Raw genomic sequence first — 56,666 nt, forward strand, 5'->3', positions numbered from 1 at the left:
ACTTAAATCAACAAAGAGGGCCCATATTGTAAAAGAAATTATTACTACAATAGGTGATCTTAAGTTTGAAAAAGCTAAGAAACCTCTTCTATCAATGATTCAAAAAGAAAAATATTCTGATATTCACAGTGAAATCTCTGATACATTAGAGAAGATTACTGGTAGAAAAGCGCCAAACGGTAACTTAAAAGAGAAGAAACGTTTCTGGTCTAAAATTTCTCAAGCGGCAGTAGTTATCCGCTAGTATTCAAAATGATTAATCTGAAATGATGGGTGATGAAACTTAAAGGCATGTCCTTTAGGTTTTATCACAACGATCTCTTTCTCTTCGATATGAGTTTTCTTCTGAGCATCTAAAACACCAATGAATTGCTTTAATTCAATTTGAGAAGGTGTATTAGGAATTGAAGTGAAAATGATATTGAGTTGTTCACCATAATTCTTTGAAAAGAAGTAATGGCTTAAGCTATCTTTAATTAGATTTTTATTCTTAGACTTTAAAATTCTTTCCTCTAGTGTGCCATCAACGAGATGGTTAATGGCCTCGAGGATTTGAGCAGAACTTTCTTGTTGCTCGTCATAGAGACAGATGACTGCGCCAACTTTTTCATTTATTAATGTGAAGAGTTCGTGCTTTAGTGCCATTTTATTGTGCTTTACTTACCTTATCTAGGATTCCGTTAACAAAGCTTTTAGATTCTTCTTTCCCATAGCTCTTTACAAGGTTGATGTACTCATTGATTGCAGCATTATTTGGAGTATCTTCAAACTTAATCTCATAAGTTCCAAGGCAAATAATTGCTCTTTCAATTGCATCTACTGAATCAAAGCTTCTTTTTAGAATATAAGCTGATGCTGTTTCTTTGATTTCAGGAAAGTTCTTGATAACACCTGTAATTAGTTTATTACCAAAGCTTTGTACGCTTGGGTTGATATCATTATCATGGTGCTCTTCGTCTTCTTTCATGTATGATTCTTCAAACATTTCAATATCGGCCTTAAGCTTTCCAATATCATCTTTATATTCTTCAAGTTCTGTTTTGAAGTCTTTTAAAAATAATTTGTAGATAAATTTAAAAGCAAAACGACGTGCTGCTGACTTATTGTTGAATGCTTGGTTTTTCACTAGTTGAATCCTTATTTAATAAAAACTTTTCTTTTAAATTTCCAAATTGACCGATGCTCTTTTGTAAACTTTCGATGAAGCCATCGATGTCTTTAAAGTTCCAATAGAATGAAGCATATCTAACGTAGGCAACAGGGTCTAGCTCGTAAAGCTTTTCCATAACAACTTCACCAACAATTTTCGCAGGAACTTCGATATTGTTCATTTGCGATAGAGTCATCTCAACATCATCAATTAATCGGTTGATTTGTGCCGTAGTTAAAGGTCTTTTTTGACAGGCCTTATTGATCCCTTTCGAAATTTTTTCGCGGTTATATGGCTCTCGTCTTTTGTCATTCTTTACAAGTGCCGGAACTTGAAGCTGAAGCTTCTCATAAGTCGTATAACGAAAGTCACAATTTAGACATGCCCTGCGACGACGAACAGCAAGTCCATCTGACAGATGTCTGGAATCAATAACTTTTGTGTTAGGTGTTTGGCAACTTGGGCAATACATATCTATTTTTAGCATAATATGAATGCATTGCATATTCCCATTTTTACGGTGTGAATATTTATTGAAGAGAAGAGAGCTTTCTGAAATTATCCTCAAGGTCTTCCATTACTTCGTTTCCATCATGGTAGAGAAGAACCGTGAAAAAGTCTTGTTGTTCTCCTGTGCGCTGTGTAATTTTATATGGAGCAACAGCTTCTTGTTTGTACATGTGGGACTTATCCCACTTAATCTGAGGAAAGGATTCAAAGACTAACTGCGCAAATGAAATGCGACTTGTATCTGAAGGGTCCATCTTGTAATCATATGGCTTACCTATATTACTTAGGGCCAGAACAATTCCTTGAGTTGTTTCATGATAAGATAATTTTCTTTTTCGAATTACAGCAAGGTCGTCTTGATTATAGATCGATTCGATACTTTTTAGTTTGATGCCTTCTCTTGTTGTTGTAATAAAGTTGAGGTTCTTAGATTGAATCTCATTACGATACTTAATAATGAGAGGATGCTTAGATAATCCAAGCTTAACGATTTCATCCCAAGAACCAATCCAGATTCCAACATTATCCCAAAAGCGATCGACGACAGCGTTATTAAAGCTATTCTTATTATGAGTAAAAATAATGTCCATTGGTTTAAGTTGATAAACTAAATGGTCTTTTTCTGTTTTTCCTAAATAGGTAACTTGACCACCTGTTAAATTTTCAAATTTGATAGCTTTATTAAAGTAGCCTACATAGTAAGTCTTATCTTTAAGTGCCATCGATGAGATTGTATTTTGAAGTGAAGAAGTAATTTCATTCCATCTTTTCTTTTTATTATAGCTCTTAATCAATTCATTATAGACAAGCGTCTCTTCAATAAGTGGATTGATATAATAAGAAATTCTTGTTTTATTTTTAACTTCTTCAAATATTTTTATATCACGATAAATTGCGGCCATCTTTGCTAGTCTCCTATGAGAAGGGGACTTAACAAGCTTGTTGACAAGGTTGTTGTGATAATTTTCAAGCTCTTTTTGAAGAGTAATATCTTTTTCACTTTTTATTGCTTCACGAATTTTATTCTTTAATAGTAAGTGATTTTCATAGATTGCAATATTTGCGATAAAACCAATTTTTATGGCCTTTATAATTTCGGCACCTTTTATGTCATAAGGATTAATGATTGCGTAGTCGATATCTCTTTCTTGTCTTTTAAGCTTTCGTTTTCCCTCAAAATATATTTCTCGTCTTTGCTCAACTAGTGTCGTTTGATTAGTTCGTATTTCAAAACGTGTTGTTGGATCTGTTACCCACGAAATATTTTTTAAAAATGTATTTAGCTCAGAAGTTATTTTTTGATTCGAATCAAAATACGGTGAAATAAATTTTAGAGAACTCTGATTATTTTTCTTTTGTGCTTTTGCAAAGTCCATTCGCCACACAAGATTTTTTTCAACGGCTTCCTGAAGTTCATAGATAACTTCTTTGCTGATCTTGAACTTAGATGGATTGTAGTCTGGTGTTGTTGAAGCGATATAGCGAGATACTGCAGCAGAGTACTGATCATAGGCCATTTCTATTTGATCGACAGTAGAAGCACAAGACGATAACAAAGTTGAAACTAAAATGACTGAAATAAATTTCGAATGAAAATTCCTCACAATATCCCCACAAACTAAATCTCATTTAGTTATCGGCTAATTTAAGAAATTTTATTAATATTAGAGGATAGTAGGCTACTATCCTCTATAAAGTATTGAAATTAGTAGACAGGAAATTCTTTGCAAAGCTTTTCAACTTGCGACTTGATGTCCTTAAGAGCGGCTTCATTCTCAGCATTTTTTAGGGCCTCGACAATCCAAGTTCCTATTTGCTTCATCTGCTCTTCACCCATTCCACGAGTTGTAAGTGCAGGTGTTCCGAGACGAATCCCACTCGTTACAAATGGAGATCTTGTATCCCCTGGAATCATATTCTTATTACAAGTAATTCCTGCTTCTTCTAAAGCCTTTTCCGCAACTTTACCTGTAACGCCTGCTGGATCAGTTTTCATAAGGATTAGATGATTATCTGTACCACCTGAAACAATTTCCATTCCTAGCTCAATTAGCTGTTTAGCTAATGCTTGAGCGTTTGTAATAACTTGCTTTTGATATTCCTTATATTGTGGATCAAGAGCTTCTTTAAAAGATACCGCTTTCGCAGCAATAACGTGCTCAAGAGGTCCACCTTGAATTCCCGGGAAAACGTTGAAGTTTATCTTCTTTGCAAGTTCTTCATCGTTTGTCAGGATAATACCACCACGTGGTCCACGTAATGTTTTATGTGTAGTAGACGTTACAATATGCGCGTGAGGAAATGGTGAAGGGTGAAGGCCTGCAGCAACAAGGCCAGCGATATGGGCCATATCAACCATTAAGTAAGCACCAACTTCATCAGCTATTTCTCTGAACTTAGCGAAGTCAATTGTTCTTGGATATGCAGATGCACCAGCTACGATTACCTTTGGTTGGTGTTCTTTAGCAGCTCTTCTTACATCATCGTAATCAATCATTTCTGTTTCAGGATTTAATCCATAAAACTTTACATCAAAATATTTTCCAGAGAAGTTTACCGGTGAACCGTGAGTTAGGTGGCCACCTTCTGATAGATCCATCCCAAGAATTTTGTCTCCTGGAGCAATGATTGAAAAGTATGCGGCCATATTTGCGCTTGAACCTGAGTGAGGTTGTACGTTTGCAAATTTACATCCAAACAATTCACATAGACGATTAATTGCAAGCTGTTCAACTGAGTCAACAACTTCGCACCCACCGTAGTAGCGCTTGTTAGGTAAACCTTCGGCATACTTATTTGTAAGTACTGAACCTTGTGCTTCCATTACTGCAAGTGAAGTATAGTTTTCAGAAGCAATTAATTCTAATCCTTCTTCTTGTCTCGCTAGTTCTTTTTTTGTTAATGAGAAAATTTCCTCATCCATTTTTTCTAGGCTATTGGCGTTTTTATGAAACATTCTTTATCCTTCAATTTTCTTCAGTACTAATGAAGAGTTAGTCGACCCAAAACCAAATGAGTTATTAAGGGCGTATTTAATATCTTTCTTAACTGCCTTATTAGGAGTGTAGTTAAGATCACATTTAGGGTCTTGATTGTCGATGTTAATCGTTGGTGGAATAATCCCGTGGTGAAGAGCTAGAGCTGTAAAGACAGTCTCAACACCACCAGCAGCACCTAAAAGGTGACCAGTCATTGACTTAGTTGAAGATACATTTATTTTCTTTGCATGCTCTTCTCCTAGTACTCTTTTAATTGCACCAGTTTCTGCAACATCTCCAAGTGGAGTTGATGTTCCGTGAGCATTTACGTAATCAATATCTTCTGGAGAAATACCTGCATCTTCGATAGCTTTTTTCATACAACCGTAAGCACCATCACCTTCTGGATGTGGAGCTGTAATATGGTGAGCATCTGAAGTTGCACCGTGACCTACGATTTCTGCATAGATCTTAGCTCCTCTCTTAACTGCACTTTCATATTCTTCAAGAATTAGAACTCCAGCACCTTCACCCATTACAAAACCATCACGATCAATATCAAATGGACGAGAAGCTTTAGTAGGCTCATCAACGCGCTTTGAAAATGCTTTCATATTGATGAATCCACCCATACCTAGGTTACAGATAACAGCTTCAGCTCCACCTGTAATCATGAGGTCATGACGGCCAGAACGAATCTCTTCTACCGCATTTGAAATAGCGTGGCACGAAGATGCACATGCAGATGAAACAGTGTAGTTAACACCCATGAATCCATGTCTAATACTTAAAACACCAGTTGCCATATTTGGAATAATCGCCGGGATGAAAAAAGGTGAGATACGACGTGGCCCACGCTCGACAAATGTCCTTGCTGTTTCTTCTGTAATTGGGAAACCACCAATACCAACTCCAAGGATTGCACCAACTTTGTACTTATCGAAATCCTCTAGGTTTGCACCTGAGTCTTTTAGGGCCTCTTCAGTTGCGTGAAGTGCAAAGTGAATGAAGCGGTCATATTTTTTCGCTTCACGAGCTTCCATGATATTTTCATCTAATTCGAAGTTTTTAACTTCACCAGCAATTTTGATTGCTAGATCTGGAATAGGGAAGCTTTCAGCTTCTGAGATTCCTGATCTTCCTTCGATTAGTCCATTCCAAACATCTTGTGTGTTGTGACCTAATCCACAAATTGTTCCAAGGCCTGTGATAACAACACGTTTATTACTTCTGTTACTCATATATATTCCTTTATCTTCCTTTATTTTTTATTCAATTCTTCTAAGTTTTTTTCCTAGTATTTGATAATTTTGCAGGCATTTTGACAAGGCGTAGAGGGTCTTAATTTTTACGCTTTTCAAGGATTACTGTTTAATATTTAACGCAATTTCAATAGGTTGAACGCTATATCTATTTTTATCATTAATAACTTAATATTTTTAACGACTTATACGATAAGACTGCCATGAAAAAGATTAACCTATTAATTTTATCAATTTTATCTGTTTACACTTTTGGCGCAAAGGTTTCCGTTGAATTTGCCAATGATATGCGCTTTGACAGCTGTAATGCTCCCGCAGAAGTTCCGGTTGTCATTTGTGAAGATGGTGACTCGCAGGTCGTTCTTCAGCGAAATCAAAGTGGTCACCTATTTGGGATTTATCGCAATGGAAGCACCAAGGAAACTGAGCTTTTTCCTGTTAGGACGATTAGCGATGGAAAAGAAATTATTTTTCATAATGCCAATAGTAAGCAATTTGTTTCTCAAAGAGCAGTACAAGAATTTGATACACCGGCCGCTCGTATCCAAGCAATGGATGAGGCCCAAAAATCTATCTTCTCACTTATTAGAAATATTGATCCTTCCCAAGAAGAAATTAGGGATAGCCTACAGAATATCTTAGAAGGTGTTGAAGACGATATTGAAAATCAAAATGAAAAGGTGACTCAAGCATACACAAAGATGTGGGTCCAAGATAATAATAACAAAAATCATCAGTGTGAGATGGCCACTAAGTGTACTATTAAAAAGTGTGGCGATAATCACTACATAATCTTTGATCCAGCTCGTAATGTGTATATGCCTATCAATTACTCTCGCGATACGAGAGGTAATGCTCAGTTCACTAAGAACGATAGTTATATCAAGTATGCTCGTACTCTTGGTGGTGCTGTTATTGAGAGAAATGAAGAGTATGAGAAGTCACGTCTTACTGTTCAAAGAAAGGCACCTGAAGCGATGGGGCACAACTCCACAACTTTCTTCAGCATGCAGGATGCTGGATTTAGCGACTACCTAAAAACAGTTCTTCCTCATTGTCCAAAAGAGATTCAGGGAGATATTATCGGCCTTGGAAGGCAATCGGTGCGCGAAAGAGATAATTTAGACTTCGTTCATCTTGTTGATGTCGTAAACGGAAATATCAATAGCCAGTATATCAATCGCCAGTTCTTACCAAAGAATAGCTGTCGCGATGGTGATAGTTACTATGCTGCTGATTCATATGAAAAAGTTCAAGACTATCGTCCACGTGCTAGTGGTGTTATCTCGATTCAAAAAGCAAATGAGCTTTTTAAGAAGGCCCGTGCAATGGAAGGGATGGCCTGGCAGTACGTACAAGACGGATGCTATGCTCGTTCAGAACTTATGGTTAATATGTTTGAAGAAGAAGGTGTTATCGCAGATAAGGCCTGGGCATCAGGAAAACTTAAAATTCCTAATCAGCAATATCCTTACTGGAGTTATCATACGGCACCTGTTGTTTATGTTGATAATGGAAGAGGCGGAGTTTCAAAGATGATCATTGATCCTGCTATTGCTTCAAAACCGATTCATGTTAATGAGTGGCTAGAGACAATGGGAGCAGATGCTTCTAAGGTCGATCATGTGGGGTTTCCTCCAAGTTTAGATGCTGTGAGTGTAGGTAAGACTGCTTTTGGAATTGCTAGTAGGGAATCATATCACCCGCAAACTGCGGCCAATATGATGAGCCGTGAAGCAAGATCAAAGGCAGCTAAGGAACTACTAGCAAATTATGAGAAGAGAATTCTTTAGGAATAAGTAAAATGAAAAAAATAATTCTTTGTACATTACTAAGCTTTGTATCTACTTATGCAGCCAATCTGGCCACATCACAATACCATGTCTCAACTTTTAAGTTAGAGAAAGATGAAATTACTGTTAGCTTCGTGGAGAGTGCTCCCTTTTACCGAGCGAGTAAAAAAGATGCGAAGTGCTTTCAAAAGGCAATTAAATCAAAAGAGAAGGTTGAGATTAAGTACAATTACAAAACTTTTCAAATACAAAGCTGTAAAAATTTATAAAAAGAAAGCCTGCTATAAGCAGGCTTTTTTTATCTAAGAATTATTTTTTGATTATTGCTTAGACTCTAGGTACTTAACTACGTCTTGAACAGACTTAAGTCCTTCTGCATCTTCTTCTGGAATTTGAATATCAAATTCATCTTCCATCTTCATCATAAGTTCAACGATGTCTAGTGAGTCTAGGTTTAGATCGTCTACGAATGAAGTTGTTGCATTGATTTTTGCGATATCGATTTTTGTTTGATCCGCTACTAGTTGAATTACTTTTTGTTCCATATTTGTCTCCTAATAAATATATTAAGTTATAAACTCAATTTCTCTCTCTTATATAAAAATTTAATTTTAGTATATTAATATTTTTCTAGATATAAAGTCCACCGTCAATTTTAATAACTTCACCAGTAATATATCCTGACGCTTGGCTAAGTAGGAAGCAAACTAGGTTTGATACATCTTCCGTTGACCCAAAGCGTGAAGTTGGAATTGAAGCTATATAAGCTTCTTTCGCCTTTTCTTCAAGAGCATCAGTCATATCCGTTTCAATAAATCCTGGACAGATAGCGTTACAACGAATGTTGCGACTAGCTAATTCTTTGGCAATTGATTTTGTTGCACCAATAAGCCCTGCTTTAGAAGCTGCATAAGCTGTTTGAGAAACGTTACCCATTAAACCAACAACTGAGCTCATATTAACAATTGATACATTTTCAGCTTTTAAGAATCCACGTGAACAGATACTTGTTAGCATGATAGCACCTTTAAGGTTTGTATCGATAACTGCGTCTAGGTCAGCCTTTCTCGTTCTAAGCAGAAGAGTGTCTTTTGAAACACCCGCATTATTTACAAGACCTTCAACTGGACCAAATTCCTTAACAAAGTCATTTACTGCCGTCTTCATTTGCTCTTCATTATTTAGATCGAACATTAGGCCAGTTACATTTGAAGCACCAAGCGCTTTAAGTTGCGACTCAACTTCTTTAGCAACATCTTCTTTTCCTTCACGGTAGTTGAAGATAACGTGTGCGCCTTGAGAAGCAAGTGATTTAGCGATATCTAGTCCGATACCACGGCTTGCTCCCGTTATTAAAACTTTCTTGTTCTTTAAATCGTTATAAGTTGCAATCATATTTGCTCCTAAGAGTTTAGTGCTTCTCTTAATTCATCAAAGGCACCATCTTTGTCTAAAGAGATAACTTTGATATTACGGTTAATTTTTCTTGCTAGTCCCATTAGAACTCGTCCTGGTCCAACCTCAACACAAAGAGTGTCATCATCTAGGCTTGCAAAACTTTGAGTCCAAAGAACTGAACCATCAATTTGCTTGATCAGGTTCTCTTTTACAACTTCACCGTCTGTACCAATTTGATACTTTTTGGCGTCAATATTGGCAATATAAGGAATTGTCGTTTTATTAAAAGTTACGTCATTAAAAAATGCTGCCATATTTTCTCTAGCTGGTTTCATAAGACTAGAGTGGAATGGAGCACTTACTTTCAGCTCAACTGTTTTATGTGGTTCAGAGAAGTTTTCTGAAATCCATGCAACGGCCTTGTCACATGCGTCTGCATGTCCCGAAATAACGATTTGTCCTGGCTCATTAAAGTTTGCAGGCATTACTTCATTGCCTTCAGTTGAAACTTCTTTACATGCTTTTTCAACGATATCTGCAGGAACTCTCATTACTGCATACATTTTTCCCATTCCCGCAGGAACAGCTTCTTGCATATATTTTCCACGATTGTGAACAGCTCTTAGTGCATCTTCAAAGCTTAGAGCACCAGCTGCAACAAGTGCAGGGTATTCACCAACTGAGTGTCCAAGTACACATGAAACTTCAACACCTGCTGCATCTAAGATCTCTTTAGCTTTTTGAAATAGGCCAATTGAGTAAGTCAGAATTGCTGGTTGAGTGTTTTGTGTAAGAGTTAGCTCTTCTTCAGGGCCTTCAAGCATAATCTTTGAAAGGTTGTATCCAAGAGCTCCATTTGCTTCTTCAAGTAATTCAAATGATGGGTGTCCTTCAAGACTTTTTCCCATTCCTACGTATTGTGATCCCTGACCAGGGAAAATTAAAACAACTTTTTTCATAATATAAAACCTTAATTAATATCTTAGTAGAGTTGCTCCACTAGTTAAACCTGCACCAAACGCATCTAGTAATAGTAGCTGACCACGTTTGATTCTTCCATCAACAATTGCTTCGTGCATTGCGATTGGAACAGTTGCCGCAGATGTATTTGCGTACTTATCAATATTAACAATTACTTTCTCTGGGTTGATTCCTAGAAGTTTTCCTGTTGTTTCGATGATTCTTACGTTTGCTTGGTGAGGGATTAACCAATCAACTTCTTCTAAGTCTTTACCTGCTTTTTCTAAAACTTTTTTAGCATTTTCGGCAAGAGTTCTCGTTGCTACACGGAACATTTCTTTACCTTTCATTTGCATAAAGTGAGTTCTCTCGTTTAGGTGTTGAGATGTAATTGGATCAACTGCTCCACCAACTGGTTGGTCAAAGAATTCTTTACCTGCACCATCTGCACCTAATTCAAGTGAAAGGATATCTGAGTCATCACCATCTTCGTTTGCACCAACAATGGCAACACCACAACCATCTCCAAAAAGAATACAAGTGTTACGATCTTCCCAGTTCACTTCTCTAGATAACATTTCCGAACCAACAACAAGGGCATTCTTAATTGCACCCATGCGAATAAGTCCTGTCACCATATTTAAACCGTAAACAAATCCAGAACATGCTGCTGCAATATCAATGGCCGCACACTTATTTGTGATTCCTAGCTTTTGTTGAAGAATACAAGCTGTATTTGGAAGTTTATAATCTGGAGTAACCGATGCGAAGATAATCATATCAATATCATTTGGCTCAAGGTTTGCCGCTTTAAGTGCATCTTGAGTTGCATGGTAGGCCATATCACTTGGCCACTCGCCACCTTCTGTTGAGCAAATATGACGCTGACGGATTCCCGTTCTTTCATAAATCCATTCGTCACTTGTTTCAACCATACTTTCTAGGTCGACATTTGTTCTAACTTCTTTTGGAGCGTAGATTCCAGTTCCTTTAATCTTTACTTTAATATCCATTTAAATTCCTAATCTTGGTAATAAAAAATTGCGCCTATTTTATTGAGTATAACAATGATGGGGAAGGGCAGGGGCGTTATTATTTGACACTGTGTGTTTTTGAGTCAAATTTACAATAAAAGGCCACGTTTGTGGCCTTATGTTCATTTTAAAAGTTTTGAAGCTTCTTTAAGCCTTTGTAGACGGCGTGAAGCCAATCCTGTCTTTAAGAATTGAACAAGATCTGCTTTCTCATCCTCTGTTAATTGTAGTGGACGTCTAATATCGTCATCGCTTATTAACTGATATCGCAATTTATTGTTAACAAAATTTTCATCTTTTACGATTTTTTCTTCGTAATGACCTTGAGTTACCTCTGTGACAATATAGTTTTTAATAGCAGGACGCGTGTGATTATAGTGATCAACAACCTCTTCTAGAGTCTCATAAACACCGTTGTGCATATAGGGTGCAGATAGATGAATATTTCTTAGCGGTGGTGTTCTGAAATTATATTGGTCTGCCTTATTGCCAGTGACTTCGAAGCGACCTTTATCGTTCAAGGTAGCATCTGAACTGATTGGCCCAATTTGTGGAAGCCCAATTGATTTATAATCCCAGTCCGTTAAGTGTTGGCCACTGTGGCAGTTGATACAAGCGCCTTTATCTAAGAAAACTTTTAGACCTCTTTTTTCGGATTCATTTAGTGCTCCTTGATTTCCATTTAAGTATTCATCGTAGGGAGTATCAACAAGGTTAAAGTTTCTAGTGATAAAAGCTGCTAGTGCATTAGCAACATGTGAAATATCAATTTTATTTGCTTCAAAATCTTTTGGGTAAGCGCGTTTGAAAAGATTTTGGTACATCGCGCTTTTAGATCCATTTAGAAGGCGCTTAACTAGAGCATCCCACTTTGCTAAGTCTCCTTCTTTAGAGGCGATTTCATTATCCTTTCCTAACATCTCTTCAACAGAGAGGAGAGGGAAGATAACTTGAGCTGCTAGGGCATTGCGAATTTTCTTATTTAGTTCAGGCTTGTTATTAAGCTCCACACTTGGAGTTTTAAATTCACCCTTGTTCCAGTCAACGTGAACTCGTCCATCCCAAAACATATCTGTAATTTCGTCGTAGCCAAGATTGATTAAGGCCGGAGCATGGCGCTTAATAATATGGCCTTTGCCGTCTTGAACGCGACTTTTTCCAAGTCCGGCACCACCAGTTCCAATTGAGAATGGAATATTGTCTCCTGTACCAAGCATTGGATGATGACAGTGCATGCATGTGATGTCTTTATTTCCACTTAGGCGAACCTCTGCAAATAGGCGCGATCCTAGAATTACTTCATTCTGATTTTGTAGTTGGGATTCAGGTAGGGAAGTTAAGTTGTGTTTTTTGATGAGCTTAGAAAGTGCTTCATCTAATGGGGACAGGGCAAATGTATTAAATACGAATGCAATTGTTAAAAGTAGTCTCATGGTCTCTCTCTCAGTTTGTGTAGTTTAGTTATACTAAAAGAAAGTTTGATGGGTCAAACTGATTTTTATTAGGTTCCAGCAGACTTTGAAAACGCAAAAAGCCCACTCGTAGAGTGGGCTTTCTTATATGAGAAATAATGAATTATCTTATTCTTCTACTTCTTCTCTGTCTGCTTTTGTAGCGAATACTTTCTTACCTTTCCAGTAACCAGATGGAGAAATACATCCCTTCTTAGTTAACTCACCAGTTGTTGAATCAGCTACAACTACATTATTCGCGTAAAGCTTGTGTGTTTGACCAGCTCTTCTTAGGCCTTTTCTTGAAACACTTGTCTTCTTCTTAGGTACTGCCATTTTCTACTCCGTTATATTCAACTTCAATTTTTAAAAATCTTTACGAATGAGCTTACTTAAATACCTTACTCACTCCATTATTACAAGCCTAAAAGTTAGGCCTTATTAATTCTTATGTTCGCAACTGCCTGTATTTAGGTCGACTCCACAAGTTTGACATAGACCCTTGCAGTCTGCGTCATGAACTGGGTAGTGATTTATGGCCAAAAAGCAGTTTTCTGCTACGGCTTCTCTTAAATCTGCCTTACCTCTTTCGTGGAAAAACATATCTGCAGTTTCATCAGAGATGTAAATCTCATCAACTTCTTCATACTCAGGATCGTCTTCATATCTCTTATTAATAAAAGCACAAGTGAACTCTGTTTCAAACTCTTGAGGAGTATCAATAAGACAACGTACACAAGTTGCTGTATAGGCTCCTGAAGCTTTTCCTTTAACGATTAGGTGCTCGCCGAAAGTATAGTCGCGAGCATTTTTAAGTTGAAGTTCAACATTTAAGTGCTCGAAGCCCTCAGGCTTAACTTCAGGTTCGAAGTCCTTTGTAATACCGTCTAGGATTGATTTTACCCACGCATTATTTTTATCAGTAAGATGATAAGTTTCAAACTCGTCACCTACGCGTGAGATGAGAATCGTTGAATCTTTTAAGAATGTATTATCTTTATTTACGATTTGCATTTTTTCCTCTGTGATTTGAGTTCTCTGTTTATATTGCGAGGGGCCAAAAGGCAAGAAAATTAGGACATTATGAACTTAATCGTGTAGTTTTTTACTTATGAGAATCTTTCTAACGGGCTTTTCTGGAGCCGGCAAAACAACATTTGGTGAGAAGCTATCTAAGGATGATAAATTTCAAGTATTTGACTTAGATGAAGAAATTTTTAATCGTATGGGAACTGGCTATGACTCGCTTGCGGAGTATATTCAGGACATTGGCATTGAAGAATTTCGTAAAGACGAAATCGATATGATTAAGCTACTTCATCAAAATATGAAAGATGATTATCTTGTTTCACTTGGGGCCGGAGCATTAGATGAGCAAGTTGTGGTTGATTTCATTTCAGAAATTGGCGGAAAGCTTGTTTATATTCAAAGTACATTTGAAGAATGCTGGGAAAGGCTTAAAAAGGATAATAATCGTCCATTGGCCAAAAATGGTATCGATTTTATGAAAGATCTCTATGAAAAGCGAACTCCAAGCTATGAAAAAAGTGATCTATTTCTTACGCAGGCACAAATTCAAGAAATAAATACAGTAGAAGAGCTCTTAAAATTGCTATAACCCTTCTATTTTGATACGATTTTAGACGATGTTATGTCCTTAGAAGGAGTTTTTGCGCCATGACAATGATTAGTCCAAAAGTAGCCATTCTTTCTTCGATGATTGAAGATTGTAAGGGATTTTCTAAAATCTTTAAAAATATCAATATTCTTATTGATTCATTTGATGACGCAGATTCATTTCTAATCTCTCATATTCAAAGACAATATGACTTAGTATTAGTACGCGCTCAAGATGTGGACTATGAAGGCCAATCTCTTTTTGATCGTCCTGAGCTAAAGAAAGTTCAAAGAGCATTCATTGTTGCTTCAAACTCTGACTTGAAGTCAGTTGCTAAAATTGAAAGTCTTGGATCGATCTTCACTGAATTAGATCTTCTAGTGCAAGTGCGTGGAGTTCTTGATCAATATAATCGCAAAACATCTTTAATTAGACAGGTTAATCAGCTTGAAACTTTCCATGATAAATATCGTCACAAACAAGAAGCTTTAGTTGCAAGTCTTGAGAGTGAAAGAACGAAGACTCTTTATGGAAAAGATTTCTTTGAAGTTTGCGACATAATTAATTTCAATAAAGATGAGAGTGACTTTAAATCTCTAATTGCAAATGTATTTGAGCCACAAGAATTTGTAACAAGTGTTACAGTTTTTGATCTTAATAGTAATACGAATAAGTTATGTGCCGTTAAATATGATGGGATGAAGAATATCAATGTTCCTGATATCTGGTTAGGTCATATTAAGCTTAGAGGGGTTAATGAGAACGGAATGAATATGGTAAAGAATATAGTTTCTAGCCTTGTTCATAATCCTGTTGTAACTCTTGCAATGTCTGCAAATGGTGTGGATATTACAACTGTTGTAGCTCTTGAAGTTGATCGTGATTACTTATTTAATTTTAACTGGCAGGTTGTAGAGTCTCTACTAAGTGGAGTATATGCTCAAATAGTGAATGCAAATACTCACTCAGCTGCGGTGGCAAGTGCTCAAGGACCTTTTGAGTTACTTGGTCAAATCTCTCAAACTACTCACGGAAGAAATCTTATTGCTGTAGACACTTCTGAAATATCAGATCTACTGGAATTAAGATCGGACTTTGATTTTGATTGGGAAACTTTTTGGCGCGATATGAAGATCAATCTATCGCAGATTACTAATTTATCAAATATTTATAATATCTCTTTTGAATCAATTGTTTTAGATGTTGAAAATGATTTCTTCGAAGAAAGTTTTGCAGCGGCAAAAGATCTTTGCAAAAATATTCGCTTAGCAAAGTATTTTTCAGGGAAGGATAAGAGTTTAATTCTTTCAATGTCATTAAATGTATTTGAAGTACCATATTCTCAGTATTCAATGGTAACAACAGCAAGAAAGTTGAAAGCTAAGAGATCGTTTCAAGAAAGCACAATATGAGAATAAAAAGTTGCATGGAGATTAACGTCTCAACTCTTGCAAATAATTACCAACTACTGAAAGAAATTTGTCCAAATAATGAAGCCCTTTTTATGGTTAAGGCAAACGCCTACGGCCATGGAATGGTTCCAATTGTTAAGTTTGCGTACTTTGAACTAGGGATTAAAGAATTTGGCTGTGCCAGTATTGGTGAAGCCTTAAGACTGCGTGAAGAAATTCCTAATGGAGAGTTTGAAGTATATGTTTTCTCAGATGTGAATCTAGATCTTCAAGAAGCAGCAGATATCTATTTAAATAATCGAATCATTCCAGTTCTATCAAACGAATCAAACTTGAAGTACTTTTTAGAGCAAGAAGACTTTAGATATTTTCCTCTGTGTTTAAAATTTAATACGGGAATGAATCGACTTGGATTGAGGCTTGATCGAATTGATGAAGTCGTTAAACTAATTAAAGCTTCAGGTAGAAAGAGTATCTATCATTTGATGTCGCACTTTTCGAGCTCTAGTTTATCGATGGATAAAAATAAGAGAAATCTTGCACAAAAAGAAAATTGGCGTGAGCTAAAATCGCAATTGCTTGCATCAGGGATAGAAATTGATAAGTCATCACTTGCAAATTCTGGAGCAATTGAACAGAAAGTAGGCTTGGAGGAAACACACGTAAGGCCAGGACTTATGATGTATGGACCAACTTCACTTCTTCCTCAGTATAGTCACCTGAGCTGTTGGCAAGGAAAGTTAATTTCTAGACTTGAGACAACTTTTATCAACAGTTTTAAAGTAGATCGCGGGACTCCAATTGGTTATGGAGCAACTCCATGTCCAACAGATGGTGTTGTTGGGATATTTGCACTTGGCTATGGGGATGGCTTTTCGACTCGTTATCAAAATGTTCACTTAAGACACGGTAAAGAAATTGGCCAAATTGTCGGGCGAGTGAATATGGATATGGGACAAATTTTGTTTAATAACCAAGATCTTGAAATTAAAAATGGAGAGAGATTTGTGGTTTGGGATCAAAGTGGTGAGAACTTCTCTAACATATGCCTCGAGTCTAAGACAATTCCTTATGAAGTGTTCATTCACTTAACAGAAAGAATTCCCAAAATTTATCGACAGTAAGTAGCAGTTTCATTTTTTTTCCCGTAAAATTTCAGTAATGAATTATTTACTTAGAAGTTTTGTCATCTTTAATGAAAACTTAGGTCGCATCATTATTAAAAATGTTGCGGGCCTTGGAACGATAATGAATTTTATCGTTAACTTTTTCTATTGGGCCAGTCGAAAGCCTTATCGTTTCAAATTATTTTTTGAGCAGATGGACTTTATTGGCAATAAAAGTTTATTCATTATTTTCTTGGCCGGATCATTTACGGGAATGGTTATGGCCTACCAAACTTATTTTGGTTTCAAGTTAATTAATGTTGATTCACTAGTTGGGCCAGTTGTTGCAATTACACTAGCTAAAGAATTAGCTCCGGTATTAACTGGTTTGATTGTTGCAGGACGTGCTGGAGCAGCTATGGCAGCGCAGATTGGAACAATGAAGGTTACAGAACAAATTGATGCACTTGAAGTTATGGGTATTAGTAGTGTTCAATTTCTTGCTGTACCAAGAATTGTTGCCGGAACATTATCTCTACCATTACTTTCAATTTTCTTTCTCTTAGTAGGAAATATTGGATCTTATATTGTTGGTACTGTTGCCCTAAAAATTGATGATGCGATTTATCTCTCAAAGCTTGGACAGTTCATGTATGTCTCAGATATTTTCCAAGGAATAATCAAAGCTATCGTATTTGGATTTGTTATTTCTGTTATTGGAACATATTTTGGTTTCTCTGTTACAAAAGGTGCCCAAGGGGTAGGTAAGGGAACAAACTTAGCTGTTGTTTGGGGAATGATCTCGGTACTCGTTCTTGACTATTTCTTAACGAGCTTTTTAGTGCAGGTGATGTAGAATGTTACACTTTGAAGATTCGTCAGTAAAAATATTTAATTTAACTAAGACTTTTGGAAAACATACTGTCTTAAATGATCTTAGTTTTGATATTCAAAGAGGAAGTATTACAACAATCCTGGGGTTCTCAGGAGCGGGGAAGTCGACTCTTTTAAAACATATTCTAGGGCTTCATCATCCAACTTCTGGAAAAATTGAAGTGTTAGGCAAAGATCTTTCTCTTTTAGAAGAAGATGAACTTAGAAAGTTTCGTCAAAACTACGGAATGCTTTTTCAATATGCTGCCTTATTTGACTCTAAAACAACTTTTGAAAACGTTTCTTTTCCATTAGAAGAGTTCACTAAAATGACTCCAAAAGAAATAGAAGAGAAGGTGTTTGGTCTACTAAAGTCAGTAGGTCTCCAAGAAATTTCATTTGATAAATTACCAAGTGAACTTTCTGGGGGGATGAGAAAGAGGGTTGGTCTTGCAAGAGCGCTGGCCTTAAGTCCACAGGTTATGCTCTATGATGAGCCAACTACTGGTCTTGATCCAATTACGACTAAAATGGTCAACGACTTAATTGTCGATACGAGCCATAAACATAAAGATATAGGATTAACGTCAATTATTATTTCTCACGATGTTAAAGCGACGCTGGAAATTTCCGACTACGTTGCCTTCCTTAATCGTGGTAATATTGTTGAGTACTTACCAGCGAAAGAGTTTAGAAATTCAAAGCACCCTTTGGTGCAAGAGTTTATAAATCTGTAAGTACTAAGCCTAGGGAAGAGGGTTAAAATGAATGAATTTAAAGTTGGGCTAATGGCCCTAACTGCCATGATAGCAGTTGTTGTTATGTCACTTATTGTGACTTCAAACCAATCTGGTTTTGGAGCATATAATGAGTACTATACAACAGTAAGTGATGCGTCTGGTATTTTTCCAAAAACACCAATTAAGGTTGCAGGTATCAATGCCGGCCGAATTAAAGAAATTCGTCTAATTGGAAATAAAGCAGAAATTACTTTCGAAGTTCTAGCAAGAGTAGGAATCACAAAAGGTTCAAAACTGAAGATTCGCTCTGTTGGTTTCCTTGGCGATAAGTATCTTGAAATTTATATCGGAAACTCTGAGGTTATTCTTCCTGATGGTTCAGAAATTATTGCAGAAGAGAAAGCGGGGATAGAGACGCTTTTAAAAGATGCAACAGATGTTATGCAAGATGTAAAAACACTTGTCGGAAGTATCAAAGAATCATTTGTTCCAGAAGGTGGCGAGCCTGCAATGAAAAAGATCATTCGCGACGTTCAGCTTACTCTAGAAAATACTCGTGAAATGACTGCAAAATTGAATGATATTGTTGGTCGCAATAACGAGAAGATTCAAAATATTGTGAATAATCTTGAAGCATTTTCTGATCAAATTGCCTTTCAAACAGATGCAAATGAGCCTGAAAGTACAGTTGCTGATGTAAAAGAAATTTTAAAGAAAACAGATCGTATGATGGCCGACCTACAAGGCCTTGTAAGAGATATTAAAGATGGTAAGGGGACAGTTGGTAAGCTACTTGTAGAAGAAGAGATTGCTGATGAGGTTAAAACGACTTTAGCTAGTGTTCAAAAAGTTATTGGGCGTGTTGATAGTATTCGTACTCAATTTTCTGTTTATACAGGGGCCAATACGGGAACAGGACAAACTGATACGACAGCTGAACTTAGAATCTTTCCTTCTCCTGGACGTTTCTACTTACTTGGTGTGACAACAACTGAGTTTGGACCAGAAAGAAGAAAGATTACAGAGACGACTGTTGGTGGAACCACAACTGTTGTTGATGAGAAGAAAAGAAAATATAACGATATTCTTCTTAACCTACAGCTTGGCCGTCGCATTGATAACTGGACATTTCGTGGTGGTCTAATTGAATCATATGGTGGATTCGCTGTGGATTATAATTTTGACGATATTGGTCTGGTATCTTCATTAGAAGTTTTTGATTATAGAGAAGATGTAGGGCCAAATATTCGCGTTGGGCTAGATTTACAACTTTGGAACGTACTTTATGGTAAAATCGAAGGTGAAGATTTAATTAATGACCCACATGCAGTATATAGTCTTGGTCTAAAATTTAATGATGAAGACTTAAAAGGATTCATAGGAATTTTTCTATAGGATGTAGTAAATAGATGATGATGGACAATAGAAATTGGCTAATTCGCACAAAATCAAATAAGATTCTTGGCCCACTTTCGAAACAAAAAGTTATCGAATTTGTTCAAGATGGAACACTTACAGAGGAAGATGAAATCTGTAGTGGTAATGGATATTGGTTTTGGATTAAAGAAGACGATTTATTAAATCGTTATTTATTTGGCGAAGAAGAGCAAAGTTTCAATCCTGTATCAGAGGCAAAAACAAAGGTTGCCTCTAGCGTATCTAAGCTTGTAAAGACTACTGGTATAGTCGAAAAAATTAAAGACTCTGAAGAACTTCCTGCTACACCAAGTTCTACTGAAGCTGAAACGACGGCTTCTGGATCAATCTCAATAAATACAACAGAAGATGGTGAAGAAATCGTTTTACCAGAAGATGGTGATCTCGATTTTCCTGAACCAATTGATTATAGCAATAATACTCTTCCACAACATGATGCTCCAGTTGTTACAAACACAAGTCCGCTAAAGGATATGGATGCTGGTGTTAGTATGGCCGAAGTTGCTGAGGCCATGAATGTAGAAGAGGAAGAAATTGTATTACCAAGTGATGATGACCTAGACTTTCCAGATCTGGGAAGTACACAGTCAACGCTTTCTCTCGTCTCTGAAGAGCAAACGGACACATCAAGCAGTGAGAGCCAAATTGATCTTCTTGTTGCTGAAGCAGAAGCTGAGAAAGAGATAATTGTCGCTGAAGCAGATTCTAATTTAGACGAGATTGCTGAAGATGCGAGACTTGCTCTTGAGGAAGAAAAGCTAGCTGGGCTTCCGGCATCGGCGCCAAATTTAGATGAGGAAGAAGAAATAAAGCCTATGAAGGCCGTTGAAATGCCTCGTCCAAAAAGAAAGAAGACGAAGAAAAAATCGACGAAATCAAAAAAGAAAAAGAGAAAGAGTGACTATAGCTTTGTCTATGTGGCCATTGGAGTTCTCATAATTCTTTTATTTTTTATTTCTAAGTTTTATTCAAAGTTAGTGGGAAAGGATCTCTTTTCTGAGCTTCATTTTAAAATGCCTACTACAACAGTATTAGCGCAAGAGTTTCAAGCAGATAAAAAAAAAAGATATTTTTAAACTTTGTTAATATTTCTTATAATTTATCGTTAAGTGGAGTTGAGTACAAGCCTGAGTTTGTAAAATCAGCACCTCCAAATTGTTCAAATATTTCACAATTTGAATTTAATTTAATCTATGCATTTACAACTTCTGGCCAGTCCTCAAACCAGTGGATTGAGTTTCAGGCAAAATGTCAGGAGCTATTTTATTCAGATCTTATTGTTCAAAATAAAAAAGAGAGTCGTTCATTAAAAGCACTCGAGGAAATCGAAGAAGCTTTAAAGATGAAGTTTGATAGCAAAAATATTGGACATCAGAAGTTTTTGAAAAAGTTAGAAAGAGAAAACTTTCATCAATTGATGTTAGAAATTGTCGTCGCTTCTTCTTTAAATAAAGCAGAATGGTTAACTGGTGTAATCATTGACCTTTTAAAAAGAAATATCGAATTATATCCAGTTTGGATTAATGAAAATATTCCGCGTGAAGCAAGAGCAAGGTATGAGGGAGCACTCATACGTATTTTTGATATTATTAATAACTCAAGTATTGATGAAGTTTATAAACTAATGCTTTTAAAAAAATTCACTCATATCTCTTCTGGAGATAGTCGATTAAAACTATCACAGCTTCTAAACCAAACATTTGGCTCGACTCTTGAGTTTGATCTCTCTAGTTATAAATTTGGAATCAAGCTCGCTCCATTTTGGGTTCAGGAATTAGAAGACTTTAAGTTGAAGCAAAGACTTGTCGAGCGCTATTTTAATACTCCTGCGATTCAAGGTTTTGATGACTATGGAAATATTTTGTTTGAATATAATATTCCAAATATAGGAAAAAAGAGGGATGAGTTAATTGAGAAGGTAGCTTCATCTTATCAGTCATATAATTTTGAAAAAATGATGTCATTGATTGTTGGACTTAGAAATCCTGTCTTTAAGCGAGAATTAGTTAAGAAAGATAAGTTTTTTGAAAGACCTATTTTTAGTATTGAAAGAACTTATCTGGCAGAGAAGTTAAATGAAAAAAATAGTAGCTGGATTGCATTTCATTTACTATATCTAGGGCAAAGAGACGAAAATATTATTAAGAACATAATGGTCGACCTATGAAGAATATATTTATTTATCCAACTGATACAGTTTGGGGTATTGGTGGAAATCCATTTGAAATAGAAACATATGAACTGATCGCAAAGATTAAGGGGACTTCTGTAAACAAACCTCTGAGTATCTTAACAAATGATGTCCAACAGCTTATTTCAATCTCTAGAGGCTCGGAGAGTTTGGATGAGTTATTTGATGACCTCTTTAAGTTTCAGATAACAGTAGGGTTACCAAAAGCTAGCTTGTCACTTAATTTCCCTACAGGTCCATTTGATGAAACAAGCTTTATCTGTTTTCGCGTAATTCAAAATGAGATTATTGATGAATGTATTAGGGACTTCCCAGGTTTCATTACTTCTACAAGTCTAAACTTAACAGGTGAAGATCCTATTAGTGATACTGAAGAAGCTAACTTATTTTGGCAAAAGCATTGCCCTGAAACGAACTTTATCAGTTCCGAGTTTTTAACTCCAAGTGGGAAGTCTTCAACAATTGTCTTTATATCTGGCTTGAGTGCAAAAATAATACGAGAAGGTGAGGATATTAAAAATATTCTCGAAACATTAGATAAGCATGGAATTAATTACTGATTATTCTCAACCTGAATTTTATCGTTTTTCTCGTGATTCAATTGAGCTTGCTGACTCGGTTGTAAAATACCTTTTGGCAAAAACGATTAATCCAGAAACAATTGCTGACTTATGTTGTGGTTGTGGAGTTATATCCCTTGAAATAATTCAAAAGCTATCAAATAAAGTATCATTAAACACGACTTCTCTTGATCTCTATGAGCTTCAAGAAGAATACCTCGAACATATTGAAAATAATATTGATCAACTTCGTAAGTACTTACCAAGTATTAAATTTAAAACTCAAATTTGTAATATACTAGATGACTCGAACTTAGCTACTAATTCTTACGATCTCATTGTTATGAATCCGCCTTACTTTAATCATGCCAGCGGACGATCTGCTTTGAATGAAAGAACTAGGAAATGTCGCGAATATAAAGATGGCCAATTTGAAGCATTATTAAAAAAAGGCGCAGAGTTATTAGCGCCAAAAGGATATTTCTTCTTTGTTTGCCGTGAAGATAAAGATACAAAAAATGTCATCAGTAATATTTCAAAAAATTATTCAATTGAAAGATTAGATCAGACAAATGCCTTTTCAATATTTTTACTTTTTCGTTCTTAATTGAAAGAATAAGGACTTTAGAGATTCTTTCAAGTCATTATCACTAATATCTCTAAATTCATTTTCTGCTGCTTGCATAATTGCTTTGTATTCAGGGGACTGAGGGTGAAGTCTATTTTCAACTTCTTGTTTTACCTTCTCTTTTTGAACAACAGAAGATTTCTTTTTTGTGAAGTATTGATTATCTACTTGGAAAAAGACCTTTGAAATATGACCTTTTGTTTGTGGCAGTACATTACCAATAGACTTGATAATTTCTGTTTCCATATACTTAAGTTGTTGAGCATAAACTGGGTGAGACGTTAAAATAGTCAGTGACTTATGCTTAAGTTTCAATGGAATTGTAAATTGTGAAAGTCTTGGCCCAACAATTCTATCCCATGAATTTGAAAGATCGAGGAAGTCAAAAAGGTCGACACTTCCAAGGCCTTTTTGCTTGGGAGCATAGTTCTTATAGCGCGCCAGCTGGCCGTCAGTATCAATATCTTTAAGAATATCTTTCAGGTTTTTCACAGCATGCATCATATATTAAATAGGCTCTCACAGTCAAAGTAATAGACGATTCCATTAATCCTAGGCATATTAGTAATATGAAGTTTCTTATACTTATAAGCATCGTTTTATTAAGTTCTTGTGCAGGGTATCGTTTTAGTGATTCAAGTAATCCTTTTGAGGCCCAGGGCGTGCACAGTGTAACAGTTTTTGTTGTTAAGAATCACACAGGGATTACTGGCCTATCTCAAATTTATACAGATCAAATAGTTGAGACATTATCTTCATTTAGTAACTTAAGAGTTCGTTCTGGAAAGAATTATCGAAGTGATGCAATACTATTGGCCGAAATTACAAGTAAGAAAATTGCTGGTAAGGAAGTTAGGGAGCAAGGTGATACTCTGATGAGTGATGATCAGAAAAATCAACTTGGTGGAAATAGAAATGCATTCTATCTTTCGACTGAAGGTGCATATGATTTTGATATTGAAGTAAGTGTTTTTAAAAAACCAAACTTTGAAGAAATTAAATTCTACGAATCATTTTACAAGTTAGATCATTCTCAATTTCCTCGTAGTATTTTCTCTAAGAAATTTACGATTAATAGTTCTTTTATTATTGAAAATACTGTTGGTGGCATTGATACATCTGCACCTCTAAGAAGTGTAAAGAATAGAGGTACATTCAAGAAGTCTCTAGTAGATGATGCAAAAGAGTTCGGAGAAGACTTTAGAGAGGTACTTCTATATGCCTTCTAAAAAGCAAAGCTTCGAACTAAATGGTATTGATAAGATTGTTTCAGTTCTAGAAGCATTTGATGGTGTTTATCATCTGAGTGTTCCAGATGAGTTTACTTCAAAAATTATTTGCGATAGCTTGGCCAAGAAAGCTAAGAAGCTTTGGCCTCATGAATTTAGTCTCGACTTTATTGAACAAGAACTTCTTGCTGGTGGTGGTTTGTTTGGTCCATCAGGGCCATTCATTGTAATTGATGCTCAAGATATTAAATCAAATGCATTTGATACATTTAATAATAATCGTCATTTAATTAATGAATCAATTATCTTTATAACGAAGGGAAGGCTACCTAAGGGATTTCCTAAAGATGACTTAACGGCACTTTCTTTAAGTGCTCCTAAGCCATGGCATTTTGGCCAATACCTTGATGTTTTTGCAAAATATTTTGGTTTTCAGATCTCTGCTCAGATTAAAAACTTTATTGAAAAGTCTGTGCCTGAAAATGCTAGTGATTATTTCAACTGCTGCCATATTCTTTCTCACCATGTTGACGAGAGTGGGATGATATCTCTCGATAAGGCCAAGACTCTTATTAAGATTAAGAAATTGGATTTTTTTGATCAGGCAGATTTATTCAATCAATCAAATCTTAAAAGGTTTTATTTGAACCTTCTTCTTATTGAAGACGATTTTGGAATATATCTCGATTTTTTCCGCTCATTCCAGGGGCATGTAAATAAGGTTATTGATCCTTCATATTTGGCTGCGAAAAAAACACCTAGTAAATACGATAGGGGAATTCAGCTTGCTTCTCGTAAATGGGATTTCCAAGAATTAGTTAAATTTCAACAGAAAATGATTGATTTTGAAATCATGGCAAAGTCAAAGGACTTTTGGTTGAGAGACAGTCTACGAAGAGAATACTTAAGTCTATAGGATTAACTTCAAATAAGTACAAACACAAAAAGCGGAGAAATATCTCCGCTTCTTATATATTCAAACTTTCGAAAAAGATTAAAGTTTGTTGATTTGACCAGCAAGTCTAGATGTTTTTCTACCAGCAGCGTTACCTTTGATAACTCCGTGCTTAGAAAGACGTGAAAGAAGCTTTTGCGCTTTAACTAGTAGAGATGATGCCTCTTCTTTGTTACCTGCTTCAATAGCATTTCTTACGTTCTTTACAGCTGACTTAACAGCAGTTTTTCTTGCAGTATTTCTTTCGTTTCTAACAATTGATTGTCTAGATCTTTTCTTTGCAGATTTGTGGTTTGCCACAATCGACTCCTACGTTTAACTTGTTCAACATCTAATTAATAAGCCCCTTTTTATAATCTGCCAAGGGCCTTTTTGCAAGTGAAAAGTTAAAATTACACGATAAGTCACTATATTTTGTTGTTTTTGTTGGTTGGGCCATAGGACCAAATAAGGCCCTATTAACCAGTAATTTAATGGACGATCCCTTTTAAATTAGGTACTTTCAATGCCAATACAAAGGAGACACAATGATTAAACAAATTGCCGTTATTGGAGCAGGGCAAATGGGGCGTGGAATTGCTCAAGTTGCTGCTATGAATGACTATAAAGTTTTTATGTACGATATCAGTGCCGAGGGTCTTGAGTTCGGTCACAACTTTATCAAAAAGCAATTAGACAAAGGTGTTTCAAAGGGGAAGTGGGAGCAGTCTTACGTTGAGGCGACTCTTGCAAATCTTACGACAACTTCTGATATGGCCGACCTTAAGGATTGTGATCTATTCATTGAAGCTGCAACTGAAAACAAAGAAATCAAATTTAAAATCTTTAAACAATTAGATGAAATTGCAAAACCTGAAGCGATTCTTGCTTCGAATACTTCTTCAATTTCAATTACTGAAATTGCTGCTGCAACTTCTCGCCCAGCGAAAGTAGCAGGAATGCACTTTATGAATCCAGTTCCTGTAATGAAGCTTGTTGAAACAATCACAGGGCTTGAAACAAGTTCTGAAACAATCAACGCTGTGGAAGAAGCTGCTCAGAAAATGGGGAAGACTGTTGTACGCGCAGACGACGTAGCAGGCTTTGCTGTAAATAGAATTCTTATGCCAATGATTAACGAAGCTTTCTATACACTTTATGAAGGTGTTGCTGAAGCTAAAGGTATTGACGATGCAATGAAGCTTGGATGTAACCAGCCAATGGGTCCATTAGAACTTGCTGACTTCATCGGTCTTGATACTTGTCTTGCAATCATGGAAGTTCTTCACGATGGTCTAGGTGATACAAAGTATCGTCCATGTCCACTTCTGAAAAAATATGTAACTGCTGGGCGCTTCGGACGTAAAGTAGGTAAGGGTGTTTATGAGTACTAATTTTGAAACAATCTCATTTGAAAAAATGGGTGATATCGGAGTTTTAAAAGTAAACCGTGAGAAGAAGTACAATGCTCTTAACTCACAAGTTCTTCATGAACTAAAAGATTTCCTATCTTCACTAAGCGAAAATCATGACCTTAAAGGGATGATTTTTACAGGTGCTGGAGAGAAAGCATTTATTGCTGGTGCCGATATCGCAGAGATGAGTGATATGAGTGTTGATGAAGGACATGACTTCTCAACTCTTGGACAAGATGTAACGCTACTTTTTGAAAGTCTTAATATTCCAGTTATCGCATGTGTAAATGGTTTTGCACTTGGTGGTGGTTGCGAAATGGCAATGGCATGTGACTTTATCTATGCAACTAATACTGCAGTATTTGGTCAGCCAGAAGTTAAGCTAGGTCTAGTTCCAGGCTTTGGCGGAACACAAAGATTGTCTAAGCTTATTGGCCGCAATCGCGCCAAAGAAATCATCTATACTGGACGCAATGTAGATATTAATGAAGCAAAAGAAATTGGTCTTGTTGTTCGTTCATTTGAAACTCAACAAGAAATGCTTGATGAAGCAATGAAGACACTTGAGTCTATTGCAAAGAACTCACCAAATGCTGTAGCTATTTCAAAAATGCTTATGAATGAAGGAAACGACCTTACTGTTGAAGAAGGTCTAGATATTGAAGCTCGCCACTTTGGTGATATCTTCTCTTCTTACGATATGAAAGAAGGGACAGCTGCTTTTGTTGAAAAAAGAAAACCTGTATTTAAAGGGGAATAATAAATGATGTTAAGTGACTACCAAGAACTTAGAGACCTAGTTTCTAAATTTGCAGACAGTGAAGTTGCGCCACTTGCGGCTTCTATTGATAAGAATGAAAAAATTCCAACTGAGCTTGTTGCTAAGCTTGGTGAAAATGGATTCCTAGGTTCATATGTTCCAGAAGAGTACGGTGGAGCAGGTATGGATTACGTTTCATACTCGATTATCGTGGAAGAGATTTCACGTGCTTGTGCTTCAACAGGGGTACTAATCTCAGCTCACACATCTTTATGTGTTTATCCAATCTTAAACTTTGGTAATGAAGAACAAAAGAAAAAGTATCTTCCAAAGCTTGCTACAGGTGAGCATATTGGTTGTTTCTGTCTATCTGAACCAAATGCAGGAACTGATGCTGGTTCATTAACAACTTATGCAGAAGATAAAGGTGACTACTACGAGATTAGTGGAACTAAGAACTTCATTACAAATGGTAAAGAAGCGAATATCGCAGTTGTTTTTGCAAAAACTTCTAAGACTGATAACTATAAAGGAATCTCTGCATTCATCGTTGAATGTGACTCAGAAGGTTTCGAAGTTATGAAATGTGAAGATAAGCTTGGGATCAAAGGATCTTCAACAGCTCAAATCGCATTTGATAAAGTTAGAGTTCCAAAAGAAAATTTACTAGGCGAGTATGAAAAAGGTTTCAAAATTGCGATGAATACACTTGATGGTGGACGTATCGGTATTGCTGCTCAGGCCCTTGGGATTGGTGAAGCTGCATTCCGTTATGCTAAGCACTACTCAAATGAAAGAGTTCAGTTTGGTAAGCCACTTCACGCTCTTCAAGCGATTCAATTTAAACTTGCTGATATGAGTACAAAACTTGCTGCGTCTCGTCTTCTAATTTGGGAGGCTTCTCGTAGAAAGGATAATGGTGAAGAGTATTCACTACAATCTGCTCAGGCAAAGCTATTTGCAGCTGAATCGGCAATGTGGATTACAACTCAAGCGATTCAAGTTTGTGGTGGTAATGGTTATACAAAAGAGTATCCGGTTGAGAGATTCTTCCGTGACGCTAAAATTACAGAAATTTATGAAGGGACTTCAGAGATTCAAAGAGTGGTTATCGCTGCTAATGAGCTTAAGAGCTTAAAGTAGATAGTTGTTCAATTGAAAGAGAAGTGATACGGTTTTAACTTGTTATGTTAAAGAAAATCTTGGAGAAAGTAGGCATGGCCAAAAAAACTACTAAGAAGAAAACAGCTAAGAAAGCTGCGAAAAAAGTTGCGAAAAAAACGACTAAGAAAACAACTAAAAAAGCAGCACCTAAGACAGCTAAGAAAACAGCTAAGAAAGCTGCAAAAAAAGTTGCGAAGAAAACAACTAAAGCAGCAGCTAAGAAAGTTACAAAAAAGACGGCCAAAAAAGCTGCCAAGAAAGTAACAAAGAAAGCGGCTAAAAAAGTAACAAAAAAAGTGGCCAAAAAAGCTGAAAAGAAAGTCGCTAAAAAAGTTGCAAAGAAAACTACAAAAGTAGCAGCAAAGAAAGTTGAGAAAAAGACTACTAAAGCTGCAGCTAAAAAAGTTGCAAAGAAAACAACTAAGGTAGCAGCTAAGAAGACAACTAAGAAGGCTGCAGCTGAGAAAAAAACAACTGCAAAGAAAGCAACAACAAAGCCAACAAAAGCGAAAGCAAAGAAGGAAGAGGTTGTTGAAGAAGTTGTAGAAGTTGAAGAAGAAATCGTTGAGGTGCAACCAGAGCTTTTTGATGAAGATGAAATCGAAGAAGAAGAGCTTGAGGTTGCTGGTGAAGACGAGATTTTAGAAGAAGAGGACGAGGAAGAAGAAGTAATTAAAAAGACTCCACTTCCGGCAACTGAAGAAGAAAAAGTTGAAGAAGTATTCAGACTTGCTGAAACTTTAGACTACTTCCTAGGTGATACAGATGAGTGTTTAGCAAAAGGATGTGATAATCCTGCGACTACAGCTGGTTTCTGTCGTCTTCACTATATTGGATATTGGAAAGAAATTAAGAATAAGATCTCAATTCTTGAAGAAGGAATGCTTCAGAAGTATGTAAAAGAGATTATTGGTAAGTACCCGATAAAAGTTATTGATGAAGTTCTAAAAGATCTTAATGATGATAAGGCATTCGTAGATGTTCTTCGTGAGATGGATATTGAAGCGGATGAGAGCTTTGACGAAGTTGATGATATTGATGCAGAAGACGATCAGGATATCGCTTTTGAAACTAAGTCATCTGTTAAAGCTATTATGGATGAGGAATAGCGTCATTGTTTGCCCAAAGGCAAACTATTGGACGCTATGCCAGCTCCCCAATCTTTAGCTAGAAAACTAATTCAACAAGCCGGGTTCAAGCCCGGCTTTGTTGTCTCAGGAGCAATGGGAAAGGTGTCGCAAAATAAAAGCGACACTTTAGCGAAGCTAAAGTTAGCAAAACTCTCGCAATGAAAAGCGACACTTTCACGAAGTGAAAGTTAGCAAAAAAATTTACTTAAAAAATCAGAATTACTTAGAAACCTATTCACCCTTAAATAAACTTAAAAGATAAGTGTTAATATCACCAACATCTAGTGTGGCATCATCATTTGAAGATTCAGAATAGTCCATTCCTGTAGTTGCAAATTTTTCATTAAGATCATCTGCAGAGTAACCAATCGATCCTAGATCAACTCCCATCTCTTTGTACTTTTCACGATTCTCTTCCGAAAGGATAGAGTTTTTCATCTCCATTGCTAGAGCACGCGTGTTTCGTTGAGTATCTTCGTTTTCGTCTCCACTACGAATTTCCAGGTATGAAGAAACGATATTATTAAAGTGTACGAGCTTAGAGAAATTCTCGGCTTTTTTCTGCGTTTTTTCTGCTAGTGCCGCTATGGTTTCAAGATCTTCAATTTCGCTAAATTCATCACCCTTTGTTGTATGTTTTTTGATTTCATCACTTAGAGATTGAAGAATGGCGTCTTTCTTGGCCTCATAACGTTTTGCAATTTGATCCTTTACACCTTGAACAGTTGCAAGATTCTTAGCTTCATCCTCAGTGTAACCTTCTTCAATAAGAAGTTTTGCAACTTCCTCTGGATTATCTTCGATATCTTTTAGTCTTTGTAGTGTAACTTCTTCTTGTATCTTTAGCTCTCCAAGAAGAGAGTACTGTTCCTCTCTATTTGATGAAAGAAAGTTTTTACATGCCTCTGCATCAACGATCTTGCCATCTTTATAACATTCTTCCATTGCTGCAATCTCTTCTTTTTGTCCTTTTGCAACAGCGTCCATTGCTTCACCAGAAGAAATCGTTGTAAGAGCATCAATACTCTCGTCTGACTTTTCTCGTGAATCATACATTTTTACATTTGATAAGCTATCTGTGCCTTGAAGTTTTTCAAACTTCTTTGCGATACCATCTGTTGTTGTAATACTTTGTCTTGCTAACTCAATATACTGAATGACGTTACAGGCTCTTGGGTATGAGTAGCGAACAAGAGAATCACACTTATCAACTTTTTCGTCACTATCTTTACCTGAAACATGTTTTGCACAAGTATTTATGATATCTGCACGAACGATCTTTTTCTCGCCTTGTGTGTTATTCGGGTCGGAGTTGAAAACTTTGAATTCTCCACCGGCAGCCCCTGCGTAGCAAACAGCGTTGATATTACCAATACATGCTTCCCAGTTACTTGCAGATTTTAGAACTTGTTTTTGTTCACCGGTATTTGGATCTGTTCTTATGATAGTTTCATTTAGGCCAACGAGGTTTTCATTTTTAACTTTTTCTCTTACCGATTCATCTTCAGAAATGAGAGGGTAACCATAGTTCTTTGATTCAATACAGTAGCTCGTTGCTGCTGAGATAATATTTTTACCAAGTTGCGTTTTATATAATTCAAAGAATGTTTTTTGACTTGCGATTTTATCGTATTGGCCAGTTTTACTATCAAATTCTCCGTAAAGGGCCTTTTCAAGCTTTTCGATAAGAAATTGTTTTAAGGTTTCAAGTCCTTTTGATGTTCCTTTGGCCGTATCCATTGTTGTACGATAGCGCCCGGATCCATCTTTTCCACTCTGCTTCTCAACTAGTTTGTTGATTTGCTTAAGTGTTCCTTCATCGGCTTGAATTTTTCCCCATAGACAATTTCCAACTTCAACACCATTAAATGATGTTTTCTCTGATTCCTGTCGATAGCATTCGGAATACATATCCTTGACACCAGGAACACTCATGGCACTTTCAAACATCGGGTTCTGACTTGTTAGAACTTGAAGATAACGTGCTTCTTGATTGTCATTGCTATTTTTTGCAACGGCACTAAAGCTTAAGCTCGTTAGAATGAATAGGGTTTTTAACCTCATAACCATATTATACTACTCGGTTATTTGGGCAGATAACTTTAATTCAATTTGATTTAATTTAATGTGATTTTAGTAGTTTAGGAGATTAAAAAAGAGAGGTGAGTTGCAAAGAAATTGAGGACTTAGCCGTCCTCTCCAATAGCTTCTACTGGGCATGCCTCAAGAGCAGACATACACTCTTCAAGTTCAGCATCATTTGAAGGCTGAAGCTTAACGAAGGCATGGCCTTCGTCGTCATTCATTTCAAAGAAGCGAGGAGCCTCCATCACGCAAGCATCACAGGCGATGCATTGGTCATCAACATAGAACTTTCCATCTACATTTTGATCAAATTTTGCGCTTTTGTCGGCCATCTCACTTCTCCAAATTATTTAAAATTACTGTGGTAATTGTGCGTATTTATTTTGCTTAAAAGTATATTCTTTTCCTAACTTATCTAGCAGAGTTTTTAGAGTTTGTTGAGCACTAATATTAGTAAGTGCGTTCACATCATAACCCTTTGAATCTGTTGATTTTGCAGGAGTCGTAGCAACAATTGTTGTTTGTGTAGCGTCTTCAAAAGTAAATAGACCCGAGTCTTTTGTGAAAACTTCAGCAACTTGTTTCTCATCAAGTTCACCTGTTGGTCCAGCACCTTCAAGTTTATTGATATTGATTTCTTTAATACCAAGTCCGTACTTCTCTTCAAGTGACTTAAGTGCTTTTGAGTTTGAAGCTGCTTTTTGTACTTCTTTAATTGCTGTTGCCATTAGAGGAGCAACATCTTTTTCTTTTTGAAGAATTTCTTTTGCAATATCTCTTTGGTGATCTTCAATTTTTGCAACTACCGCTTCTTTACGATCTTGAGCGTAAATGATGTGGTAACCATATGAAGTCTTAACTGGCTGAGAGATTTCACCTTTCTTAAGAGCAAATGTTGCTTTTTCAAATTCTGGAACCATTTGTCCACGCTTAACCCAGTTAAGGTCTCCACCGTTCGTTTTACCTTGTGGCTCTTGAGTATATTTCTTAGCAAGAGTTACAAAGTTCTTAGTGTTAACTTCTTTTCTGATCTTGTTTGCTTCTTTAAGTGCTTCTGCTTCATTTCCATTTTCAGTAGAAATTAAAATATGTCTTGTTCTAACTTGCTCAGGTTGACTAAGTAGAGGCAGCTTGTCTTTAAATAAAGATTCTACTTTAGCCTTATTAGCTTCTTCTTTTAGAAAAGCTGTAATATCTGAAGATGAGATTGTTACAAGCTTTCTTACGTTTGCACTTTTGATTGTAATAATCTTTGCATTTCTCTTGTCATTGTAAAGTTCATTTAATTCTTTAGTAAGAGCTTTTGAAACAGGAACATGTTGAACAATGTTTTGTAGTTTCGTCAGTGCAATTCTTTCTTTTTGTTCTTCTTCATAATTTTCTGGAGTGAACTTGTTATATGAAAGAAGAGTTTTATATTTATTGATATCGAACTGCTTATTTGTTTGGAAGTAAGAAGTGTTTTTAATTTCATTAATTACTTCATCTTTTGAAACAAGAATCCCAAGATCTTCAGAAAGAACAACTCTTAGTTTTTGGAAAACTAAATTTCTGATCGCGTTGTCATAAACTTTATATTGGCTCATTTGTTGAGAAGTAAGAGGTTGGCCTCCACCAATAAACTTTGAGTAAAAATCAGATTGTCTTTGTACTTCCATGTTAAAGTCGCGAACCTTAATATCGTGACCAGCAACACTACCAATTGAATCAGGTGTTCCCGTATTGAAAAATGGGCCTGAAACCATGAATGAAATAACGATAATTCCGATGAAAAGAGTCAGGAATATCTGCGATGATTTTTTCTGAAAATTAGATGACATTTTACCACTCCATGTAATTTTAATTTTCGTTATTATCACTTAAATATGCTACTCCGTAAAGAATATTGGCAGTTTAAATAATCCTGTGTACTCTTTTAATATAAAAAAAAATAGCAACTTAGGATTAGAATGAAGCTAATTGCATCGGAAGGATCTCGAACCAAATTAATCATAAACCTAGTTGTTCTATCACTTGCATTTTACGGCGTGTCAAAGCGTAAGGCACCTTACAAAGAAGCCTCAATTTTTGAAAATGTTATGATGGACACGTTGGCACCTCTTCAAAGAGGCATTTCAAATGCATACAAGAATGTAGCTTCGTTCTTTGAAGACTATATGCTTAATGTTAATGCGTCGAAAGAAAATGTTACTTTGAAAGAACAAATTGGTTCGTTAAAGCAGGAAGTATTTGCGTTAAAGCAATTAGAACAAGAAAACCAACGCCTGCGTCAAATCTTAAATTTTGGTAAAAAAATTAAACATGAAATGATTTCTGCTCAAGTTGTGGCATGGGACTCTTCAAGTGACTTTAGAGTTATTCGTATTGATAAAGGTTTCAAGGATGGTATTAAGTTGCAATCTACAGTTGTAACTTCAGATGGAATCGTTGGCTACGTTTATCGTTTAACAGATCACTTTGCCGACATTCTAACAATACTTGATCCAAGTAACCGCGTTGATGTTATCGTAAATCGCACACGTTCATACGGTATTCTTGAAGGTTATTCTGGATGGCGTACTGTGATGAAGTATGTGGTACGTACAGATCCTGTTCGTTTGAATGATCTTGTTATTACTTCAGGACTTGGAAATATTTATCCTCGAGGAATCCCTGTTGGGATTATCACAAAGATTGAACGAGAGAGTTATGGGATTACTCAACACCTAGAAGTAACTCCAACTGTCGACTTTTCAAAACTTGAAGAAGTCGCTGTTCTTGTTCCTTCAGAGGACCAAGACAAGAAACGTGTGGAGTGGGAAGCTCTAGAGAATAATGCTCAACAAGGAGATGGGAGATGATTAAGTCTTCAGATATCCCAATTCGATTATTAATAACTGTATTAATCCTAATTGTACTAGAAGTTTTGGCCAGTGCTTTCTTACCACTATTTGGCCTTAACAAATACATGATTCCATTTAATGTTCTTCTTGTTCTTTATATTGGTTTTAAATTGGAAACTCCGTATCTTGCAATTATCATTTTAATTCTTCAATTAACTCATTCACTTTTTTCAATTGAAGGGTGGGAGTACGGAACAATTTCGGGAATCTTAATTTGTATTGTGATTGGATACCTAAGAGATCTTCTACACTTTACAAGTAGCTTTATCACGATGCTGACAGTTTTTCTCTTTCAGGTTCTGTGGTTTTTTATCAGTTCATCACTACTATATTTAAAGTTTGATAGCTTCGATTATATTGTGCAGAAATTTTGGCGCTTTATTCCTGAGAGTATTATTTTATCTTTATTAGCTCCTATCTTCTTTTCATTACTTGATAAAGTTTGGAGAACGAAGAGTGAAGGCCTTATGGGGAATAATGTCTAATGTTTGCTGAAGAAGAAGTAGTTCGGTCTCATAAGACTAGGGCCGACATTCTATTTACTTTAATTACGCTCGCGTTTGCGATTATTTTAATACGTTTATGGTACCTTCAGATTTACCAAGGTGATCTACTGTATCAATATTCAATTCAAAACCGCTTAAGAAAAGAAACAGTTAAGGCACCAAGAGGAATGATCTTTTCACGTAATAATCAACTCATGGTTGATAACGTACCTCGTTTTGACTTAGTTATTATTCCACAATACTTAGACAATAAGAAAGAGACGATTAAGAAGCTTGCTAAAATTCTTGAAATGACTGAGAAGGAGATCTACTCAACTCTTAAGAAATTTCGTGGGCAAGCACGCTATCGTCCTGTTCGTATCAAGAAAAATATTTCTAATAAAGAAGTGGCCATCATTGAAACAGAAAATGAGAAGCTTCCAGGTGTTCAAGTTGAAACATTTATTTCTCGCGAGTATCGAGATAAGGAAGTAGGCTCACACTTGCTTGGTTATATCGGTGAGATTTCTCAAAACCAACTACCTCGTTATCGCAAAAGAGATAATATTGATTACAAGCTTGGAGACTTTATTGGTCAAGCAGGTGTTGAAGAAAGATTTGATCAGGACCTTCGAGGAGAAGATGGTTATCAAATTATGGAAGTAGATGCTAGAGGGCGTATGCGCCGTTCTATTGGAACTAGTAATATTCTTGCGGGCATTGAAAATAAGAAAGCAACACCAGGAAACAACCTAAGATTAACAATTGATCGTGATATGCAAAAAACTGCTTATAAATCCTTAGAGGGGAAAGTTGGTGGTGTTGTTGCTGTTGACGTTAGAAATGGTGAAGTCCTAACGATGGTATCTCGTCCTTCATTTGATCCAGGGCAGTTTTCTAAGGGGCTAACTTCAGAGTATTGGAACTCTCTTATTAATAATCCTGACCGTCCACTTCGAGATCGTACAATCCAAGATCACTATGCTCCAGGTTCTACATTTAAAGTTTTTACAGCGATTGCTGCTTTAGAAGAAGGCATCATTAAAGCTAAAGATGAAGTTATGTGTGGGCCACGCTTCCGCCTAGGTCGTCGTACTTATAATGACTGGAAAAGATCAGGACACGGAATAACTGATTTATACAAATCTCTAAGAAGATCTGTTGATGTTTATTATTATAAGATCGCAGTTGAATTGGATATTGATGTACTTGCAAGATATTCGAGAATGTTTGGGCTTGGTGAGAAGACAGGTATTGCACTTCCAAGAGAAACAACAGGTCTAATTCCTACTCGTGAGTGGAAAGAGAAACGCTTTGGAGAAAAGTGGCAAGATGGTGAAACGGTAAGTTGTGTTATTGGACAGTCTTATGTTTTAACAACTCCACTTCAACTTGCTGTTTCTTATGCTGCGATTGCAAATGGTGGGAAGGTTTATAAGCCTCAAATCGTTAGAGAAGTTTTTAATAATAAAGGTGATATCATTAAAAGCTATAAAGAAGATCTAGTTCAAACAGCAAAGGTGAGTGAACAAACTCTGATTGATGTAAGACAGGGTCTTTATGAAGTGGCCAACCACCCAAGAGGTACTGGCTGGTGGGTTAGAGGTACTGGTGTAAAGATGGCCGGTAAGTCTGGTACGTCTCAGGTTATCTCGATGAGTACAACTGAGCTATTTCAAAAATGTTCTGAGAAACCATATAACCAGAGACACCACGGGTTATTTGTGGCTTTTGCTCCATATGAAAATCCTCGTGTTGCAGTTGCAGCTGTTGTTGAACACGGTTGTTCTGGATCAGGTGCTGCAGGACCTATTGTTCGAAATGTTCTAACGACATATATGAAAAAGTATATGCCAGATCTTCATAAGATTTATGCCAAGGAAGATCGCAAAATCATGTCAGACTTCTTCGCTGATAGAAGAAAAAAGCGTGAAGAAGCGGAAAGACTTAGGGCCGAAAAAGAAAAGAAGAATGAAGATTCTGATGGTGATGACGAAGGTCAAACTGAAGATTAAAAAAGTGAGAACTTAATGGATTTATCAAATATTAAAGAATTTTTTAAAAGATATGACTTCTCATTCTTTCTTTTGAGTTCAGTTATCTTTTTCTTCGGAATTCTTAATCTATATTCAGCAACACATGCGTCTGCCTCTACTGCACATGCAAATTTATTTAAAGTACAAATTGGATGGTATGCTCTTTCGATTGTCATTGCTTTCGTTATTAGTTTTATTAACCCACAAAATCTTTATCGTTTCGCATGGCCTATTTATCTATTTAATATTGTTCTACTAATATTGGTTATTGTTCTTGGTCATAAAGGAATGGGGGCAAGACGTTGGCTAATGATTGGGCCAATTAGATTCCAACCTTCAGAGTTAATGAAAATATCTGTTATTTTCGTACTCGCTAGATACTTTAGAAATTATGCTCCTGATAGTGAACTTGGACTCAAGGATTTAATTAAGCCTGCTATCTTGGCATTTATCCCGACGATCTTAATTGTAGTTCAACCGGACTTAGGAACAGGACTTCTTATTCTTCTAATTTTCTTTACGATGGTGTTCTTTAGAAAACTTAAGTGGAAGACACTTTTAATTCTCGCTCTTGTTGGTCTTGTCAGTGGTGGCGTGATGTATCAATTCGGTTTAAAAGAATATCAAAGAAATCGTATTAAAACCTTTATTAATCCAACTGCGGATGCAAAAGGGACTGGCTATAATGCTATTCAATCAAAGATTGCTATTGGGTCTGGAAAAATATTCGGGAAGGGACTTAGAAAGTCCTCTCAGGCTTCCCTGAACTACTTACCTGAAAATCATACTGACTTTGTATTTTCTATTTATAATGAAGAGCATGGCTTCTTTGGAGCAATCTTATTAATTGGGTTATATCTTTTCTTGTTTTTTAGATTTGTGTGGCTCTCTGTCAACGTCAGTAGAATCTTTGAGTCCGTCACCATTATCGGGGTCATGAGTATATTCTTCTGGCACACCTTTATTAATATGGGAATGGTCATGGGGTTATTACCTGTTGTTGGTCTGCCTCTTCCTTTAATGTCTTATGGTGGTTCTTCACTTTTGACATTTGGGGTTTGTATTGGAGTGGCGACTTCTATTTCAAATACAAGACGCTTCTTTTAGAGGAGCGGGATTTTGGCATCGATAATGCATCTATATTAGTAAAACAACTTAATATGGAGCAAATATGCTAAAAAAGATGATCAATTTTTTAACACTTGTCTTAATACTATCCGCGCCACAGGCCTTTGGTGCTGGTTTCGATAGTGAGTTCGAGTTATTTGATCGCCTTAAAGAAGATATGTGGAATCTAGGTCTAGATTTCGAATATGTGCATACAACTGATATGAAAATTCCGAATACTGATGTCATCGATGGGGGAGCTCAGGGGAGCGAAGATCAAATTATCGTGAAATCAGTACCTTATGAGTTAATTCACCGTTTTGAGAGAACATTTTAAGATTTGATTAAAATAGTACTAATATTTGACTATGTCTTTTTTATCTCGCTACAATATTCGTGTTAGTGAGGTATGCAATGAAGCACGTATCTGCAATTGGAAGTTTACTGAAGAAGATCTATCGTATCTACAGTAATCACATTCTTAGTTATCTACAAGACAAAGGCTTTACAGACTTAAGGCCAAGTTTTCTTGAAATTCTAGTTTATATTTGTGAAAACGAAGGACCAACTATCAAGGAGATTGGATCTTCTTGTGGCCTAAAAAAACAAACAATGACAAGCCATCTAAATGAGTTACAAAAGCGTGGCTATATCGTTCGTAAATCTTCAGAAGTTGATAAGCGTGAACAACGCGTTTACTTAACTGAATATGGTGAGAAGTTTAAGTTCTCTCTCTTTGATGTTCTTGAATTAATTGAAGGTAATTATTCGAGAAGAATTGGAGAGGTTGAGCTTGAAAGAATTCAGTCTACTCTTGAGAATATGCACAACAAATTAAGTAATGTTGAAAGGCAAACTCTAGAGTCGAGAATTCAACTCAACCTATCTCTCGATTTTTAAGAAGTTTAAGCTACTTTAACTACAACTGAACCTTGAGTTGCCGGCCAAAATTTATAGCCGCCGGAAACGTTATTTACGTTAAAGAAACCTTTCTTTACTAGCTTTTCGCATGCTTGTATTGATTTAAGTCCATCCTCACTAATCACTAGGATAGGTGTTGTCTTATTTGTAATCTCAACATAGCGGTGATCGAGTTCTTCATACGGAATATGAATAGCACCTTCAAGCTTTACAGGTTTTTCATAATCCTTAGGTGTGATATCTAAAATAATATAATCCATATCCTTATCTTCGTAGACATCAAAGGCTTTGCGAGGAGAAAGGTCATTATATGGAAGTCCCATTAAGATCATATTATCATCGATGAATTCACCATTTTTTACGCGAATTAAATGATTTCTTTGAAGTGAAACAGAGAAGTCGACCTTTTCGTCAATCTTAGCAAGGTTGCGTTCAATATTAGTTAGTCTAGTATTGATAAAATCTAGCATTTGAAAATATTTTAAATCCACGAAAATCCTCCTCGTTCCAATTTCTTATCGGCCAAATAAAAAGTGGAATGAAGGAATGTACCCTTATTTAGAAGAGAGGGTAAAAATTTCCGTAATAGATATTCCCAGTAATAACCGTTGTTAAGAAGCATGAAGTGAAGAGAATTGCACCTTCATAAATACCATAACCAAGTTCAACACTAAGGTTTGAATCGTCAGTATCATCCTTCTTAATCTGTAGATCATCTTGAATTGAGAAGACCCAAATAAGGCCTTTACGAATAATTGGAATGATAATAATAGAGAGTAGGATTTTTAAAATAACTTGAATCGTGTACCACTTAATATCTTGCAGAGAGTGATCAAGTGATGATGAAATAATCGTACAAAGCCCTAAAATAAATCCCATGTATGAGATGGCAACCGCCAAGCTTTTTTGCACAAGTAGTCTATTAAAAGAGAGCTTTGAAATAATCTGAAATGTCTTTGAACAGAATCCAATGAGAACCACAGCAAAGAGCCATAGAAAAAGCGTCATAATAAGAGAACTATTTGAAACCTTAATAACAGTTTTTAAAATATAGGCCAAAGAAATTGAGTGAGAAAAACATATAATAGCGTAAGCATAGTTTTTACGACGTAAAATTTCATCAGCATATTCAAAGTTATAAAGAACAATACTTTCTAAAATATACAGTGAAGCTAGGTAGAGTGCGATTACCATTATCGACTCTAAAAATAATTGTCCAAGTGCAAAATACATTCCATCTGAAACATTTATTACAATATTCGAATAAATTATTCCGATTCCAATAATTCTTCCAAATAGGTGAATTGTATCAGTAGAGTTTTTTGATGGAGAGAATTTCTTTAGAATTTGATGCTTAATTGATGGAAAGAGAATTAAATGAGCTTGCTTATAAATATAAATAATAAAGCAAATAATTAGTGCAAAAATAATTCGAATAATTAATTTATCGTATAACTCATTCATTCTTTTGTTCCCACTTAGGTAAACTTGTATATTTCTTAAGTATGTCTTTTAGTGTTGTTTTATTTTCACTTTTTTTCTTGAACGCATAGTGTGCCGTAGTCACTGTTCCGTTTGTCCCAAATTCATTATTTAGGCCATAGAAAGGAGAGCTTGCCTTTTCTAAGACAATCATTCTGCGATAAAAGTCATATGTTGGAGTAAATTCACCCCAGTGAAAGATTTGAGGAAAGTTTTTGTAGGTGCGGTGAAAGCGCCATACTTTTTGTCCTGAATCAGATGTTCTCCATGTTCCATAAGCAGGGGAGCCGATATAGATTGAACCAGGAGGCATTGGGACTGTTGAGCTTTCATCATTTTCATATCTTCTAAATAAAGACATCCCAATATTATTTTGATTCTCCAAGAAGAACTCTCGAGAAATCCTGACGTTAATTCTTTGGGGTGCTTTGAAGGCATGAATGATTTGGTATCGATGGTGATAAGTCTTAATCAGAGCACCAGTAGAAAATTCTCTTTCAAGAATAACTGAAATTGGTGAGCCCTTAAATATATTTGCATACGCATTCGCATTAGGAACAAATATTGTTCTCTTCTCAGACGGAGAAAAACTCTTCGATATACCGAGATAAAGCAAAATTAATAGCACATAAAGTGAAAACTTATTCATATCTATTTATTATAGACGGGCCCCATGAGGCTAGTCCAAAGATTCAAAGATTAATTTGAAGAAATAATTTTATTAATTTCTGCTAAATTCTCTTTGCTTAGTTTGTCCATGTCACAATGAAGTCTATTAATTGCGTGAGACTTCGAAAATTTATGGAATAGATCAGTTGCTTCGTTAATATCGAAGTATTCAGTCATTCCACCCATTTTTGAATTCCTTACAACTTTCATCGTGTATTGCCCCTTGTCCTTTGGTCTATCTGCTGCATAATACTTAGATAAACGTCCAGTTGAAGATGAGCGAATAACTTCCAGATTGATAGACTCTAGATAGGCTTGAACCTTCTCAAGAGTTGCCAATTGTGAAGAGTTGAAAGATTCAAAAATCTTTTCAGGCGTTTGATTGTTAACAATGGCCTTTGCGTAAGGATTATTTGAGTGTCTTAAAATCTTCATAAGGTGATAATCGTCGTGCTCAATATATTTTTCAATATCTGCCGGGATTAAATATTCATATGGAGAAGTTTTAAAATAGCGTTGTAAAAGTTTTTCAAGGCAAACTGCACGGTAGTGGAAGTAAACCATGATGAACATGTGGTAGCGACTTAGTAGGAAGTCATCAAAAGTAATAACTGCTCTTTCTGAAATACCAAGTGTAGCTTGGCCATCAATAATTGCAGGCTCAAGATTATCAAGAAGCCAGTCAAGATCGTAAGAACCATAACTAACTCCGCAGAAGTAACTATCTCTTAGAAGGTAGTCCATGCGGTCGCAGTCAAGTTCACTTGAAACTAATTGATGGAGAAGAGGGAAGTAGCTAATTCCATCGATTTTAAAATAATCGTGATCACTAGTTTCACCGCGAATTAAATCAGCAATATACTTTCTTTCAACTCCAAAGACTCTTTCAACTTCTTTTAGGCTATGAGCAAGGGAGCTATCTGCGATAGCTTTGATTGTATAATCTTCGTGAGTCGCTTGACGCTCACTATTTTTATCGCGATCAAGAAGATACTCTTGAGGAATTTTAAGATCAGTAAGCTTTGGCATTACGACTTCTGTCGAGTGACTTAAGGGCGCGTGGCCAATGTCATGCAGAAGGCAGGCAAGCTTGAAAGTTTCTTTAATCCTTAAGTGTTCTTTTGTGATGATTTGATTTTTGAAGAGACGGTCAAATGCCATTTCTCCAACTTTCATTACACCGATTGAGTGGATGAGGCGAGTATGAGTGGCACCTGGGAAAATATATTCAGAAAATCCAAGTTGCTTAATATTGCGAAGACGTTGGAAAAAGTCCGCGCGAATGATTGGCTCTTCTTCTTTAAGAATATGAATTGATCCGTGGACCGGGTCTCTTACTTCCATTAAAAATTCCTCAAAAATTAATTAATCTTATCTTTATTCGCAATCAGCCAATTAATGATATCTTGAGATTCGAACATCGGCTTATCATCGATATAGAGACATGGTACAGTTCTTCGTCCTGTAGTATTAATATGCCTTTCTAGGGCCGATGTGTCATTCATTATATCGCAATAAGTTAACTTAATCCCTAATTGATCAATAACATCCATAACGCGATGGCAAAATGGGCAGCCTGTATAGTAAAAAAATTCTAGTTTCATAATTTCGTTCCAAATAGAAAAAGCGGCAAAAGCCGCTTTTCTTATATTTATATTCGATATCAATAGATTTTAGTAAAAATCGTCCTCGTCTTCTTCCTCAGATGAGTCAAGGCCAAGTGCATATCTCTCATCTTCGTCAAGTTCTTCAGTAGAGATTTCTTCTTCTGGTGAGTCAAATGCATCGTTGTATCCCCAGCCAAAGCTAAGGTCATCTTTCTCATCTTGCTCATCATCAGGATTATACTCTTCTTGTAGGTTTGGTCCTGGCTCGTTGTAATCTTCCGCAGCTTCAAGTCCTACACTATCTTCAGTCTCTTCGATCGTTTCAAGCTTTGACTGTTCTGCCACTGCAAGCTTATCTTCTAATTCATATTCTTTTAGAGAGTCTGCTAATTGAGAATCAAGAGCATCTTTGTGCTTCTCTTTGTATTTTGCAATTGCTTCTTCGCGAGAAAGACCTTTGTTATCGGCAGATTTTTTTACAGTTTTCTTAGCGACTGTTTTGGCCGTTTTTGGAGCGGCTTTCTTTGTCGTTTTCTTTGCAGCTTTTTTTGCAACTTTCTTTGTTGCTTTCTTTGCAACTTTTTTTGCAACTTTCTTTGTTGCTTTCTTTGCTGTTTTTTTGGCTACTTTCTTTGCTGCTTTCTTTGTCGCTTTTTTAGCCGCTTTTTTTGCAACTTTCTTTGTTGCCTTCTTTGCAGTTTTTTTAGCTACTTTTTTTGCAACTTTCTTCGTTGCCTTCTTTGCAGTTTTTTTAGCTACTTTTTTTGCAACTTTCTTCGTTGCTTTCTTTGCAGCTTTTTTTGCAACTTTCTTTGTTGCTTTCTTTGCAGTTTTTTTGGCTACTTTTTTTGCAGCTTTCTTAGTTGTTTTTTTAGTTACTTTCTTTGCCGCTTTCTTTGTTGCTTTTTTTGCAACTTTCTTCGTTGCTTTCTTTGCAGTTTTTTTGGCTACTTTTTTAGTTGCTTTCTTTGCAGTCTTTTTGGCTACTTTCTTCTTTGCCATATATACCTCGCGAAAAAGTTATAAATCGTCCTTAGTATATAAAAGAAATTAAAAATTTCGCAAGTTCTTTTTTATTTATAATGGCCCATTTAGGGCCATTTTAAAGGGGACTTGGTTAATTTAAGTAAAGTGATTAGAAGTATAAATTCGAACCAAATTCTTGCAGTTCAGTTCTTGGCAATGGGTTAGAAATGACATCTCCCGTGGCCTTAACATCTTCAGGGCTTCTTGGAGTTTCACCTTCTGGCGAGAAGCCTGCTTGAAACTCCATGTAATTTGATTCATTCTTCGCGTAACCTGACGCAGTATCTGTAATCGATGTTAGGCTAATAAGCTTTGTTGAATAGGCGTTACGGCGATGATTCTTATTTTTACTGGTGAATGGATTTACTGAACGTCCATTATTTTCCCCGCCATAATCTTTCCCAGGAGCATATGCCGTCCTTAGGGAGTTATTATTTAGTGACGGTGAAGGAGGGTTCGCTTCATTGTTCTGGCGGTAAGTCGTAATGTAGTAGAGGTTAGACTGTGTTTGTTGAGCCTTAGTGTTAATATACGTCTTTACGGCCCCTAATAGTGGGATCGTTTCACAGTTGTCTGGCTTTGCTTCTTCATCCTTTCCTAGAATGAAGTAAGTGAAGCGTGAGGCAATACTTTGTTTTTGGCACTGCGGAATCGGGAGGGCAACAGTAGTCGTTGTTGGGTCGCCATCAACATCTGGATCAAAGATTGCCTTTGAGGCTTCAATATAGGCCGTAGGATCTTGAGCACTAGTATTTCTTACTTTCGTTGCATAGAAATCCAGGGCCTTGCGATAAACGATAACAGCATCACTTAGAGTATCAATATAATCAGTTAGAACACCAGTCAAGGCCTCCCTGTCCTTATAAAGTAAAGTAGAGTGGAAGAGTGGTGCAAAGTAACCAATAGTTTTGGCCGCTGGATCAATATAGCGCACTGATGGAAAGTGATCGGCCGTCATATCTGTTTCTAAGCTGTTAACTGTTGGAACTAAGTAATTGAGAACATCATAATTTGTCGGAGCACGAACATTTTGAAAAGCTTCGATAAGATTTTGTGCTGTCACCCCGGCCTGATTTACCGTGTAGTTCGGAATATTTGCCCTTAAATCAACAAATTGCTTTGTTGTGAAAAGCCCTGCTTTCTCGCCAGTGATATTACTTGGGTTAGGATTGTAGGCAAGGGTTGGAAGGTCTGATTCCGAAGTCGTTTGCGAATTCAAATTATAGATCATATTCGGTATCGTAAATTTCACATCAACATTTGATGGAATCCCACCAATTGCAGCAGTTGTGTCAGCAGCATCTAGAAAAAAGTCTGAGGTTGCCGGTAGTGGTAGGCCCTGAATCTTTACACCATCAGTAGGGTCATCTGTTGTTCTTGGGTCACCAGTTGTTGTAAAGCCCATAATAAAATTAGCACTTCTTGAACCAGAGGCATTTGCAATACGGGCCGAATTTGAACTCGATTCAGCATAATCTTTTCCAACTGTTGGTGAAACGAGGGCCGGCCCAATACGGCCACCAAAAGGCTTTGCTGCCGCATATGCTGCCATATCGATAAAGCCATTATTTTCTAGGAACGAAAATGGATTAAGTAAACCAAGGTACTTAGCTTTGGCCTTAACTGCATAATATGTCACAACTTTTGGATTCTTATAGAAGCCTAGAATATAGCCAGGTACAGGTAGTGAAGTCTTTGTCGATGCACATGACGCTTCTGCAGCTGTTCCGCTTGAATCAGGAACTGCAATCGTTGAAATCCCTTCAGTTGTAGGAGCAAAAGTTGTAAAGAACGTCGTGAAATTCATAATCATCGGTACAAGATCAAGATAGCGCTTTGATGAAGCAACTAGTTCACCGCCGTTATAACTGGCATCTTGTGGGATTAGGAAACTAGATAACGATTGTGGTGAAGGTGTGAACGTCTTTGGAGCTAATTCATAAAGCACTAAAGACTTTGCAAATGCACCGTCGAATGTTGTTTTAAAAATTCCACCACCAAGAGTTTTTGCCGCGGCCATATAGGCTTTCAGTGGTCGATCGTTAATTGGAATTCCTGTCGATTGGTTCTCCATAAATAGTTGCTCAGGGTTAACGCAACCAGTGGCAGAACCACCACCACAAATTCCTTGTGTAATAGGTGGGCGGTTTACGATCATCTCAAGATTTCTAATTCTAAGAGCAAGCTCCATTGATTCAATCCACGCACCCGTTCGATCTGCTGCTGCAATAGGAACATCATTTTGTGAAACACCGGCAGCAAAAGCGTAATTCTTTGCGGCCGAAAAGTTATAAGTTGAACGAACCATACAGTTCTTTGCTTTTAAATTAACAAAGGCATCCATTGTTCTTTCAAATTCTTCACTAACATCTGGAATCCCTGCGACGTGAAAGCGAGGAAGACCAGGGATTTGATAAATTGTACAAAGGTTTTCGTTATTACCAGAGCCAAAGTGAAGACAAATAGAGGGAACGTTGTAATGGTCACCCTTAACACCACTACTAAAGTCAGATCCACTTTCATCAAAGCGCTTCAAGGCAAAGTTCATTGTTGTTGTTGAGTTAGCATGAGTGTTCTCATTCGCAAGTTGACCAAGAACGTAGTACTTAAACATCCACTCTTTATAAGTATTTCTCATCTCCCAATTAAGGTGAGCAATATTTGTTAGTTGTCTAGCTTGAGAAGCGGCTCCCGACCAAGCAGCAGTATCAACTGCATTTTGCAGATTGATCTTGGCCTTTACGAAGAGTCCAACATTCACCACGAATGCGATGAATGAGAAGATTGCCACAAGTGTAACTCCAAAGAAGATACTAATTTGGCCTTTCGTGTTCTTAACTAATTTTTTCGAATGTGAATGTTGTGGTTGTGTCATAATGCCTTATTTTTCCGGTAACTTAATGCTACCGAAAGTGGCATTTATGCGTCAATTGATATGAACACTTTCTATTTCTAGTTAGTTGCACCGAGTTAAGTTGGCATTGAACTTGTAATAGAAATAGGTACCAAGGATATGGTGCCTAATCCCTGGAGTAGAACGTTTGTACAGGCAAGGCTAACCACCTTAACCATGGCCTTTCGGTCATCTTTAAGTACTTGTTTTTGTGAGTACTTATCTCTACCAGGCTTATGGTCTTGTTCGAATCACGGATGAATAAGAACAGGGCCTGGTACCTTTTTTACCTGCTTAATTCTCAGCGACTAAATTGGTAAAATTAAGGAGTCGAAGTATGTTTACTTTGTCGATGCTTAGGAGGGCGATAATTGAAGACATTGAATTCATTTAATCCATTAGAGACGCGTACTTACAAATTTAAGAAAGCGCATATTGAATTCTTCTGTCCTCTTTGTCGCACTCAAAGGGCAGTTGTCACAAACCCTCACATGAATGCAAAAAACTACCTTCAGGTATTCATGCTTACAGTTGCAACAACTGGTGTACTTTATCCATTTATTAGCTTTGCAGGAATCTTTTCTTTCTTTCTATTCTGGGCAGGCTTTGAAGCAGCGCTTAGACTAAACTTCAAAAAAGAAATTCCATGTCCTCACTGTGGCTTTGATGCTGCTTGGTACAAGAAGGATGTGCGTATCGCGAAATCAAAAGTAAAAGAGTTTTGGCAGACTAGAGGTGGCCATGCTCAAATTGCTCCAGAGAATGTTGAGCAAGCTTTTGCAGACATGTATTAAAAAAATTTAGAACCTTCAATTTTTAATGAATATCATTTCAAGCTCTTGACGCAAGTTGTCCTTTTTTTTGTATTTGCATAGCTATTTATGACTTCTCGATAGGGGAAAGTCGTATTATTGTAGTAATGTATTCAGGTAATACTCAACCTTGCGGTTATAGCTGAATTCTTAAGTATTGTTTCAGCTATACGCGAAGAAAATTGGAGGAACAAATGAGTGTAAACAAGGTTATTTTAGTAGGACGTTTAGGACAAGATCCAGAACTTAAGTACACACCATCTGGGATGGCTGTATGTAACTTCTCACTAGCAACAGGTGAGTCTTGGACAGATAAGAACGGACAAAAACAAGAAAGAACTGAATGGCACAGAGTTGTTGTTTGGGGAAAACTTGCTGAATTATGTGGTCAATACCTAGCAAAAGGTCGTCAAGCTTACTTAGAAGGTCAACTTCAAACAAGATCTTGGGAAGACAAAGACGGTAACAAGAGATACACAACAGAAATCAATGCTAGAACAATTCAATTCCTTGGTGGAGCAGCTCCATCTGCTGGTCAAGGTGCTTCAATGGGTCAGTCTAATAACAACAACTCATTTAACCAAGAAATGCCTCAGCACGATGATATGAACCAAGGTTACGATATTTCATCGAACGCTTCATTCACAGCTGATGACATCCCATTCTAGAGATTAATTTAAATTTCTATATATGACTAAGGCCTGCTTTTGCGGGCCTTATTTATTTCTAAATACCTGAATTTTAAAGTAAACATAGAACGACTAAAGAAATCTTAACTTCGTGGCGATAAGTGAGTTGATGAGTCAGTTAAGATTTTTAACATTTTTAGTTATTCTTGCTTCATGTGGTTCTTTTGAGCAGCATGGGGGCCTTCTTCCTCTAAGCAAAGTTGAAAGTAATGAGATGCTTTTAACTGAAAGTGAGGAAGCTGAGTATCGTTACCTTGCAGACCTTTATGGGATCTCTGAAGAGAAACTTGATATCAAGGGGGACACTCCTAATCGAGTAGTGCAAACAGAGAAAGACTGGCAACTTGAAGATATTAATCTTAATGAAATTGAAAATAGCTCATTTGTTATTAGCGACTACGAAGTAAGCTTTGTTGAAGATAAGTTTAAAAATGAAGCTCAACTAGTTGCAGAGGCCAAGGCCGCTGAAGCTGCTAAAAAAAGAAAGTCACGTGGAATTGCTTCTGTTCCAGAGGTAAGCTTAGTTCACAAGAAGAGAAGGCCAGCTTCACTCTTTGCTATGGCAAAGAAATCAACACCTGAATCAATTCGTTACTATATTGCTAAAAAAGGCGCTGATGTAAATGAGAAGAATAAGAGAGGTGATACTCCTCTTCACATTGCTATCAAGAATAAGCGCTTCGATAATGTCCGTGCTTTATTAGGAATGAAGGCCGATCCAAATATTCCAGATGCGAACGGGAAGACTGTTGCCCAATATGCACAAGAGTTAGGAATAGAATCAATTTTAAAATTAATGAAGAAGAAATAAAAAAAGCTCCCTTCGGGAGCTTTTTTTTATTTTGTATATTCTTAGAATTTCTTTGAATTTATTTTGCAGCAGGAGCTGTTTCTTCAGTCGCTGGAGCAGTTTGTGCTGGAGCTGTTGTATCAGAGTTAAGTGGAGCTGCGATTGGCGCTGCACTATCAAGTAGTGATTTAGACTCTTTACCAGATTGAATCTTAGCAAGAAGAATACAGTTACCTAGGAAAAGAACAGTAAGTACAACTGTAATTTTACTTAGGATATTTCCTTGTTGGCTACCTGTGAATACGGCTTCTGAAGCACCACCTAGAAGACCTGCTTCCGCACCCTTACCAAATTGTAGAAGAACTACGATGATTAGAAGTACTGAAACAACACCGTGAAAAATCATTAAACCAGTAACCATAATTTATTTCCTTTCAATATAAATAGATAAATTAACAACAATTTATATCAACACATCGAGGCCATGACAAGTACTGTCTATGACCTGATGAGTTAAAAAATTATGATTTGATAATTATTTAGTTTGGACAACCAGTGAAAATTTGCTTTTCTAGATTGAAAAGATAGCAGTCACGTTTCTTGTAAGCGTTTTTAAAGAATAGTGGTGCTGCATTTGAAACGGCCTTTCTTACTTTATAGATTTCAGGCCAAGTAAGGGAAACAGGCATCTTTGTGTGAAGATAAATATTTCCGTTGTATGGTTTAGCGACGCGATCCCAAGCTTCTTGAGAAGGCTTATCATTGTCATCTCTATTTAAGAACCAAAGATTATCGAATTCACCTTTAAAGTCCTTAAAAAGCTGTGCAAATACTTCACCTTTATACGTGAACATATTGTCGAATTGAGTAAGCTCCGCTGTTTCTGAAATATTATATGAACCACTCATAAGTTTTGTCTTAGAGAAATCACTCTCATCATAATCAAAGATCATGTACTTGTGGTGATTAAGGGCCCAGTGACGAGGAGATGGTGCATGAGAGTAGTACTTAATTCTTACTGGTGCGACCTTATTCTTATTACCTGGAAGCTTCTTCCAATTGTAAACAAAGTAAGGAGTCATCTCTTTTGATTTTGTGCTTGTTTTATATTCTTGATTGTCGGCAACGATCTTAACATCAACACCTCTTTTAACAGCATCTAAAAGTGCATCTGCTACGTCTTTAATTACAAGGTGATTAACATTAACCAGAATATTCTTTTGAGATTTATTGATTAGCTTAATCATAGCATCGCGAACTAACCAAGTTTTCTGACCAGCTACTTTCCTAGGAGACATTCCCAAGTAGCGTCCTGTCTTATAGCTTTTTGAGCTCGGTGCGTACTCTTTGTATGTGAAGTTCATTGAACTTGAAACGAATGAAGGATTCTCTTCTTCATTTGGAATATTCTTTAGATCTAAAAGATCAAGTGAAGCTAGGTTTTCTTCACTAACTTGTGAAGTGTAGATATCTTTTCCTGAATTCCAAAGAAACTTAAATTCTCGATTTAAAGTTTTAATTGTAGTACGACCTTCTTCAGAAGAGTCATTGTTGAAAATAAAGTTTTCAGAGTAACGAGATTTTGCACCACCTGAAAGGTTCGCACTAGAGTTGAATGCCCATTTATCATCAACGATTGAAAATTTCTCGTGCATTTTTTTGTAAGCGAACTTAACACCGCATCCGGCATCTTCAATTGATTTGGCATAATCAATTACGCGAGAACTACTTTTTAAATTAGGGTGAAGAACAACTTTTACATCGACACCCGAAAGGCATGCAACTTCAAGGTTCTTTGTTACTGTTGAGTCTGACCAGCTGTATACCGTTAGCCAAACTTTCTCTTTTGCGCCTTCGATTGCTGTATAAATTTGATTAAATGCTTCTTCACCTTGGTGTGGTGAGAAGAGGGCCCAGAAGCTTGTCCCAGCGAAGATATTACTTGCAATTAATGTCGTAAATAGCAGTTTTTTCATTGAGTCTCCCTACAGATTTGAGCATGGTGTATCCCACGCGATGCAAAATGAGAAGGTTATAAGAAATAATTTCAATAAAAAAGATGGTCACAAAGTGATATCAGTAACTTAAATAGATAATTTTTTTGACCTTCGGTAATCCCTTCTTTACCATTTTTATATGGGAAGAATTAAGAGACTTTGGCCATGGCTGGCCTGTGCTGCAGCGGTATTTTCGATCTCTGGAAATAGCTTTGCGAGTAGTTTAAAAATTACAACATTCAATCTACGTTGGTACGGACTTGGGGGGGAAATCTCTGGTCAAAGAACTGACGAATATCGTGATCCTTTTATCAAAGAATTTTTAAGCACGAAGTATATCAATACAGATATTTTTCTTTTTCAAGAAGTTATCGACACTGAACGATTGGGACAATTAATGGATGGCCTAGGTCACCACTGTGTTTCTTATCGTCATGAACAATTTAATCACCAGCACTTAATGATTTGCTTAAAGAAGTCACTTGATATCGTTCCTGAAAAAGGTGATGACGATTTTACTTACTCTTTATTAGAAAATCGTCCGTTTTTAAGACCTGCTCTTTATGGAAAGGTTATCGATCGTTATTCAAAACAGCCGCTTATTCACTTAGTTGGTCTTCATTTAAAAGCTGGCCCAGATGGAATTAGTGAACGCTTAGAACAAGTTAATAACTTAAATAAGAGAGTACTAGAATACCGTGAAGCTAATTTGCCTGTAGTCATTGCAGGTGATCTTAATACTTACAGAAATACTCGCTATGAAGATAAAGAATCTGACTTAGTCGTTTTAGGTGAAGCATTTAATACAATTAATGTGACAAGAAGAACGAGTGACTATGATTATACTTATCGTAATGGTGGCTCAGGAAATGTTTTTGATCATTTCTATGTTTCAAATACAGTTGAAACAAAGTACGTTGAAATTTGGCGTGCTTGTAGTGGAAGTAGTCGAAACACAAAGAGACTTGAGAATCTTTCATGGTATCAGCGATTTATCTCAGATCACTGCCCAGTTTCATTAAGAGTTGATATTCAGTAGAAAGCTTAATTGTTAGTAAATTTTAACATTCGAATTTAACTTTAATTAGGCCTAACTGTTCATTTTTTTATGCTACTTTTTGTGGCATGAAAGCTTTAATTATTTTATCACTTACTGTTTTAACGTTTGTTTCTGCGCATTTCACGTATGCACAGGATGTGAAACCAAACGTTGTTTTATTAACCTCACTTGAAACACCAAAGGTTTGGTATCGTCCAAAAGGTTGGAAGATTGACCCCAAACTTGAAAAAATCTTCAAGAAGCACTTTAAAAAATCAGGCTACAATATTGTCATAAAGCATAGTGTGGATTTTCACGAGCTTCGCCGACAACTTCATAATCCAAATAATATCGCTGTTTTTTGGGCGTCTCATGCTGCAGGAACAAGTCAGAATACGACAGGTTCAAATAATATGGGAGCTGTCCTAAGTATTAACGGAAAGGATGTTAAGGATCTATTTAAGTCAGTCCATCCTAATATTCGCTACCTTGGTCTCGTTGGTTGTGATGCTCAGGGAATCTTAGATGAAATTTCACGTGAAGGACATTACCGTTATAATCCAAACCTAAAGACTCATTCATTTACAGAGAAAATCGATGCTAGAAAAGGACTTAGAACTTCACTAAAGGCATCGGTTGGACAACTCGGATATACAAAAAGAAGACTATTCTTCTTAAAAAAGAAGTCTCTTATTTTCCGTCACGATTTTTATGGAAGAGAGGATTTATTAAAAGTTAATCAATACTTTCATTGCGCAAAAGAGAATGGATATCTTGTTAAAGGTGTTCGTACATTAACTCAAGATTCGATGGAAGTTGCTATTACGAACCCTCAAGGTATTCTTAAAATTCTTCCGGCAGGAAAAGCTGGAGATCGCCAAGAATTTCAATTCTATCTACCATACCACCCAGAGTTTGCTCGTCGTGATATGAAAATTAATGTGGATAGTCTCATTTATTTTGGAGAAGAAAGAAAATATTTAGGTGAGTTTGATTTTTCAACAGAATGGGGAACAGACTGGCGTGTCTTTGCTAAGCCCGACGGAACGGTCTTAGGAGTTACTAAAAATCTATACTTACCAAGGGGAAGTTTGCCATCATTCGATGATGTTCAAACCTACAAGGAACTAAGTTGTAACGATACTGAAGAAATGAAAGTTCACGTCTTTTAATTAAGCGTGCAGACCCATGTAGCTGTCCGCTTGTAGGGCAGCTCCACCAACAAGGCCTCCGTCAATGTCTTTGCATGATAGGAGGTCTTCTACATTTGAAGGCTTAACTGATCCACCATAGAGAATCGATGTTTTATTTCCATCAATTGATAGATTATCATTTATATACTGACGTATATAGGCATGAGTTTCTTGTGCTTGCTCTGGAGTTGCTGTTACTCCTGTTCCTATTGCCCAAACTGGCTCGTAAGCAATAATAACGTTTACACTGTCAATATCAGCAAGACCTTTACTTAACTGCTCTGCTAAAACCTCTTCGACTTTTCCGGCTTCTCTTTGCTCAAGTGTTTCACCAATGCAGAAAATAATTGTTAGGTCGTTGGCCAGAGCAATCTTTGCTTTTGCATTTAGAGTTGCATCGTCCTCATTGTAGATAGAGCGACGTTCTGAGTGTCCAATGATAACAAAATGTGCACCGATATCTTTTAGTGATGCAGGTGAGATCTCTCCCGTAAATGCACCGCTATTTTCTGTGGCACAATTTTGAGCACCAATTTTAAAATCATCAGTATTTTGCAGACAAATAGGGATGTGGATTGCTTGTGGAGCAATCCATGCTTCATGACGAAGTTTCGTGCTGTCGATAGCATCAAAGAAGGCGATAACGTCTTCAGTATTCTGATTCATCTTCCAGTTTCCTACGATATACTTCGTTCTCTCAGTCATATTTACATCCCTTATTATTACTTATTTATTCAACACCAAATTTTAGAGCACTAATACCTGGAAGGCTACCTTTCTCGATAAACTCAAGAGAAGCGCCACCGCCAGTCGATACATGACTCATTTTATTCGCAAGACCAGACTTATTAACTGCACTTACTGAATCACCTCCACCAACAAGAGTGTAGGCATTTGACTCGCTTAAAACTTCAGCAATAGCAAAAGTACCTTTTGCATAATCTTCATTCTCAAAAATACCCATTGGTCCATTCCAAAGGATTGTCTTTGCTTCACGAAGAATAGAGCTGTACTTTGCAATTGTTTGCTCACCGATATCTAAACCCATCTTTCCATCAGGGATACCAACTTTATCAACTGCTTCCGGCTTTCCACCAAACTCACTTGAAACGATATGGTCAATCGGAAGAATGATTTTATGTGCCGTACTTTGAGAAAAAATCTTTTTAGCAAGGCTTACATCTTCGTCACTACAAAGAGAAGTTCCAACCTCATTTCCTTTAGCTTTTAGGAAAGGGTAGGCCATAGCTCCACCAATAATAAGATTAGAAACACTTGAAAGAAGTCTTTCAATGATTTTAATCTTGTCACTAACTTTTGCACCACCAACGACTGCAACAAATGGTGTCTCAGGTCTTTGCGTAATTTTTGAAAGAGCTTCGATTTCTTTCTTCATAAGAAGTCCTGCATAGGCCTTGTTTTTGAAGAAAGCATTAATTTCATAAGTTGAAGCGTGTTTTCTATGAGCAGCTCCAAATGCATCGTTAACATAAATGTCAGCATACTCAGAAAGTTTACGTGCAAACTCACGATCGTTTTCAGTTTCTTCTTTGTGGAAACGAAGGTTTTCAAGAAGAATGATCTTATTTGAGTTTAAAGTTAGAAGAGTTTTAATTCCGCGATCAAGACATGACTCAGTTAACGTTACTTCTTCACCCAGTTTATCTGCAAGGTAAGTTGCAACAGGCTCAAGAGAGAAGTCTGAGTTTACTTGTCCTTTAGGACGTCCAAGGTGAGACATCATAATTAACTTAGATGCACCTTTGTCTAGGATTAGCTTGATTGTTTCAAGAGCATTATCAATTCTTGTTGTATCAGTAATCTCTTTAGTTTCTTTATCTAGAGGAACATTGAAATCAAAACGAACAAGAACTTTCTTGTCTTTGATTTTTGAATCATCAATGCTGTCAATAAATTGTAATGCCATAGTTTTTCCTAATTTTTTTTATTAAAGTTGGCTACCGATGAAACCTGCAAGGTCGATAACACGGTTAGAGAAACCTGCTTCGTTATCATACCAAGTAACAACTTTTACACTCTTTCCATCAATTACTTTTGTTAGATCAGCGTCTACACATGAAGACTCTCTCATACCCATGTAATCAACAGATACTAGTGGTTGTTTTTCAAAACCAAGAATACCTTTTAGAGTTGTTTCACTTGCTTCTTTTAGAGCTGCGTTTACTTCTTCTTCAGTAACTTCTGTTTCAACATTTACAGTTAGATCAACAAGAGAAACGTTTGGAGTTGGAACGCGAATTGCGAAACCATCTAGCTTTCCTTTAAGTTCAGGAATAACTAGACCAACAGCTTTTGCTGCACCTGTTGTTGTTGGAACCATTGATACTGCTGCTGCACGAGCACGACGAAGGTCTGAGTGTGAAGCATCTAGAAGACACTGGTCACCAGTGTAAGAGTGAACAGTAGTCATGTGACCGTTGATTACACCAAACTTATCGTTTAGTACTTTTGCAACTGGTGAAAGACAGTTAGTTGTACAAGATGCATTTGAAACAACTGTGTGTTTTTGAGCATCATAAGTGTTTTCGTTGATTCCCATAACGATTGTGTTATCAACGTCTTTACCTGGACAACATAGAATAACTTTTTTAACAGTTCCTGTTACGTGCTTCATTAGTGATTTTTGATCTTTGAAAACACCTGTTGCATCGATTACGATATCAACTTTATCTTGTGTCCAAGGAATTTCACTTGGGTCTCTATACTTGTGAAAAGAAATCTCTTTTCCGTTAATGTGCATTTTGTGTGATTCATCTACACTTACTTCACCGTTGAAACGACCAAATACTGAATCGTATTTGATAAGGTGAACGTAGTCGTGGATATCACCTGGTGAGTTAACAGCAACGACTTCTAAGTTTTCAATGTTGCGGTTAAAAATTTCTCTAAGAACTGTACGACCAATACGGCCCATACCATTAATACCAACGCGGATCTTTCCAGACATACCTGACTCCTGTGCTTAATTATTAAAAAAAATACCACTGTAATATGCCACAATCGAGAGAGATTGCCTACCGAAAGCACATATTTCTAGGAGGATGCGACGTTTTTGCTCACTGCCCAAAAAATAGCTGAACAGGCTATAATTTTACTAATGCAAACAAGTTCAAAAATGCCATCAAATATTATTCACTACAAATCCAAAGCGGATTATGAAAGTGGTGTTAAAAGCGAGGCCCCTGTCCCTGAAAAGCTT

61 protein-coding genes (2 of these 61 cut by a window edge) are annotated in these 56,666 nt (G+C 36.6%); 31 read left to right on the forward strand and 30 right to left on the reverse strand.

The annotated features are described in order from the left end of the window. On the forward strand, positions 1-244 hold the final stretch of the coding sequence (locus ACMAWV_RS11515) for a HEAT repeat domain-containing protein (protein WP_103217820.1). Its footprint begins 521 nt before the window's first position; 244 of the gene's 765 nt are visible here — the last part of the coding sequence; its start codon lies beyond the left edge, outside the window; the stop codon is at positions 242-244. Here ACMAWV_RS11515 and ACMAWV_RS11520 read toward each other — a convergent pair. From ACMAWV_RS11520 to fabF, 6 genes are all read right to left on the reverse strand, one after another. Continuing rightward, positions 241-645, reverse strand: a complete 405-nt coding sequence (locus tag ACMAWV_RS11520) for a hypothetical protein (RefSeq protein WP_103217821.1) — start codon at positions 643-645, stop codon at positions 241-243. The two genes, ACMAWV_RS11515 and ACMAWV_RS11520, sit on opposite strands and share 4 nt — an antisense overlap. 1 nt (position 646) lies before the next feature. Continuing rightward, entirely contained in the window at positions 647-1,126 is a 480-nt protein-coding gene (gene nusB, locus ACMAWV_RS11525) for a transcription antitermination factor NusB (RefSeq protein WP_158246856.1), read from the reverse strand. Continuing rightward, positions 1,101-1,637 (reverse strand): transcriptional regulator NrdR, encoded by a 537-nt coding sequence (nrdR, locus tag ACMAWV_RS11530; protein WP_021268241.1) that lies wholly within the window; start codon positions 1,635-1,637, stop codon positions 1,101-1,103. Before nrdR ends, nusB begins: the two co-directional genes overlap by 26 nt. Positions 1,638-1,680: 43 nt before the next feature. Beyond that, a complete protein-coding gene (locus ACMAWV_RS11535) occupies positions 1,681-3,264 on the reverse strand; it encodes a YiiX/YebB-like N1pC/P60 family cysteine hydrolase (RefSeq protein ID WP_103217823.1) in 1,584 nt (527 codons plus the stop codon). Between the two features lie 101 nt (positions 3,265-3,365). Further along, a complete protein-coding gene (gene glyA / locus ACMAWV_RS11540) occupies positions 3,366-4,616 on the reverse strand; it encodes a serine hydroxymethyltransferase (protein ID WP_103217824.1) in 1,251 nt (416 codons plus the stop codon). A 3-nt stretch (positions 4,617-4,619) separates the two neighbouring features. Beyond that, entirely contained in the window at positions 4,620-5,879 is a 1,260-nt protein-coding gene (gene fabF / locus ACMAWV_RS11545; RefSeq protein WP_103217825.1) for a beta-ketoacyl-ACP synthase II, read from the reverse strand. Positions 5,880-6,103: 224 nt separating this feature from the next. Here fabF and ACMAWV_RS11550 point away from each other — a divergent pair, with 224 nt between their 5' ends. Both ACMAWV_RS11550 and ACMAWV_RS11555 read left to right on the forward strand, forming a co-directional pair. Then, positions 6,104-7,693: a protein-glutamine glutaminase family protein gene (locus ACMAWV_RS11550; protein ID WP_393057236.1), complete on the forward strand. Its 1,590-nt coding sequence runs from the start codon at positions 6,104-6,106 to the stop codon at positions 7,691-7,693. Positions 7,694-7,704: 11 nt separating this feature from the next. Continuing rightward, positions 7,705-7,962: a hypothetical protein gene (locus tag ACMAWV_RS11555; RefSeq protein WP_412470339.1), complete on the forward strand. Its 258-nt coding sequence runs from the start codon at positions 7,705-7,707 to the stop codon at positions 7,960-7,962. Between the two features lie 51 nt (positions 7,963-8,013). On the opposite strand, the gene acpP is transcribed toward ACMAWV_RS11555, so the two are convergent. From acpP to ACMAWV_RS11590, 7 genes are all read right to left on the reverse strand, one after another. Further along, on the reverse strand, positions 8,014-8,238 hold the full coding sequence (gene acpP, locus ACMAWV_RS11560) for an acyl carrier protein (RefSeq protein WP_021268262.1): 225 nt from the start codon (positions 8,236-8,238) through the stop codon (positions 8,014-8,016). Between the two features lie 85 nt (positions 8,239-8,323). After that, entirely contained in the window at positions 8,324-9,088 is a 765-nt protein-coding gene (fabG, locus tag ACMAWV_RS11565) for a 3-oxoacyl-ACP reductase FabG (protein WP_233189709.1), read from the reverse strand. A gap of 8 nt (positions 9,089-9,096) precedes the next feature. Next, a complete protein-coding gene (gene fabD, locus ACMAWV_RS11570) occupies positions 9,097-10,050 on the reverse strand; it encodes an ACP S-malonyltransferase (RefSeq protein WP_412470338.1) in 954 nt (317 codons plus the stop codon). 15 nt (positions 10,051-10,065) lie between these two features. Beyond that, the gene (locus ACMAWV_RS11575) at positions 10,066-11,064 is read right to left on the reverse strand and encodes a beta-ketoacyl-ACP synthase III (protein WP_103217829.1); all 999 of its coding nucleotides are present in this window, start codon (positions 11,062-11,064) and stop codon (positions 10,066-10,068) included. A gap of 143 nt (positions 11,065-11,207) precedes the next feature. Next, positions 11,208-12,518, reverse strand: a complete 1,311-nt coding sequence (locus tag ACMAWV_RS11580; protein WP_392993364.1) for a cytochrome-c peroxidase — start codon at positions 12,516-12,518, stop codon at positions 11,208-11,210. Between the two features lie 147 nt (positions 12,519-12,665). After that, the gene (gene rpmF, locus ACMAWV_RS11585; RefSeq protein WP_103217831.1) at positions 12,666-12,872 is read right to left on the reverse strand and encodes a 50S ribosomal protein L32; all 207 of its coding nucleotides are present in this window, start codon (positions 12,870-12,872) and stop codon (positions 12,666-12,668) included. A 105-nt stretch (positions 12,873-12,977) separates the two neighbouring features. Continuing rightward, positions 12,978-13,550, reverse strand: a complete 573-nt coding sequence (locus tag ACMAWV_RS11590; RefSeq protein ID WP_392993361.1) for a YceD family protein — start codon at positions 13,548-13,550, stop codon at positions 12,978-12,980. Positions 13,551-13,647: 97 nt separating this feature from the next. On the opposite strand from ACMAWV_RS11590, the gene ACMAWV_RS11595 reads away from it, so the two are divergent. The 10 genes from ACMAWV_RS11595 to ACMAWV_RS11640 all read left to right on the forward strand — a co-directional run bounded on the left by ACMAWV_RS11595 (position 13,648) and on the right by ACMAWV_RS11640 (position 23,080). Continuing rightward, a complete protein-coding gene (locus ACMAWV_RS11595; protein WP_103217833.1) occupies positions 13,648-14,154 on the forward strand; it encodes a shikimate kinase in 507 nt (168 codons plus the stop codon). Between the two features lie 59 nt (positions 14,155-14,213). Further along, on the forward strand, positions 14,214-15,566 hold the full coding sequence (locus ACMAWV_RS11600) for a hypothetical protein (protein WP_103217834.1): 1,353 nt from the start codon (positions 14,214-14,216) through the stop codon (positions 15,564-15,566). After that, on the forward strand, positions 15,563-16,690 hold the full coding sequence (gene alr, locus ACMAWV_RS11605) for an alanine racemase (RefSeq protein ID WP_103217835.1): 1,128 nt from the start codon (positions 15,563-15,565) through the stop codon (positions 16,688-16,690). The genes ACMAWV_RS11600 and alr overlap by 4 nt, the downstream gene beginning before the upstream one ends. A 37-nt stretch (positions 16,691-16,727) precedes the next feature. Next, positions 16,728-17,528: an MlaE family ABC transporter permease gene (locus tag ACMAWV_RS11610; RefSeq protein ID WP_103217836.1), complete on the forward strand. Its 801-nt coding sequence runs from the start codon at positions 16,728-16,730 to the stop codon at positions 17,526-17,528. 1 nt (position 17,529) lies between these two features. Then, a complete protein-coding gene (locus ACMAWV_RS11615; RefSeq protein ID WP_103217837.1) occupies positions 17,530-18,282 on the forward strand; it encodes an ABC transporter ATP-binding protein in 753 nt (250 codons plus the stop codon). 27 nt (positions 18,283-18,309) lie between these two features. Continuing rightward, a complete protein-coding gene (locus tag ACMAWV_RS11620) occupies positions 18,310-19,680 on the forward strand; it encodes an MlaD family protein (protein WP_103217838.1) in 1,371 nt (456 codons plus the stop codon). 14 nt (positions 19,681-19,694) lie between these two features. Continuing rightward, entirely contained in the window at positions 19,695-20,798 is a 1,104-nt protein-coding gene (locus ACMAWV_RS11625) for a hypothetical protein (RefSeq protein WP_412470337.1), read from the forward strand. Positions 20,799-21,064: 266 nt separating this feature from the next. Beyond that, positions 21,065-21,889: a hypothetical protein gene (locus ACMAWV_RS11630; RefSeq protein ID WP_412470336.1), complete on the forward strand. Its 825-nt coding sequence runs from the start codon at positions 21,065-21,067 to the stop codon at positions 21,887-21,889. After that, on the forward strand, positions 21,886-22,473 hold the full coding sequence (locus ACMAWV_RS11635) for an L-threonylcarbamoyladenylate synthase (protein WP_103217841.1): 588 nt from the start codon (positions 21,886-21,888) through the stop codon (positions 22,471-22,473). The genes ACMAWV_RS11630 and ACMAWV_RS11635 overlap by 4 nt, the downstream gene beginning before the upstream one ends. After that, positions 22,457-23,080, forward strand: a complete 624-nt coding sequence (locus tag ACMAWV_RS11640) for a methyltransferase (protein ID WP_412470335.1) — start codon at positions 22,457-22,459, stop codon at positions 23,078-23,080. The genes ACMAWV_RS11635 and ACMAWV_RS11640 overlap by 17 nt, the downstream gene beginning before the upstream one ends. Here the strand turns inward: ACMAWV_RS11640 and ACMAWV_RS11645 are convergent. Further along, positions 23,063-23,593, reverse strand: coding sequence for a DUF721 domain-containing protein (locus ACMAWV_RS11645; protein WP_158246857.1), 531 nt, complete (start codon positions 23,591-23,593; stop codon positions 23,063-23,065). The genes ACMAWV_RS11640 and ACMAWV_RS11645 overlap by 18 nt on opposite strands. 77 nt (positions 23,594-23,670) lie before the next feature. Between ACMAWV_RS11645 and ACMAWV_RS11650 the strand changes: the two genes are divergently transcribed. After that, complete coding sequence (locus tag ACMAWV_RS11650) at positions 23,671-24,330, forward strand: hypothetical protein (RefSeq protein WP_103217844.1); 660 nt, start codon at positions 23,671-23,673, stop codon at positions 24,328-24,330. After that, positions 24,278-25,246: a hypothetical protein gene (locus ACMAWV_RS11655; protein ID WP_146037839.1), complete on the forward strand. Its 969-nt coding sequence runs from the start codon at positions 24,278-24,280 to the stop codon at positions 25,244-25,246. Before ACMAWV_RS11650 ends, ACMAWV_RS11655 begins: the two co-directional genes overlap by 53 nt. Before the next feature lie 78 nt (positions 25,247-25,324). Here the strand turns inward: ACMAWV_RS11655 and rpsT are convergent, their stop codons facing one another. Then, complete coding sequence (gene rpsT / locus ACMAWV_RS11660; RefSeq protein WP_103217846.1) at positions 25,325-25,585, reverse strand: 30S ribosomal protein S20; 261 nt, start codon at positions 25,583-25,585, stop codon at positions 25,325-25,327. A 227-nt stretch (positions 25,586-25,812) separates the two neighbouring features. Between rpsT and ACMAWV_RS11665 the strand changes: the two genes are divergently transcribed. The 4 genes from ACMAWV_RS11665 (at position 25,813) to ACMAWV_RS11680 (ending at position 29,712) form a co-directional block, all read left to right on the forward strand. Further along, entirely contained in the window at positions 25,813-26,658 is an 846-nt protein-coding gene (locus ACMAWV_RS11665; RefSeq protein WP_103217847.1) for a 3-hydroxybutyryl-CoA dehydrogenase, read from the forward strand. Beyond that, positions 26,648-27,439 (forward strand): enoyl-CoA hydratase/isomerase family protein, encoded by a 792-nt coding sequence (locus ACMAWV_RS11670; RefSeq protein ID WP_233189710.1) that lies wholly within the window; start codon positions 26,648-26,650, stop codon positions 27,437-27,439. Before ACMAWV_RS11665 ends, ACMAWV_RS11670 begins: the two co-directional genes overlap by 11 nt. 3 nt (positions 27,440-27,442) lie before the next feature. Continuing rightward, the gene (locus ACMAWV_RS11675) at positions 27,443-28,582 is read left to right on the forward strand and encodes an acyl-CoA dehydrogenase (RefSeq protein ID WP_103217849.1); all 1,140 of its coding nucleotides are present in this window, start codon (positions 27,443-27,445) and stop codon (positions 28,580-28,582) included. 74 nt (positions 28,583-28,656) lie between these two features. Further along, entirely contained in the window at positions 28,657-29,712 is a 1,056-nt protein-coding gene (locus ACMAWV_RS11680) for a hypothetical protein (protein WP_392993341.1), read from the forward strand. Positions 29,713-29,964: 252 nt separating this feature from the next. Here ACMAWV_RS11680 and ACMAWV_RS11685 read toward each other — a convergent pair whose 3' ends face one another. From ACMAWV_RS11685 to ACMAWV_RS11695, 3 genes are all read right to left on the reverse strand, one after another. Then, entirely contained in the window at positions 29,965-31,803 is a 1,839-nt protein-coding gene (locus ACMAWV_RS11685; protein ID WP_412475807.1) for a hypothetical protein, read from the reverse strand. Positions 31,804-31,919: 116 nt separating this feature from the next. Beyond that, on the reverse strand, positions 31,920-32,150 hold the full coding sequence (locus tag ACMAWV_RS11690) for a ferredoxin (protein ID WP_021268351.1): 231 nt from the start codon (positions 32,148-32,150) through the stop codon (positions 31,920-31,922). Positions 32,151-32,174: 24 nt separating this feature from the next. Then, complete coding sequence (locus ACMAWV_RS11695) at positions 32,175-33,638, reverse strand: peptidylprolyl isomerase (RefSeq protein WP_103217852.1); 1,464 nt, start codon at positions 33,636-33,638, stop codon at positions 32,175-32,177. 129 nt (positions 33,639-33,767) lie between these two features. Between ACMAWV_RS11695 and mreC the strand changes: the two genes are divergently transcribed. The 6 genes from mreC (at position 33,768) to ACMAWV_RS11725 (ending at position 39,228) form a co-directional block, all read left to right on the forward strand. Then, positions 33,768-34,658 carry a rod shape-determining protein MreC gene (gene mreC / locus ACMAWV_RS11700; protein WP_103217853.1) on the forward strand — a complete coding sequence of 297 codons (891 nt, stop codon included), beginning with the start codon at positions 33,768-33,770 and terminating at the stop codon, positions 34,656-34,658. Beyond that, entirely contained in the window at positions 34,655-35,185 is a 531-nt protein-coding gene (locus ACMAWV_RS11705) for a hypothetical protein (protein ID WP_103217854.1), read from the forward strand. The genes mreC and ACMAWV_RS11705 overlap by 4 nt, the downstream gene beginning before the upstream one ends. Then, positions 35,185-37,200, forward strand: coding sequence for a penicillin-binding protein 2 (gene mrdA / locus ACMAWV_RS11710; RefSeq protein ID WP_103217855.1), 2,016 nt, complete (start codon positions 35,185-35,187; stop codon positions 37,198-37,200). Before ACMAWV_RS11705 ends, mrdA begins: the two co-directional genes overlap by 1 nt. Before the next feature lie 15 nt (positions 37,201-37,215). Next, positions 37,216-38,328 carry a rod shape-determining protein RodA gene (rodA, locus tag ACMAWV_RS11715; RefSeq protein ID WP_103217856.1) on the forward strand — a complete coding sequence of 371 codons (1,113 nt, stop codon included), beginning with the start codon at positions 37,216-37,218 and terminating at the stop codon, positions 38,326-38,328. A 64-nt stretch (positions 38,329-38,392) separates the two neighbouring features. Beyond that, positions 38,393-38,665, forward strand: coding sequence for a hypothetical protein (locus ACMAWV_RS11720; RefSeq protein WP_103217857.1), 273 nt, complete (start codon positions 38,393-38,395; stop codon positions 38,663-38,665). Between the two features lie 77 nt (positions 38,666-38,742). Then, positions 38,743-39,228 (forward strand): MarR family winged helix-turn-helix transcriptional regulator, encoded by a 486-nt coding sequence (locus tag ACMAWV_RS11725; protein ID WP_103217858.1) that lies wholly within the window; start codon positions 38,743-38,745, stop codon positions 39,226-39,228. Positions 39,229-39,233: 5 nt separating this feature from the next. On the opposite strand, the gene ACMAWV_RS11730 is transcribed toward ACMAWV_RS11725, so the two are convergent. The 7 genes from ACMAWV_RS11730 to ACMAWV_RS11760 form a co-directional block, all read right to left on the reverse strand. After that, positions 39,234-39,740 carry a rhodanese-like domain-containing protein gene (locus ACMAWV_RS11730; RefSeq protein WP_103217859.1) on the reverse strand — a complete coding sequence of 169 codons (507 nt, stop codon included), beginning with the start codon at positions 39,738-39,740 and terminating at the stop codon, positions 39,234-39,236. Between the two features lie 67 nt (positions 39,741-39,807). Continuing rightward, positions 39,808-40,713 (reverse strand): hypothetical protein, encoded by a 906-nt coding sequence (locus ACMAWV_RS11735; protein WP_392993328.1) that lies wholly within the window; start codon positions 40,711-40,713, stop codon positions 39,808-39,810. After that, positions 40,706-41,380: a hypothetical protein gene (locus tag ACMAWV_RS11740; protein WP_103217861.1), complete on the reverse strand. Its 675-nt coding sequence runs from the start codon at positions 41,378-41,380 to the stop codon at positions 40,706-40,708. The genes ACMAWV_RS11735 and ACMAWV_RS11740 overlap by 8 nt, the downstream gene beginning before the upstream one ends. Positions 41,381-41,430: 50 nt before the next feature. Then, positions 41,431-42,744, reverse strand: coding sequence for an HD domain-containing protein (locus ACMAWV_RS11745; protein WP_103217862.1), 1,314 nt, complete (start codon positions 42,742-42,744; stop codon positions 41,431-41,433). A 17-nt stretch (positions 42,745-42,761) separates the two neighbouring features. Further along, on the reverse strand, positions 42,762-43,004 hold the full coding sequence (locus tag ACMAWV_RS11750; protein WP_103217863.1) for a glutaredoxin family protein: 243 nt from the start codon (positions 43,002-43,004) through the stop codon (positions 42,762-42,764). A gap of 69 nt (positions 43,005-43,073) precedes the next feature. Next, the gene (locus tag ACMAWV_RS11755; RefSeq protein ID WP_412470333.1) at positions 43,074-44,009 is read right to left on the reverse strand and encodes a hypothetical protein; all 936 of its coding nucleotides are present in this window, start codon (positions 44,007-44,009) and stop codon (positions 43,074-43,076) included. A gap of 133 nt (positions 44,010-44,142) precedes the next feature. Continuing rightward, entirely contained in the window at positions 44,143-46,908 is a 2,766-nt protein-coding gene (locus ACMAWV_RS11760) for a Tad domain-containing protein (RefSeq protein ID WP_103217865.1), read from the reverse strand. A 389-nt stretch (positions 46,909-47,297) separates the two neighbouring features. On the opposite strand from ACMAWV_RS11760, the gene ACMAWV_RS11765 reads away from it, so the two are divergent. The 3 genes from ACMAWV_RS11765 to ACMAWV_RS11775 all read left to right on the forward strand — a co-directional run bounded on the left by ACMAWV_RS11765 (position 47,298) and on the right by ACMAWV_RS11775 (position 49,238). Further along, positions 47,298-47,720 carry a hypothetical protein gene (locus ACMAWV_RS11765; protein WP_103217866.1) on the forward strand — a complete coding sequence of 141 codons (423 nt, stop codon included), beginning with the start codon at positions 47,298-47,300 and terminating at the stop codon, positions 47,718-47,720. Positions 47,721-47,932: 212 nt separating this feature from the next. Continuing rightward, positions 47,933-48,406, forward strand: a complete 474-nt coding sequence (locus ACMAWV_RS11770) for a single-stranded DNA-binding protein (protein WP_103217867.1) — start codon at positions 47,933-47,935, stop codon at positions 48,404-48,406. Positions 48,407-48,536: 130 nt separating this feature from the next. Continuing rightward, a complete protein-coding gene (locus ACMAWV_RS11775) occupies positions 48,537-49,238 on the forward strand; it encodes an ankyrin repeat domain-containing protein (RefSeq protein WP_412470332.1) in 702 nt (233 codons plus the stop codon). Positions 49,239-49,296: 58 nt separating this feature from the next. Here ACMAWV_RS11775 and secG read toward each other — a convergent pair whose 3' ends face one another. Together secG and ACMAWV_RS11785 are read right to left on the reverse strand one after the other, a co-directional pair. Then, positions 49,297-49,638 (reverse strand): preprotein translocase subunit SecG, encoded by a 342-nt coding sequence (gene secG / locus ACMAWV_RS11780; protein ID WP_103217869.1) that lies wholly within the window; start codon positions 49,636-49,638, stop codon positions 49,297-49,299. 118 nt (positions 49,639-49,756) lie between these two features. Next, positions 49,757-51,193 (reverse strand): phospholipase D-like domain-containing protein, encoded by a 1,437-nt coding sequence (locus ACMAWV_RS11785; RefSeq protein WP_412470331.1) that lies wholly within the window; start codon positions 51,191-51,193, stop codon positions 49,757-49,759. A 160-nt stretch (positions 51,194-51,353) separates the two neighbouring features. Here ACMAWV_RS11785 and ACMAWV_RS11790 point away from each other — a divergent pair, with 160 nt between their 5' ends. Both ACMAWV_RS11790 and ACMAWV_RS11795 read left to right on the forward strand, forming a co-directional pair. Then, positions 51,354-52,253 (forward strand): endonuclease/exonuclease/phosphatase family protein, encoded by a 900-nt coding sequence (locus ACMAWV_RS11790; protein ID WP_103217871.1) that lies wholly within the window; start codon positions 51,354-51,356, stop codon positions 52,251-52,253. A gap of 86 nt (positions 52,254-52,339) precedes the next feature. Then, the gene (locus ACMAWV_RS11795) at positions 52,340-53,425 is read left to right on the forward strand and encodes a hypothetical protein (RefSeq protein ID WP_103217872.1); all 1,086 of its coding nucleotides are present in this window, start codon (positions 52,340-52,342) and stop codon (positions 53,423-53,425) included. Here the strand turns inward: ACMAWV_RS11795 and tpiA are convergent, their stop codons facing one another. Genes tpiA through gap form a run of 3 tightly spaced genes read right to left on the reverse strand, consistent with a single transcriptional unit; the run spans position 53,426 to position 56,414 of the window. Beyond that, positions 53,426-54,151 carry a triose-phosphate isomerase gene (tpiA, locus tag ACMAWV_RS11800; protein WP_412470330.1) on the reverse strand — a complete coding sequence of 242 codons (726 nt, stop codon included), beginning with the start codon at positions 54,149-54,151 and terminating at the stop codon, positions 53,426-53,428. It lies immediately after the preceding gene. Between the two features lie 25 nt (positions 54,152-54,176). Beyond that, the gene (locus ACMAWV_RS11805) at positions 54,177-55,373 is read right to left on the reverse strand and encodes a phosphoglycerate kinase (RefSeq protein ID WP_392993311.1); all 1,197 of its coding nucleotides are present in this window, start codon (positions 55,371-55,373) and stop codon (positions 54,177-54,179) included. 21 nt (positions 55,374-55,394) lie between these two features. Further along, the gene (gap, locus tag ACMAWV_RS11810) at positions 55,395-56,414 is read right to left on the reverse strand and encodes a type I glyceraldehyde-3-phosphate dehydrogenase (protein WP_103217875.1); all 1,020 of its coding nucleotides are present in this window, start codon (positions 56,412-56,414) and stop codon (positions 55,395-55,397) included. Between the two features lie 150 nt (positions 56,415-56,564). On the opposite strand from gap, the gene ACMAWV_RS11815 reads away from it, so the two are divergent. After that, positions 56,565-56,666: the 5' end (the start) of a hypothetical protein gene (locus tag ACMAWV_RS11815; protein WP_146037841.1), read on the forward strand. 792 nt of this gene lie beyond the right edge of the window; only the first 102 of its 894 coding nucleotides appear in the window; its start codon is at positions 56,565-56,567; the stop codon falls past the right edge of the window.

This window comes from Halobacteriovorax sp. RT-1-1 (assembly GCF_047085455.1).
GTDB lineage: Bacteria > Bdellovibrionota > Bacteriovoracia > Bacteriovoracales > Bacteriovoracaceae > Halobacteriovorax_A.

What these genes read in the sequence shown, in the direction of transcription:
- ACMAWV_RS11520 (WP_103217821.1), bottom strand. Translation starts at nt 645, where the DNA reads ATGGCACTAAAGCACGAACTCTTCACATTAATAAATGAAAAAGTTGGC.
- nrdR (WP_021268241.1), bottom strand. Translation starts at nt 1,637, where the DNA reads ATGCTAAAAATAGATATGTATTGCCCAAGTTGCCAAACACCTAACACA.
- glyA (WP_103217824.1), bottom strand. Translation starts at nt 4,616, where the DNA reads ATGTTTCATAAAAACGCCAATAGCCTAGAAAAAATGGATGAGGAAATT.
- fabF (WP_103217825.1), bottom strand. Translation starts at nt 5,879, where the DNA reads ATGAGTAACAGAAGTAATAAACGTGTTGTTATCACAGGCCTTGGAACA.
- ACMAWV_RS11550 (WP_393057236.1), top strand. Translation starts at nt 6,104, where the DNA reads ATGAAAAAGATTAACCTATTAATTTTATCAATTTTATCTGTTTACACT.
- ACMAWV_RS11555 (WP_412470339.1), top strand. Translation starts at nt 7,705, where the DNA reads ATGAAAAAAATAATTCTTTGTACATTACTAAGCTTTGTATCTACTTAT.
- acpP (WP_021268262.1), bottom strand. Translation starts at nt 8,238, where the DNA reads ATGGAACAAAAAGTAATTCAACTAGTAGCGGATCAAACAAAAATCGAT.
- fabG (WP_233189709.1), bottom strand. Translation starts at nt 9,088, where the DNA reads ATGATTGCAACTTATAACGATTTAAAGAACAAGAAAGTTTTAATAACG.
- fabD (WP_412470338.1), bottom strand. Translation starts at nt 10,050, where the DNA reads ATGAAAAAAGTTGTTTTAATTTTCCCTGGTCAGGGATCACAATACGTA.
- ACMAWV_RS11575 (WP_103217829.1), bottom strand. Translation starts at nt 11,064, where the DNA reads ATGGATATTAAAGTAAAGATTAAAGGAACTGGAATCTACGCTCCAAAA.
- ACMAWV_RS11580 (WP_392993364.1), bottom strand. Translation starts at nt 12,518, where the DNA reads ATGAGACTACTTTTAACAATTGCATTCGTATTTAATACATTTGCCCTG.
- rpmF (WP_103217831.1), bottom strand. Translation starts at nt 12,872, where the DNA reads ATGGCAGTACCTAAGAAGAAGACAAGTGTTTCAAGAAAAGGCCTAAGA.
- ACMAWV_RS11590 (WP_392993361.1), bottom strand. Translation starts at nt 13,550, where the DNA reads ATGCAAATCGTAAATAAAGATAATACATTCTTAAAAGATTCAACGATT.
- ACMAWV_RS11595 (WP_103217833.1), top strand. Translation starts at nt 13,648, where the DNA reads ATGAGAATCTTTCTAACGGGCTTTTCTGGAGCCGGCAAAACAACATTT.
- ACMAWV_RS11600 (WP_103217834.1), top strand. Translation starts at nt 14,214, where the DNA reads ATGACAATGATTAGTCCAAAAGTAGCCATTCTTTCTTCGATGATTGAA.
- alr (WP_103217835.1), top strand. Translation starts at nt 15,563, where the DNA reads ATGAGAATAAAAAGTTGCATGGAGATTAACGTCTCAACTCTTGCAAAT.
- ACMAWV_RS11610 (WP_103217836.1), top strand. Translation starts at nt 16,728, where the DNA reads ATGAATTATTTACTTAGAAGTTTTGTCATCTTTAATGAAAACTTAGGT.
- ACMAWV_RS11615 (WP_103217837.1), top strand. Translation starts at nt 17,530, where the DNA reads ATGTTACACTTTGAAGATTCGTCAGTAAAAATATTTAATTTAACTAAG.
- ACMAWV_RS11620 (WP_103217838.1), top strand. Translation starts at nt 18,310, where the DNA reads ATGAATGAATTTAAAGTTGGGCTAATGGCCCTAACTGCCATGATAGCA.
- ACMAWV_RS11625 (WP_412470337.1), top strand. Translation starts at nt 19,695, where the DNA reads ATGATGATGGACAATAGAAATTGGCTAATTCGCACAAAATCAAATAAG.
- ACMAWV_RS11630 (WP_412470336.1), top strand. Translation starts at nt 21,065, where the DNA reads ATGAAGTTTGATAGCAAAAATATTGGACATCAGAAGTTTTTGAAAAAG.
- ACMAWV_RS11635 (WP_103217841.1), top strand. Translation starts at nt 21,886, where the DNA reads ATGAAGAATATATTTATTTATCCAACTGATACAGTTTGGGGTATTGGT.
- ACMAWV_RS11640 (WP_412470335.1), top strand. Translation starts at nt 22,457, where the DNA reads ATGGAATTAATTACTGATTATTCTCAACCTGAATTTTATCGTTTTTCT.
- ACMAWV_RS11650 (WP_103217844.1), top strand. Translation starts at nt 23,671, where the DNA reads ATGAAGTTTCTTATACTTATAAGCATCGTTTTATTAAGTTCTTGTGCA.
- ACMAWV_RS11655 (WP_146037839.1), top strand. Translation starts at nt 24,278, where the DNA reads ATGCAAAAGAGTTCGGAGAAGACTTTAGAGAGGTACTTCTATATGCCT.
- ACMAWV_RS11665 (WP_103217847.1), top strand. Translation starts at nt 25,813, where the DNA reads ATGATTAAACAAATTGCCGTTATTGGAGCAGGGCAAATGGGGCGTGGA.
- ACMAWV_RS11670 (WP_233189710.1), top strand. Translation starts at nt 26,648, where the DNA reads ATGAGTACTAATTTTGAAACAATCTCATTTGAAAAAATGGGTGATATC.
- ACMAWV_RS11675 (WP_103217849.1), top strand. Translation starts at nt 27,443, where the DNA reads ATGATGTTAAGTGACTACCAAGAACTTAGAGACCTAGTTTCTAAATTT.
- ACMAWV_RS11680 (WP_392993341.1), top strand. Translation starts at nt 28,657, where the DNA reads ATGGCCAAAAAAACTACTAAGAAGAAAACAGCTAAGAAAGCTGCGAAA.
- ACMAWV_RS11685 (WP_412475807.1), bottom strand. Translation starts at nt 31,803, where the DNA reads ATGGTTATGAGGTTAAAAACCCTATTCATTCTAACGAGCTTAAGCTTT.
- ACMAWV_RS11690 (WP_021268351.1), bottom strand. Translation starts at nt 32,150, where the DNA reads ATGGCCGACAAAAGCGCAAAATTTGATCAAAATGTAGATGGAAAGTTC.
- ACMAWV_RS11695 (WP_103217852.1), bottom strand. Translation starts at nt 33,638, where the DNA reads ATGTCATCTAATTTTCAGAAAAAATCATCGCAGATATTCCTGACTCTT.
- mreC (WP_103217853.1), top strand. Translation starts at nt 33,768, where the DNA reads ATGAAGCTAATTGCATCGGAAGGATCTCGAACCAAATTAATCATAAAC.
- ACMAWV_RS11705 (WP_103217854.1), top strand. Translation starts at nt 34,655, where the DNA reads ATGATTAAGTCTTCAGATATCCCAATTCGATTATTAATAACTGTATTA.
- mrdA (WP_103217855.1), top strand. Translation starts at nt 35,185, where the DNA reads ATGTTTGCTGAAGAAGAAGTAGTTCGGTCTCATAAGACTAGGGCCGAC.
- rodA (WP_103217856.1), top strand. Translation starts at nt 37,216, where the DNA reads ATGGATTTATCAAATATTAAAGAATTTTTTAAAAGATATGACTTCTCA.
- ACMAWV_RS11720 (WP_103217857.1), top strand. Translation starts at nt 38,393, where the DNA reads ATGCTAAAAAAGATGATCAATTTTTTAACACTTGTCTTAATACTATCC.
- ACMAWV_RS11725 (WP_103217858.1), top strand. Translation starts at nt 38,743, where the DNA reads ATGAAGCACGTATCTGCAATTGGAAGTTTACTGAAGAAGATCTATCGT.
- ACMAWV_RS11735 (WP_392993328.1), bottom strand. Translation starts at nt 40,713, where the DNA reads ATGAATGAGTTATACGATAAATTAATTATTCGAATTATTTTTGCACTA.
- ACMAWV_RS11740 (WP_103217861.1), bottom strand. Translation starts at nt 41,380, where the DNA reads ATGAATAAGTTTTCACTTTATGTGCTATTAATTTTGCTTTATCTCGGT.
- ACMAWV_RS11745 (WP_103217862.1), bottom strand. Translation starts at nt 42,744, where the DNA reads ATGGAAGTAAGAGACCCGGTCCACGGATCAATTCATATTCTTAAAGAA.
- ACMAWV_RS11750 (WP_103217863.1), bottom strand. Translation starts at nt 43,004, where the DNA reads ATGAAACTAGAATTTTTTTACTATACAGGCTGCCCATTTTGCCATCGC.
- ACMAWV_RS11755 (WP_412470333.1), bottom strand. Translation starts at nt 44,009, where the DNA reads ATGGCAAAGAAGAAAGTAGCCAAAAAGACTGCAAAGAAAGCAACTAAA.
- ACMAWV_RS11760 (WP_103217865.1), bottom strand. Translation starts at nt 46,908, where the DNA reads ATGACACAACCACAACATTCACATTCGAAAAAATTAGTTAAGAACACG.
- ACMAWV_RS11770 (WP_103217867.1), top strand. Translation starts at nt 47,933, where the DNA reads ATGAGTGTAAACAAGGTTATTTTAGTAGGACGTTTAGGACAAGATCCA.
- ACMAWV_RS11775 (WP_412470332.1), top strand. Translation starts at nt 48,537, where the DNA reads ATGAGTCAGTTAAGATTTTTAACATTTTTAGTTATTCTTGCTTCATGT.
- secG (WP_103217869.1), bottom strand. Translation starts at nt 49,638, where the DNA reads ATGGTTACTGGTTTAATGATTTTTCACGGTGTTGTTTCAGTACTTCTA.
- ACMAWV_RS11785 (WP_412470331.1), bottom strand. Translation starts at nt 51,193, where the DNA reads ATGAAAAAACTGCTATTTACGACATTAATTGCAAGTAATATCTTCGCT.
- ACMAWV_RS11790 (WP_103217871.1), top strand. Translation starts at nt 51,354, where the DNA reads ATGGGAAGAATTAAGAGACTTTGGCCATGGCTGGCCTGTGCTGCAGCG.
- ACMAWV_RS11795 (WP_103217872.1), top strand. Translation starts at nt 52,340, where the DNA reads ATGAAAGCTTTAATTATTTTATCACTTACTGTTTTAACGTTTGTTTCT.
- tpiA (WP_412470330.1), bottom strand. Translation starts at nt 54,151, where the DNA reads ATGACTGAGAGAACGAAGTATATCGTAGGAAACTGGAAGATGAATCAG.
- ACMAWV_RS11805 (WP_392993311.1), bottom strand. Translation starts at nt 55,373, where the DNA reads ATGGCATTACAATTTATTGACAGCATTGATGATTCAAAAATCAAAGAC.
- gap (WP_103217875.1), bottom strand. Translation starts at nt 56,414, where the DNA reads ATGTCTGGAAAGATCCGCGTTGGTATTAATGGTATGGGCCGTATTGGT.